This is a genomic window from Haloarcula japonica DSM 6131, from assembly GCF_000336635.1.
In the GTDB taxonomy this organism is placed as follows: Archaea; Halobacteriota; Halobacteria; order Halobacteriales; family Haloarculaceae; genus Haloarcula; species Haloarcula japonica.
The window spans coordinates 1-56,172 of sequence record NZ_AOLY01000002.1 but is presented as its reverse complement, the minus strand read 5'-3'; the positions used below and the strand labels follow the sequence as shown (position 1 = coordinate 56,172).

The 56,172-nt window shown below is 64.0% G+C and carries 56 protein-coding genes and 1 other annotated feature (1 of these 57 only partly in view); of the genes, 25 read left to right on the top strand and 31 right to left on the bottom strand.

Annotated elements, in window-relative coordinates; genetic code table 11:
• A protein-coding gene (locus C444_RS00270) for a CPBP family intramembrane glutamic endopeptidase (RefSeq protein WP_004590039.1) crosses the window boundary here: on the bottom strand, positions 1-625 show its 5' portion. 389 nt of this gene lie to the left of the window's left edge; the window shows 625 of its 1,014 coding nt (coding positions 1-625); the start codon lies at positions 623-625; its stop codon lies beyond the left edge, outside the window.
• A 138-nt stretch (positions 626-763) separates the two neighbouring features.
• Between C444_RS00270 and C444_RS00265 the strand changes: the two genes are divergently transcribed.
• From C444_RS00265 to C444_RS00250, 4 genes are all read left to right on the top strand, one after another.
• Entirely contained in the window at positions 764-1,669 is a 906-nt protein-coding gene (locus C444_RS00265) for an acyltransferase (RefSeq protein WP_004590038.1), read from the top strand.
• Positions 1,670-1,720: 51 nt separating this feature from the next.
• Entirely contained in the window at positions 1,721-2,428 is a 708-nt protein-coding gene (locus tag C444_RS00260; RefSeq protein ID WP_004590037.1) for an Nmad3 family putative nucleotide modification protein, read from the top strand.
• Positions 2,429-2,501: 73 nt separating this feature from the next.
• Complete coding sequence (locus C444_RS00255) at positions 2,502-3,188, top strand: RAD55 family ATPase (protein WP_004590036.1); 687 nt, start codon at positions 2,502-2,504, stop codon at positions 3,186-3,188.
• Entirely contained in the window at positions 3,185-3,595 is a 411-nt protein-coding gene (locus tag C444_RS00250; protein WP_004590035.1) for a hypothetical protein, read from the top strand. Before C444_RS00255 ends, C444_RS00250 begins: the two co-directional genes overlap by 4 nt.
• Before the next feature lie 114 nt (positions 3,596-3,709).
• On the opposite strand, the gene C444_RS00245 is transcribed toward C444_RS00250, so the two are convergent.
• Positions 3,710-3,997 carry a DUF5789 family protein gene (locus C444_RS00245; RefSeq protein WP_004590034.1) on the bottom strand — a complete coding sequence of 96 codons (288 nt, stop codon included), beginning with the start codon at positions 3,995-3,997 and terminating at the stop codon, positions 3,710-3,712.
• Positions 3,998-4,143: 146 nt separating this feature from the next.
• On the opposite strand from C444_RS00245, the gene C444_RS00240 reads away from it, so the two are divergent.
• From C444_RS00240 to C444_RS00235, 3 genes are all read left to right on the top strand, one after another.
• The gene (locus tag C444_RS00240; RefSeq protein ID WP_004590033.1) at positions 4,144-4,920 is read left to right on the top strand and encodes a PHP domain-containing protein; all 777 of its coding nucleotides are present in this window, start codon (positions 4,144-4,146) and stop codon (positions 4,918-4,920) included.
• 54 nt (positions 4,921-4,974) lie between these two features.
• Positions 4,975-5,139: a DUF6757 family protein gene (locus C444_RS22110; RefSeq protein ID WP_004516452.1), complete on the top strand. Its 165-nt coding sequence runs from the start codon at positions 4,975-4,977 to the stop codon at positions 5,137-5,139.
• A 101-nt stretch (positions 5,140-5,240) separates the two neighbouring features.
• The gene (locus C444_RS00235) at positions 5,241-5,708 is read left to right on the top strand and encodes a cupin domain-containing protein (protein ID WP_049908982.1); all 468 of its coding nucleotides are present in this window, start codon (positions 5,241-5,243) and stop codon (positions 5,706-5,708) included.
• A gap of 23 nt (positions 5,709-5,731) precedes the next feature.
• Here C444_RS00235 and C444_RS00230 read toward each other — a convergent pair whose 3' ends face one another.
• From C444_RS00230 to C444_RS00205, 7 genes are all read right to left on the bottom strand, one after another.
• Positions 5,732-6,448 (bottom strand): type 1 glutamine amidotransferase, encoded by a 717-nt coding sequence (locus tag C444_RS00230; RefSeq protein ID WP_004590031.1) that lies wholly within the window; start codon positions 6,446-6,448, stop codon positions 5,732-5,734.
• 172 nt (positions 6,449-6,620) lie between these two features.
• Complete coding sequence (locus tag C444_RS22105; RefSeq protein ID WP_004516449.1) at positions 6,621-6,758, bottom strand: hypothetical protein; 138 nt, start codon at positions 6,756-6,758, stop codon at positions 6,621-6,623.
• Positions 6,759-6,832: 74 nt separating this feature from the next.
• Positions 6,833-7,018: a hypothetical protein gene (locus tag C444_RS00225; RefSeq protein WP_004590030.1), complete on the bottom strand. Its 186-nt coding sequence runs from the start codon at positions 7,016-7,018 to the stop codon at positions 6,833-6,835.
• 6 nt (positions 7,019-7,024) lie between these two features.
• The gene (locus C444_RS00220; RefSeq protein WP_049908981.1) at positions 7,025-7,819 is read right to left on the bottom strand and encodes an aldo/keto reductase; all 795 of its coding nucleotides are present in this window, start codon (positions 7,817-7,819) and stop codon (positions 7,025-7,027) included.
• Between the two features lie 118 nt (positions 7,820-7,937).
• Positions 7,938-8,921 carry a Gfo/Idh/MocA family protein gene (locus C444_RS00215; RefSeq protein WP_004590028.1) on the bottom strand — a complete coding sequence of 328 codons (984 nt, stop codon included), beginning with the start codon at positions 8,919-8,921 and terminating at the stop codon, positions 7,938-7,940.
• Positions 8,922-8,966: 45 nt separating this feature from the next.
• Positions 8,967-10,247 (bottom strand): hypothetical protein, encoded by a 1,281-nt coding sequence (locus C444_RS00210; protein WP_004590027.1) that lies wholly within the window; start codon positions 10,245-10,247, stop codon positions 8,967-8,969.
• 109 nt (positions 10,248-10,356) lie between these two features.
• Positions 10,357-10,644, bottom strand: coding sequence for a zinc ribbon domain-containing protein (locus tag C444_RS00205; protein ID WP_004590026.1), 288 nt, complete (start codon positions 10,642-10,644; stop codon positions 10,357-10,359).
• A gap of 184 nt (positions 10,645-10,828) precedes the next feature.
• On the opposite strand from C444_RS00205, the gene C444_RS00200 reads away from it, so the two are divergent.
• A complete protein-coding gene (locus C444_RS00200) occupies positions 10,829-11,266 on the top strand; it encodes a DUF6735 family protein (RefSeq protein WP_004590025.1) in 438 nt (145 codons plus the stop codon).
• Positions 11,267-11,275: 9 nt separating this feature from the next.
• The gene (gene nucS, locus C444_RS00195; protein ID WP_004590024.1) at positions 11,276-11,995 is read left to right on the top strand and encodes an endonuclease NucS; all 720 of its coding nucleotides are present in this window, start codon (positions 11,276-11,278) and stop codon (positions 11,993-11,995) included.
• Between the two features lie 78 nt (positions 11,996-12,073).
• On the opposite strand, the gene C444_RS00190 is transcribed toward nucS, so the two are convergent.
• Positions 12,074-12,322 carry a HalOD1 output domain-containing protein gene (locus tag C444_RS00190; protein ID WP_004590023.1) on the bottom strand — a complete coding sequence of 83 codons (249 nt, stop codon included), beginning with the start codon at positions 12,320-12,322 and terminating at the stop codon, positions 12,074-12,076.
• A gap of 121 nt (positions 12,323-12,443) precedes the next feature.
• Between C444_RS00190 and C444_RS00185 the strand changes: the two genes are divergently transcribed.
• Complete coding sequence (locus tag C444_RS00185; RefSeq protein ID WP_080509657.1) at positions 12,444-13,160, top strand: helix-turn-helix domain-containing protein; 717 nt, start codon at positions 12,444-12,446, stop codon at positions 13,158-13,160.
• A 9-nt stretch (positions 13,161-13,169) separates the two neighbouring features.
• On the opposite strand, the gene mutS is transcribed toward C444_RS00185, so the two are convergent.
• Entirely contained in the window at positions 13,170-15,980 is a 2,811-nt protein-coding gene (mutS, locus tag C444_RS00180; RefSeq protein ID WP_004590020.1) for a DNA mismatch repair protein MutS, read from the bottom strand.
• Positions 15,981-16,086: 106 nt separating this feature from the next.
• Between mutS and C444_RS00175 the strand changes: the two genes are divergently transcribed.
• Positions 16,087-16,476 carry a DUF7383 domain-containing protein gene (locus C444_RS00175; RefSeq protein ID WP_004590018.1) on the top strand — a complete coding sequence of 130 codons (390 nt, stop codon included), beginning with the start codon at positions 16,087-16,089 and terminating at the stop codon, positions 16,474-16,476.
• A 174-nt stretch (positions 16,477-16,650) separates the two neighbouring features.
• On the top strand, positions 16,651-18,330 hold the full coding sequence (thsB, locus tag C444_RS00170; RefSeq protein ID WP_049908979.1) for a thermosome subunit beta: 1,680 nt from the start codon (positions 16,651-16,653) through the stop codon (positions 18,328-18,330).
• 453 nt (positions 18,331-18,783) lie between these two features.
• Here thsB and C444_RS00165 read toward each other — a convergent pair whose 3' ends face one another.
• Entirely contained in the window at positions 18,784-19,647 is an 864-nt protein-coding gene (locus C444_RS00165; RefSeq protein WP_004590016.1) for a hypothetical protein, read from the bottom strand.
• Positions 19,648-19,723: 76 nt separating this feature from the next.
• On the opposite strand from C444_RS00165, the gene C444_RS00160 reads away from it, so the two are divergent.
• Positions 19,724-20,719 carry an alanine dehydrogenase gene (locus C444_RS00160; protein ID WP_004590015.1) on the top strand — a complete coding sequence of 332 codons (996 nt, stop codon included), beginning with the start codon at positions 19,724-19,726 and terminating at the stop codon, positions 20,717-20,719.
• On the opposite strand, the gene C444_RS00155 is transcribed toward C444_RS00160, so the two are convergent.
• From C444_RS00155 to C444_RS00150, 3 genes are read right to left on the bottom strand one after another with little or no spacing between them, the layout of a single operon-like run.
• The gene (locus tag C444_RS00155) at positions 20,720-20,941 is read right to left on the bottom strand and encodes a DUF7535 family protein (protein WP_004590014.1); all 222 of its coding nucleotides are present in this window, start codon (positions 20,939-20,941) and stop codon (positions 20,720-20,722) included. It lies immediately after the preceding gene.
• Positions 20,942-20,984: 43 nt separating this feature from the next.
• Positions 20,985-21,152, bottom strand: coding sequence for a hypothetical protein (locus C444_RS22100; protein WP_004590013.1), 168 nt, complete (start codon positions 21,150-21,152; stop codon positions 20,985-20,987).
• Positions 21,152-21,337 carry a hypothetical protein gene (locus C444_RS00150; protein ID WP_049908978.1) on the bottom strand — a complete coding sequence of 62 codons (186 nt, stop codon included), beginning with the start codon at positions 21,335-21,337 and terminating at the stop codon, positions 21,152-21,154. Before C444_RS00150 ends, C444_RS22100 begins: the two co-directional genes overlap by 1 nt.
• 198 nt (positions 21,338-21,535) lie before the next feature.
• On the opposite strand from C444_RS00150, the gene C444_RS00145 reads away from it, so the two are divergent.
• The 3 genes from C444_RS00145 to C444_RS22500 all read left to right on the top strand — a co-directional run bounded on the left by C444_RS00145 (position 21,536) and on the right by C444_RS22500 (position 27,133).
• Positions 21,536-22,927 carry a sensor histidine kinase gene (locus C444_RS00145; RefSeq protein ID WP_004590011.1) on the top strand — a complete coding sequence of 464 codons (1,392 nt, stop codon included), beginning with the start codon at positions 21,536-21,538 and terminating at the stop codon, positions 22,925-22,927.
• Between the two features lie 100 nt (positions 22,928-23,027).
• Positions 23,028-25,715, top strand: a complete 2,688-nt coding sequence (gene leuS / locus C444_RS00140; protein WP_004590010.1) for a leucine--tRNA ligase — start codon at positions 23,028-23,030, stop codon at positions 25,713-25,715.
• Between the two features lie 101 nt (positions 25,716-25,816).
• The gene (locus C444_RS22500; protein WP_004590009.1) at positions 25,817-27,133 is read left to right on the top strand and encodes a DUF7282 domain-containing protein; all 1,317 of its coding nucleotides are present in this window, start codon (positions 25,817-25,819) and stop codon (positions 27,131-27,133) included.
• Between the two features lie 14 nt (positions 27,134-27,147).
• Here the strand turns inward: C444_RS22500 and C444_RS00130 are convergent, their stop codons facing one another.
• From C444_RS00130 to pheA, 3 genes are all read right to left on the bottom strand, one after another.
• Positions 27,148-27,600, bottom strand: coding sequence for a peroxiredoxin (locus C444_RS00130; protein ID WP_004590008.1), 453 nt, complete (start codon positions 27,598-27,600; stop codon positions 27,148-27,150).
• A gap of 2 nt (positions 27,601-27,602) precedes the next feature.
• Positions 27,603-28,010, bottom strand: a complete 408-nt coding sequence (locus C444_RS00125; protein ID WP_004590007.1) for an Hsp20/alpha crystallin family protein — start codon at positions 28,008-28,010, stop codon at positions 27,603-27,605.
• A 61-nt stretch (positions 28,011-28,071) separates the two neighbouring features.
• Positions 28,072-28,887 carry a prephenate dehydratase gene (pheA, locus tag C444_RS00120; RefSeq protein WP_004590006.1) on the bottom strand — a complete coding sequence of 272 codons (816 nt, stop codon included), beginning with the start codon at positions 28,885-28,887 and terminating at the stop codon, positions 28,072-28,074.
• A gap of 228 nt (positions 28,888-29,115) precedes the next feature.
• On the opposite strand from pheA, the gene C444_RS00115 reads away from it, so the two are divergent.
• Positions 29,116-29,448, top strand: a complete 333-nt coding sequence (locus C444_RS00115; RefSeq protein WP_023843073.1) for a DUF4234 domain-containing protein — start codon at positions 29,116-29,118, stop codon at positions 29,446-29,448.
• 62 nt (positions 29,449-29,510) lie between these two features.
• Here the strand turns inward: C444_RS00115 and C444_RS00110 are convergent, their stop codons facing one another.
• The 8 genes from C444_RS00110 to C444_RS00075 all read right to left on the bottom strand — a co-directional run bounded on the left by C444_RS00110 (position 29,511) and on the right by C444_RS00075 (position 38,024).
• On the bottom strand, positions 29,511-30,140 hold the full coding sequence (locus C444_RS00110; protein ID WP_004590004.1) for a hypothetical protein: 630 nt from the start codon (positions 30,138-30,140) through the stop codon (positions 29,511-29,513).
• A gap of 141 nt (positions 30,141-30,281) precedes the next feature.
• The gene (lpdA, locus tag C444_RS00105; protein WP_004590003.1) at positions 30,282-31,700 is read right to left on the bottom strand and encodes a dihydrolipoyl dehydrogenase; all 1,419 of its coding nucleotides are present in this window, start codon (positions 31,698-31,700) and stop codon (positions 30,282-30,284) included.
• A 39-nt stretch (positions 31,701-31,739) separates the two neighbouring features.
• On the bottom strand, positions 31,740-32,048 hold the full coding sequence (locus C444_RS00100; protein ID WP_004590002.1) for a hypothetical protein: 309 nt from the start codon (positions 32,046-32,048) through the stop codon (positions 31,740-31,742).
• A gap of 145 nt (positions 32,049-32,193) precedes the next feature.
• Entirely contained in the window at positions 32,194-33,828 is a 1,635-nt protein-coding gene (locus C444_RS00095; protein WP_004590001.1) for a dihydrolipoamide acetyltransferase family protein, read from the bottom strand.
• Positions 33,829-33,831: 3 nt separating this feature from the next.
• Positions 33,832-34,830: an alpha-ketoacid dehydrogenase subunit beta gene (locus C444_RS00090; protein WP_004590000.1), complete on the bottom strand. Its 999-nt coding sequence runs from the start codon at positions 34,828-34,830 to the stop codon at positions 33,832-33,834.
• The gene (pdhA, locus tag C444_RS00085; RefSeq protein WP_004589999.1) at positions 34,827-35,933 is read right to left on the bottom strand and encodes a pyruvate dehydrogenase (acetyl-transferring) E1 component subunit alpha; all 1,107 of its coding nucleotides are present in this window, start codon (positions 35,931-35,933) and stop codon (positions 34,827-34,829) included. Before pdhA ends, C444_RS00090 begins: the two co-directional genes overlap by 4 nt.
• Before the next feature lie 172 nt (positions 35,934-36,105).
• On the bottom strand, positions 36,106-37,035 hold the full coding sequence (gene lipA, locus C444_RS00080; protein WP_049908975.1) for a lipoyl synthase: 930 nt from the start codon (positions 37,033-37,035) through the stop codon (positions 36,106-36,108).
• Positions 37,036-37,190: 155 nt separating this feature from the next.
• On the bottom strand, positions 37,191-38,024 hold the full coding sequence (locus tag C444_RS00075; RefSeq protein ID WP_004589997.1) for a class I SAM-dependent methyltransferase: 834 nt from the start codon (positions 38,022-38,024) through the stop codon (positions 37,191-37,193).
• Positions 38,025-38,212: 188 nt separating this feature from the next.
• Between C444_RS00075 and C444_RS00070 the strand changes: the two genes are divergently transcribed.
• Complete coding sequence (locus C444_RS00070; RefSeq protein WP_004589996.1) at positions 38,213-40,582, top strand: DEAD/DEAH box helicase; 2,370 nt, start codon at positions 38,213-38,215, stop codon at positions 40,580-40,582.
• A gap of 205 nt (positions 40,583-40,787) precedes the next feature.
• Positions 40,788-41,027, top strand: coding sequence for a hypothetical protein (locus C444_RS00065; protein ID WP_239641242.1), 240 nt, complete (start codon positions 40,788-40,790; stop codon positions 41,025-41,027).
• Between the two features lie 208 nt (positions 41,028-41,235).
• Here the strand turns inward: C444_RS00065 and C444_RS00060 are convergent, their stop codons facing one another.
• Positions 41,236-41,892 (bottom strand): HAD family hydrolase, encoded by a 657-nt coding sequence (locus tag C444_RS00060; RefSeq protein WP_049908990.1) that lies wholly within the window; start codon positions 41,890-41,892, stop codon positions 41,236-41,238.
• A 129-nt stretch (positions 41,893-42,021) separates the two neighbouring features.
• Complete coding sequence (locus C444_RS00055) at positions 42,022-45,123, bottom strand: methyl-accepting chemotaxis protein (protein ID WP_004589993.1); 3,102 nt, start codon at positions 45,121-45,123, stop codon at positions 42,022-42,024.
• A 327-nt stretch (positions 45,124-45,450) separates the two neighbouring features.
• Between C444_RS00055 and C444_RS00050 the strand changes: the two genes are divergently transcribed.
• From C444_RS00050 to pheT, 5 genes are all read left to right on the top strand, one after another.
• Positions 45,451-46,173, top strand: a complete 723-nt coding sequence (locus tag C444_RS00050) for a topoisomerase DNA-binding C4 zinc finger domain-containing protein (RefSeq protein ID WP_049908973.1) — start codon at positions 45,451-45,453, stop codon at positions 46,171-46,173.
• A gap of 82 nt (positions 46,174-46,255) precedes the next feature.
• Positions 46,256-47,266 carry a tRNA-intron lyase gene (gene endA, locus C444_RS00045; protein ID WP_004589991.1) on the top strand — a complete coding sequence of 337 codons (1,011 nt, stop codon included), beginning with the start codon at positions 46,256-46,258 and terminating at the stop codon, positions 47,264-47,266.
• Positions 47,267-47,397: 131 nt separating this feature from the next.
• On the top strand, positions 47,398-49,047 hold the full coding sequence (locus C444_RS00040) for a tryptophan--tRNA ligase (RefSeq protein WP_004589990.1): 1,650 nt from the start codon (positions 47,398-47,400) through the stop codon (positions 49,045-49,047).
• 276 nt (positions 49,048-49,323) lie between these two features.
• Positions 49,324-50,835 (top strand): phenylalanine--tRNA ligase subunit alpha, encoded by a 1,512-nt coding sequence (gene pheS / locus C444_RS00035; protein WP_004589989.1) that lies wholly within the window; start codon positions 49,324-49,326, stop codon positions 50,833-50,835.
• The gene (gene pheT, locus C444_RS00030) at positions 50,835-52,577 is read left to right on the top strand and encodes a phenylalanine--tRNA ligase subunit beta (protein ID WP_004589988.1); all 1,743 of its coding nucleotides are present in this window, start codon (positions 50,835-50,837) and stop codon (positions 52,575-52,577) included. Before pheS ends, pheT begins: the two co-directional genes overlap by 1 nt.
• A gap of 54 nt (positions 52,578-52,631) precedes the next feature.
• Here the strand turns inward: pheT and C444_RS00025 are convergent, their stop codons facing one another.
• From C444_RS00025 to C444_RS00015, 3 genes are all read right to left on the bottom strand, one after another.
• Positions 52,632-53,108, bottom strand: a complete 477-nt coding sequence (locus tag C444_RS00025; protein WP_004589987.1) for an RDD family protein — start codon at positions 53,106-53,108, stop codon at positions 52,632-52,634.
• Positions 53,109-53,147: 39 nt separating this feature from the next.
• Positions 53,148-54,200 carry a quinone-dependent dihydroorotate dehydrogenase gene (locus C444_RS00020; RefSeq protein ID WP_004589986.1) on the bottom strand — a complete coding sequence of 351 codons (1,053 nt, stop codon included), beginning with the start codon at positions 54,198-54,200 and terminating at the stop codon, positions 53,148-53,150.
• 104 nt (positions 54,201-54,304) lie between these two features.
• On the bottom strand, positions 54,305-54,502 hold the full coding sequence (locus tag C444_RS00015) for a hypothetical protein (protein WP_004516407.1): 198 nt from the start codon (positions 54,500-54,502) through the stop codon (positions 54,305-54,307).
• A 248-nt stretch (positions 54,503-54,750) separates the two neighbouring features.
• Between C444_RS00015 and C444_RS00010 the strand changes: the two genes are divergently transcribed.
• Positions 54,751-55,059, top strand: a complete 309-nt coding sequence (locus C444_RS00010; RefSeq protein WP_004516406.1) for a non-histone chromosomal MC1 family protein — start codon at positions 54,751-54,753, stop codon at positions 55,057-55,059.
• A 662-nt stretch (positions 55,060-55,721) separates the two neighbouring features.
• Positions 55,722-56,172 (top strand) — a sequence feature (mutual gap in cmsearch alignment for this rRNA model is longer than 100).

The window sequence follows — 56,172 nt, the reverse complement described above, 5'->3', positions numbered from 1 at the left end:
TCGTCCAGTGGAGGACACCGAACAGTGCGCCCGTCAGTCCCGTTGCAGTGATGACCGCGCCTCGCTTCCCCACCCAGCCGGCGAGCCCCTCAGCCGTGTTCGTCAGGAGATAGCCACGGACGAGTATTTCCTCAGCGGTCGCCTGAACGAGGAAGAAGGCTCCCAGAAGAAGGACGGCGACCGGCGGTCCGAACGCAGTCAGCGGGAGCGGCCCGCTGTCGACGGTTGCGAGGGCGACGCTGACTGTGACGAACCCGACGGCCATCTCAATAAGCAGGACGAGCGTGGGAAGTCCCACTCCGAGCACGAGGCCGAAAGCCGCGTCGCGCCACCACTGGTGGTCAAATCCCAGCCCGTAGTCCGGAAGCGTCCGCCGATCAAGCAGATAGCCGACTCCGATGGCGACGACAGTTCCGGCAGCGAAAAGCGCGATCTGGCGCGCGACGGCGACCGTCGGTGTCACGCGCACTACCGACGACACCACTGCGATCACCCCCGAAAGGAGGATGAGGCCGAACCCGGCGAGAAACACCCACAGTGTGACCCGCCACGGCGCTCGCAGCCGGCGCTCGGCGGGATTGACGATGTAGCGCCGTATCTCCATGATAAAGTCCGACCTGACCATGTCGTCGTCTGGAACGGCGACGTCTTAACTGTGGCTTGCTCACCGAATCCTGTGTCACACGGTGTCGTGACACGGATGTTACTGGGTAGGTTTCACGTAACGGAAACCCCTATCTGCCCGCGAAGCCACGTACTCGACATGACGAAGCGTCACGTGTCGCTGCCACCGCTCGCCGAAGAGGGGCTCAGGGCGTTTATCGACGAGGTCGACGAGCGCCTCTCCGGTGACGAGGACACCTGCGATGTTGTCACTGACGTGTTGGTCGACCTCCACGGCGACCGGGAGGCCTACGAGCGCTGGCAGGACGGCGCGGATATCTCTCCGGCCGAGCGGGTCCGGCTGCAGGGGTATGATCCCTGTAACACGACCCTCGAAAGCGAGTACTACGCCGAGAAAGACGAGGAGCGGTTCAAACGCTCGAAGCATCTGCAGTGGCTCTGGCGGCAGTTCGACGCGACGCCGATGGCGGACAACGTCGAGTTCGCGCTCCGGTTCCGACGGATGCTCGCTGACCATCTCTTCGAGTCCTGCGGCGAGGGCTGTCGCTTCTTCAAGGGTATCTCCTTTACCTACGGCCACAACATCGAGATCGGCGACAACGTCGTCGTCCACGACGACGTCCATCTTGACGACCGCGGGAAGCTCACTATCGGCGACCGTGTCTCCATCTCCGATGACACTCACGTCTACAGCCACGACCACGATGCCGTCGACCAGACCCATGTCGACAACTACCACACCATCATCGAGGACGACGTGCGTCTGACCTACGACTCGATGGTCCGGGCCGGCGTCAAGATTGGCGAAAACGCCATCCTCGCGGCGAAGTCCATCGCCGGTAAAGACATCCCCGCCCACCACATCGCCGCCGGCACGCCGGCGAAGTCCCTGACCGTCAAGGACGGCTGGGAGTCCGTCGCAGAACCCATCGAAGGGGCGAACGTCGACCGCCGCGCCGAGCGGCAACTGCCCGTTGACCTGCCAGAAGGGCTGGAGCAGTTCGACGAGTTCCAGCGGGACCTCTCGCCGCCAGACAGGGAGTAGTCGGCGACAGCGCGCCGGCAGTCCTTTTGCCGCACCGACCGAACCCCTGGTATGCGAAGCGTCGCTATCAACGTCGGAGCCAACACGAACGAGCCCGGCTTTCGCGGGCCACTGTTCTCCGATGGTACATTCGAGTATATCCCAATTCCTGAATCGAAATCGACTAGCGAGCCCGTGCCGACCTACGGCGACCTCGACCTGCGGACCGACGTGTCCGCGGTGGCCGATCTACCGGTCCACTTCGATCCGGAGTTTCCCGAGGCCGGCGGCGAGCGCTACACCTACGGCGACGAACACGGCGTGAAAGCCGGCCCACTCTCGGACCTGTCGGCCGGCGACTACCTGTTCTTCTACGCGACACTATCGGTAGCTGGCGAGTGCCCGGCCTGGGCTTCGCCGGAGTGGGGGGCTCACGTCATCGGCCACTTCCGACTCGCCCGCGATGCGGTCTCGGGTGAGGAGTATCGCACCCTCTCGACCGAGGAACAGGCCCAGTTCGTCTCGAACGCTCACGTGAAACGCGACCCCTTCGACGCTCGTGTTCTCATTCGTGGCAACGCCGAGGAGTCACGACTGTACGACACAGTGGTCCCGCTGTCGGCACCGAGCGGCGGCACCGATGCGAACGGACTTGTCACCGAACTGTCGTCAGATTCGGGGAAGGGACCGTGGTGGCGACGGCCGATGCGGTTCGACGGGACCGGGACGGAGCGACTGCTCGAACTGGCCGATAGCCACCCCAGCGCTATCGAACGCTGACGCAGCCGAATGAGTTATCACCGGTGAAAATAGAATGTGAAAGCATATGTCCAGACGGACTCAGATAGCTGATATGCGTCTCTCTAGTGGGGTCCCCGGCTTCGACGAACTCATTGAGGGGGGGTTACTCCCGAATCGTCTCTACGTGGTCAGCGGCCCGCCGGGCAGCGGGAAGACCACCTTCTGTTCGCAGTTCATCACGCAGGGCGTCAAAGAGGGCGAGACGTGCCTGTACGTAACGATGCACGAGACCAAGACGGAGCTGATGCAGGACATGGCCGGCTACGACTTCGGCTTCGACCGCGCGATGCAGTCCGACGCCATTCAGTTCCTGAACCTCGTCACCGAGAGTGGGAAACGAACGATCACGCAGTTCGGCAGCGAAGGCGGTCTGACGAACCGGCTCGTCGCTTATATCAGACAGAACGACATCCAGCGGGTCGTCATCGACTCGACCATGCTGTTGCAGCATTTCATGAACGACGTCGAAGACGAGATCACGGGCTTTCTCTCCGCGCTGAAACAGACGGACGCGACGACGCTGCTCATCTCTGAGATGACCGATCCATCGTCCTACAGCGACGAACACTACCTTGCCCACGGCGTCGTCTTCTTCCACAACTTCCTCGAAAACGGGAGCATGACCCGCGGCGTCCAGGTCATCAAGATGCGGGGCACCGCCATCGACTGCGACATCCGACAGATATCCTTCTCCGACGCCGGACTGCAGGTCCATCCTGACCGGAAAGTGGAGTCATGAGCCGCTACGAGCGCGAGTTCGGGACCGACTGGGAACGCCTCGACAAGGACGAGGCCACCGACCGGGCCTACGCCATCGGCGTCGCCGAGCGCCTCGGGGAGTACAACCGCGAGGAACTCGAAGCCATCTACGCCGAGATGAACTCGGCGTATCACAAGAGCATGGTCGAACTCGCGTACGACGAAGGGCGGAACGAAGCGAAGGAAGCGGCGGAGACGACCAACGCCGACCGGGACGCCCTCTGGGCCGATCTGATCAACGGCGAGAAGACGTACATCGACGAAGCGGACGTACCGACTGGCGGCCGTGACGGCCTGCCGTCGGCGCTCGATTCCTCGGAGTTGTTGGACAGGCAGTCAGTCGACAGCACTGATGCTGTCGACAGGCCGGACTTTCTCGACAGATAGTCGCTCTAGTGTGTGCACTCACCGACAGCGATAGCGCTGTTGCTCGTCTGTGTGAAAAACGATGGAGACGGGAAACCCGTCCAGAGCTGAGTGACTGCAGGTCGTTCTGGGCCGTTAGAAGGAGACTTCGTCCGGGCCGTCCTCACCCATGCAGATCGGGTCGCGGTCGGAGTAGCCCTTCCGGCCGATGGCCTTGCTCGACACACCCGAGAACGCCGCGAACTCGGCGTCTTCCGCGCTTTCGAAGGTTTCCGGAGCTGACCGGCTCAGCGCGTCGCCCAGCCGTTCGGTGCCGTTTGGCAGTTCGAGTTCCATGTCGCCGTCACCCTCGATGATTTCTTCAGCGGAAACCGGGTAGTCGTACGATTGGAAGGCGTCCGTCGCGTTGCTTAGCATTCGCATATCTCGGGAAAGTTCATGGTCGATAATAAACCTTCACTATAGATAATCATAATGTCCCTTAATGCGTATAAGGGACTCACGTTTCGTGTGCCCACGACACATGATTCGACCAGAAGCGGCTTCCTGCTGGGGGATGTGGAAGTGGTATGGTCGTCGCTGACTTACACGTACATACTACTCGCTCCGACGGGACACTCACGCTCGATGCGGTCCCGGCGGCCGCCGAGCGAGCAGGTGTCGAGATTGTCGCTGTCACGGACCACGACAGACTTCAGCCTGCACTCGACGGCCCTGTCACCGAGCGAGACGGTGTGTGGCTTCTCCACGGCATCGAACTCCGCGTCGAGACCGAGGCCCAGCGACTTGACCTGCTGGGCTACGGCGTTGACCCGACCGAGGAACTCCGGGCCGAGTGTACACGCATCCAGCGGAACCGCCGCGAGCGCGGCGCACGTATCATTGAGTGTGTCGAGGACCGCCTGGGCGTCTCGCTACCCGTCGAGCCACGCGACGGCCTCGGTCGTCCCCATATCGCCCGCGCAATCGCCGAGGTGTCGGACTACACCTTTCAGGGGGCGTTCGATGAACTCATCGGCGATGACTGCCCCTGTTACGTCCCGCGGGAAGTCCCGTCTTTCGAGCACGGCTGTGCTGTCCTCTCAGACGCGTGCGGGCTGGTCGGCCTCGCGCACCCGTTCAGATACCCCGATACGGCGGCTGCGCTGTCGAAGTGTGCGTCACTCGATGCCGTCGAACGCTGGTACCCGTACGGTCGCACGGTCGACGACAGCCTCGTCGACGACGCTGTCGAGCGGTACGACCTCGTGCCGACTGGCGGCAGCGACGCTCACGGCGAGACGCTGGGTGACACCGGCCTGGACGCGGCTGCCTGGGACCGGGTCAAAACAGCCCTCAGTGTCTGACAACCGGCAGACGGAACCCGAGGGTTCAATGTCGTTCGGGTATATAATTCAAGTATGCAGTGTCACTACTGCGACCGTGAAGCCGACATCGCCGTCGAGAACGACGGCGTCAAGGTCGGTGTCTGCAAGACGCACTTCCGTGAACAGATGGCGGAACTGGAGGACGCCGACTGGCTCGAAGACCTCGACGAAGAACTCGATATCGACCGACGCGAGTGACCGACGCTCCGTTTCTCTGCTTTTGCTGTGGCGTCTCCTGCGTGTCACCGTTGTGACCGCTCTGACTAACCGTTAAGGACTGCCCGCCGTACATGGCAACCATGGAGAAAGTCAGCATCGACGCCGTCGAATCGCGGATGGGGCCGGCGTCGGTCAAGCGGGCGCTTGCTGGTCCACTCGGCACCGATGATATCGCACTGAACCACTACGAACTGGCACCGGGCGAGTCCTTCGGCTTCGGCTATCACCGCCACCCGAACCAGGAGGAGGTGTTTCTCATTCAGTCGGGCACAGCGACGTTCGAAACGGAGGACGGCGACGTACGCGTCGAGGCCGGAGAGGCCATCCGTTTTGCGCCTGGTGAGTGGCAACGCGGTCGCAACGAGGGCGACGAGCGTGTTGTCGCGCTTGCGCTCGGCGCACCACAGGAAATGGGTGATACGGATATGCTCCGGCACTGCGACGACTGTGGCGGCCGCACGCACAACTACGTCGAGATGACGGACGACCGCGACGCGCTCGTGACACGCTGTGCGGAATGTGACGCCGAAACCGGCCGATTCACCTGACTGTCGACAACCACTTCGATGAGCTAGTCGTCAGCAGCGGCGGCAGCACCGGTCCCGCCATCCGCGTGACGCGCGGCGAACTCGGTGAAGTTGTCGAACAGCTGCTTGGCCTCGCAGGCGGCGCGGTAGTTCTCTTCGGTGACGCCGTCTAGTACCGTCTCGATACGCTCGTCGGAGAGTTGCTCGTCCTTGCCTTTCGTCACCGTCTCGGCCGTTCCGGGGTCATACTCGGGGTGGAACTGCACCGAGAAGACGTTCTCTTTCCGGAACCCGTGGACGCCGTAGTCGTTCTCGGCGAACGTGGTCGCACCCGGGGGCACCTCGGCGACGCGGTCCGAATGCGTCGTAAAGACGGTGAACGACTCGTCGACGCCGGCGAGCAGTTCGTTCTCGCCGTCGTGTTCGACGGTCCGGTAGCCGATCTCGTACTCGTCCATCGGCTCGACGGTGCCGCCGAGTGCGTGTGCGAGCAGCTGGTGGCCGAAACAGACGCCCAGGAACGCGATGTCGCGGTCGACTGCGTCCGTAACCCAGGCTTCGAGGTCCCGGATCCAGGGCTCATCCCAGTAGACAGACGCGCGACTGCCCGTGACCAGACAGCCGTCGAACGCGAATGTGTCGGGCAGTTCGCGCTCGGTCACGTCGTATTCCACGAGGTCGGCGTCGAGTTCCCGCCGGAAGTTCCGGCGGTTGTCCTCGCCGTCGTGGGCCGCGTTCAGCAGGGCGATTCGTGGCCTCATTACCAATACGCAGCGGCTCAAATGGTAAAAACATGCGTACCGACGGCAGTGATTGCCGCTCACAGTGACGGGGACACCGGCGTTAGATCGACCACGGATACAGCGGCTATCGGAGATGACTGGCCGTTCAAAACTGTCTCGCTACGGGACGTCACCGACTGCGATACGTGCGTTACGTCTGGTCCGCTTCCGGGTTGTTCGTCCGCCGATAGGAGCCCACCATCTTCCACAGCGTGTCGTTGAAGTCGTCGTTATTGGCTTCGCTCTCGATCTGCCGGTACAGGTTTTCCGAGACTTCGATACGGGGCATCGAGTGTGTATAGAGAGCGGGAGTAAATAAATCTCCGCTGACACGGAATCGAGTAAAAGCTTCAACGCGCCCCTCTAGGGGCCGTATAACCATTTGGCCCCGAAGAAGACGAACCAGGCCATCCAGATGCAGAAGATGACCAGCCACGTCCCGTACTGGACCGTCGGGTTCGGAACCAGAACGTACGCCACGACAAGCAAAGCGGCGATGCTTGCCGCCGCGGCGGCGTCCCAGCGGTCCAGTGCGGGCGGTTCGACCATCTGGGATTACTGCGAGATGCCGTAGGTGTCGTTGTCCCAGTCGTTGATGCCGGTGTCGTAGACCGCCTGCTCGCGCTCGATGGCGTCGATGCGCTCGCGGTCAGCGTCGTCGAGGTCCCAGTCGAACAACGCGAGATTCTGCCGGACGTGTTCGGGCGAGGAGGACTTCGGCAGCACCACCACGTCGTTCTCGACCGCCCATTTCAGGATGACCTGGGCCGGCGACTTATCGTATTTTTCCGCCAGGTCCTGAATGACGTCGTCGGCGAACACCTCGGTCCGCCCGAGCGGCGCGGCCGCTTCGACGACGGTGTCGGTGTCGCGGCAGAACTCGACGACCTGGTCCTGGGTGTTCCAAGGGTGGTACTCGATCTGGTTGACGGCGATGGGCACGTCGGCGACGTGCTGGGCGGCCCCGAGCTGGTACGCGCTGAAGTTCGAGACGCCGACGTTGCGGATCTTCCCCTGGTCGCGGAGCGTCGCCATCGCGTTCATCGTCTCGCGGATGGAGGTCGCTGGGTTGGGCCAGTGGACGAGATACAGGTCGAGGTAGTCCGTTCCGAGGCGGTCGAGCGAGGCCTCACAGGCCTCGATGACGGACTCGTAGTCGAGGTGCTTTGGCAGTACCTTCGACGTGAGGAACACGTCCTCGCGGTCGTAGTCGGCCAGGGCCTCGCCGATTTCGGCCTCGTTCTTGTACCCTTCGGCGGTGTCGACGTGGGCGTAGCCGGCGTCGAGTCCCGCTCGAACGGATTCCTGTACGGTGTCGCCGTCGATGTCCCACGTCCCGACGCCGACCATCGGGAGTTCGTCGCCACTCGGTAGTGTCACTGTTGGGGGTGTCACAGTACGTGCCTCACTCGCCGCAGTCAAAACCGTTTCGCGCTCGTCGCGGCAGGGCACACGACCGCCCCGTGTCTCACTCCGGCTGGGCCACGTCGACCGGCTCCCCGGTGTCGGCGCTCCGGGCCAGCGCGTCCATGGCGCGCATGTTCCCCAGCGTCTCGGCGCGGTCGACGGGTGGCGTTTCGCCGTTTTCGACGGCGTCCGCGAACGCCTCGACCTGCAACTGGTAGTGGTCGACGGGGTCGAACGTCTCGGTGACCTCGCGGCCGTCGACGCTGTAGGTCAGCGAGACGGACTGGTCGTGTTCCGGGCCGAAGCAGCTCGGCGCTTCGAGCCAGCCGTCGTCGGTCTCGACCCGGTAGTAGTCCCGGTCCGGGCCGTCGAACCCGCAGGAAATCGAGGCGACCTGTCCGTCATCGTACGAGAGGACGCCGCTGAGGTTCGTATCAACGCCGCTGTCCCGGGAGTCCCGGGCATGCGCAAACGCTCGGTCCGGCTCGCCGAGGAAGCCCCGCGCCGCGCTGACGGCGTAACAACCCACGTCCATCAGGCTCCCGCCGGCCAGTTCCGGGTCCAGCCGGATGTTGTCGGGGTCTTCGAGCGGGAACTTGAACGACGCGTCGACAGTGTGTACCTCGCCCAGTTCGTTTTCGACGATGTCTCTGGCCCGCCGGGTCCGCGGGTGGAACTGATACATGAACGCCTCCATCAGCGTGACGCCCTGGTCGGCACAGTAGTCGAAGAGGTCCACTGCCCCGGCCGTATCGACAGTCAACGGCTTCTCACAGAGCACGTCGAGGCCGTGGTCGGCGGCCCGCTGGCTCCACTCGGCGTGGAGCGCGTTCGGAAGTGGGTTGTACACCGCGTCGATGTCCGCCTCGGCGAACATCGTCTCGTAGTCTCCGAAGGCGCTCTCGATACCAAGGGCCTCGGCCGCCTCGCTGGCCTGCTCTCGGGACCGGGAGCTGATTGCCGCGACCGTGTGGTCCGATTTCCGGATGCCCGGAATCACGTCTTCGCGTGCGATTTTCGCTGTTGAGATGACGCCAAAGCGCATACCGGTATCCGAACACCCTCAGATAAACAATTATCGACATTTCGATCAGGGCTCGATGCCGGCTCCCTGTTTGGCCGTGGTGGCCGGTGCATCCATCGTCGGGTCGCGTCTGTCTGGCACGAGTTCGGTGGCCACCTCGCGTGCGCGCTCGAAGTGGGCTGTTGCACTGTCACACGCGGTCCCGGAACCCTCTCTATTTGACCCGTCGCTACCCTCACCGAGTTCCTGTCGGCCCGCTTCGCGGTGTGCATCGACCAGTTCAACGGCGGTGTCCGCGAGTGCCTGTCGGAGTGACGCCCGGTCGCCGTCGAAGCGGCGGTCACGACCCCAGTCCAGTTCGTACGCTGTCCGGTAGCGGTCGAGGGCGTCTTCCCAGTGCCTGGCCCGCGCTGCCGGGTCTGTCGCGGCTCTGGCCGCACTCGCAGCCACCTGTGCCGCGTCGACCGGCGCTGACAGGAGTTCGGTGTATTCCGCCTCGACTGCGTTTCGAGCATCCGTGATGACTTCTGCGGGCGGCTCCGATGCCGTCACGGTCAGTGCTCGTTCGTACTCGGCCTTGGCCCGTGCGTACGCATCTGCGGCCCGTTCGTACGCCCGGTTCTCCCACGCGCGTCGGGCCGTATCACGGTGCTCATCTCCCGCGTTGACGTGGCGCCGGCGCTGGCATGTGTCAATCCGTGCTTGCGTTGACTGGAGGCGTCCATCGATTGTCGCTCTCGCCCCTTCCCCCAGCGCTTCGACTCGCTTTCGCCCGTTGTCGAGCGCTTCCTGTGCAGTTGTGATATGCGTGGCTGCTGTATCGAGGTCCGTTGTCTCCAGTGCCGACACAGCAGCCTCGATCTGGGATTCTACCCGATCAAGCTCGGTTAGCGTGCGCGTCCAGACCTGTGTGGCTTCGTCGACGTATTCCCGAACCGGTGTCAGGTCGCCTTTACACTCGAACGCCCAGCGGTCTTCGTCGACAGTGGCGAGTTCGAGTGTCGACGTGCGGAGCCCCGACGTACAGTCTACGGCCACGATGTCTTCGTAGGGAAGCGAGATGGTCCGGTCACCGTCGTCGTCGCCGACGACGAACACGACTCGGACGTTCGTTGCGAGCAAATACGCGCGGTAGTCGCCAGCCGGCGTGAGCGACTCGTCGTTCCCCTGAGTAGCGCCGACGCCGGACCGGTCGTTGTACGCGAGATATCGCGGCATCTCTGTTCCTTCTAAGTACTGCCCCAGCGGCTGCTGAAGGCGGCGCGTGCGTCCGAATAGCCCGTCGGTGTTCGCCCGGTCGAATATCTCCGGTCGATCCGAGGAACGTACGTCAATAACAGTTTCCACGGTCTTCCCCGTTCGTGACAGTATATTCAAATATTTCTTCGGGGAAATAAATTCTTTGGCCGACGACAGCGCTCAAACAGATTGTTTCGACCACAGCCTTGCAACGGTGTCAGTACGGCTGGCTCCGATCCGTCGGCTGCCGCTGCGGGCTCCCGCTCGTCAGGTCGGCGACGCACTGCCGGCAGAACTGGTAGTCCTGCTCGTTCCTCGCCCCGCAGTGGGGACAGTCGATGGATTCAGTGCTGTCGTCGGTGGCGCTGCCACGGCGCCCTTCGGTATCGCCCTGCCCTGTCGCCCCGGCCGGGTCACCCCGATGTCGGTACGCGTACAGCATGGTCAGGACGTGGAGCCCCACGAGAAGCGCGATTGCGCCGTAGAGCCACTCGCTCACCATCATATGTAACGATACGTGAACGTACTACTTGAGGGTTGTGCCGAGTTACCAATGGTCGGTGGTTTCGCCGGGTTTGGAACCTTCTCCGATACTGAGTGGGAGCAGACGGGTGTCCTGTGGGCCAGTGTTCAAATAGGACCACGCAGCCAGGGGTGTCTATGCCCGCTCACACGCTCGGTGGTCCCTGATGGGTCGCCGAACGCTCGTGGCTCTCGCCCGTCCCGATGGCCGCTACGACTGCCGCCTCGCACACTGGGGTGTCGACGCCGACCCCATCACCCAGTCCCGACCGCTCGGGAACGACTGGACGGCCGCTGCTGTCCTCGCTACCATCGACGCTACCTACGACCAATTGGTCGTGCTCGACGAGTCGGTTCGGACCTACGCTGTCTGCTGGCTTGATCCGACGCTATCGGACCTCGACGATATCGTCCTCGCCCGTACTGCCGACCCGGATGCGTTCCGGACGTGGTGGGTCGACCGCAAGGACGAGGCCTGTCGCGCCCTCGACAGCGAAGGCACCGATCCGGCGAACGCCCGACGTGCCCTGCTTGCGTCGCTCCGAGACCGCGTCTCGTCCATGCACTGCCCCGACGACGCGTCCTTTTTACGCCGGGACCGCTAACCGCCACCCGTGACCGCCGTCGAGACACTGACGTACCCCGACCCCGCTGACGCGCTGGACCTCGCGTCGCGCAACGCCGACCGCGGCGCGCTGGTGACGCTCGTCGGTACCTGTACGGTCGAGTACGAGGGACGAGCGGCCAGTTCGCTGGGGCTTGGCGACCGCCACGTGATGCTCAAGCCCGACGGGGCCGCGCTGGTCCACACCGACGAGGGCCAACAACCGGTGAACTGGCAACCGCCGGGCTGTGAACACAGCATCAGCGTCGACGACGGGTCGCTGGTCGTCCGCTCCACGCGGTCGACCCCCGAGGAGTTGCTCGAAGTGACCTTTGAGACAGTCGCTCACGCCGCCGCCTTCGACGTGACCGACTCGAAAGACCTCGCGCTCACCGGGACCGAGGCTGACCTGAAAGACCGGATCCTTGATGAACCGGGGCTGGTCGAGTCGGGCTTTACGCCGCTTGCGACCGAGCGCGAGACTCCCGCCGGCGCGGTCGACATCTATGGCGAGGACGCCGACGGCCGGACGACGATACTCGAACTCAAGCGCCGGCGTGTGGGTCCCGACGCAGTCGGCCAGCTGGGCCGGTACGTCGATGCGTTAGAACGCGACCTGCACGCCGACACTGAAGTCCGGGGTATCCTCGTCGCTCCGTCGGTGACTGACCGGGCGCGTCAGTTGCTCGCCGAGAAAGGACTGGAGTTCGTCTCGCTGGAGCCACCGTAACTGACACGTCGCTTTTGGCCCGTGTCCGTCCTGCGACTGTACCGACTACCGCGGTTGCCACACAGCCGGATGGCGGCGCTACTCTACAGTGACTGTTCCATCGGTATTGACAACCACGCGGTAGCCACTGTAGTCGAACGCCACATGTCCGCTGGTGTTCGAATCGGCGATGCACGCCGTCAGTGCATCCGGATTGATACTGTCGGCCAGCGGCGGAAGCCTCTCGACCGGCTGTCTCTCCGCAGTTGCCACGGCACGAACGACCGCGGTGATGATAGACTGGTCGGTGCCGTGGACTTCTACGACGGATGGTGATATTCCAGACACGGTTCTCTGACCTCATGCTGGATTTATCCTGAAGATGTAAAGTTCACTATGGCTAGCATAGTGAACGTTGATACCACGATTCATGACAACATTCTTCATGAGGTATCGACTACACCTGTGTATGTCCCGACAGCTTGGCGACAGCCGGGCGGTAACCCGTGTGGAGTTTGCCCTCTCTGATGGGTCGTATCCATTTGTGTCGGTGTCTGAAGCCGAATCGTGTTCAGTGATTCTTGAAAAATGCCTCCCGCAGACGGACGACACGTACGCGGAGTTTTTTTCAGTCGGGGGTGCTCACCCCAGCCGGCTTGTCGAGCGCATCGAGGACGGCAACGGCGGTGAGGCGCGGGTGCTTGAGCGTACCAACGACGGAGGGCTCGTCGAAATCGACGTGCGGGATAACTGCCCCGTTGTCTCGCTCGCAGATGTCGGGGCGGTACCACAGACCGTCCGGAGTGTCGATGGCCAAGGGACTGTCGTAGCCGATGTTCCGAGGCAAACTGAGACGGCTGCGGTTATCGAGTCGTTCCTGGCGGCCCATTCGGAGGCCGAACTCGCAGCGAAAAAACAGCGTGAGTCCATCGCCCCACTGTTCGGGTTCAAGAACTACGCGTCCCACACCGAGTCACTGACCGACCGCCAGCGGGAGGTCCTCGTGACGGCCCACGAAGCGGGGTACTACAGTTGGCCCCGCGAGGCGACGGCCGCGGACCTGGCTGCACTCCTCGATATCTCGGAGCCCACGCTCCACAAGCATCTACGGGCTGCCGAACAGAAACTCGTCACGGCCATGTTCGCCTGCCCGCACGAGGAACTGGCCGCTGACGGAGATAGCTGACTGCTGCTGTTATTCGAGTCGGTCCTGTAGCTCGGCGAGCGCGTTCATCGCTTCTATCGGCGTCATCGTCGCGACATCGAGCGACGCTAACTGCTGTGCCACTGACCCCGGTAACTCTCCCCCGACGGTGGCTCCGTTCGTTCGAAGCGTCTCCTGTGTGTGGCCGTCCGCTCCACCCTCGCTGGCTGAACCCGCCGCTGTTCCGTTCTCCGTCGGACCAGTCGTCTCCGTGACGGTGGAATCCGTGTCGGTGTCGGCCGTCTCGGCATCCGCCAGAAGGTCCCGTGACCGTTCGACAACGGATTCGGGCACGCCGGCCATGCTCGCCACCTCGACGCCGTAGGAGGCCGCCGCGGGACCGGGTGCGAGTTCGTGGTCGAAGCGAACGTCGCCGTCCTCGCGGCTGGTCTCGAAGTGGCGGTTTGTCGCGCTGGGCAGCGCCGCGGCGACGGCAGTCAGGTCGTGGTGGTGGGTCGCAAACAGCGTGTACGCGCCGACCTCGTCGTGGAGATGTTCGGTGACGGCGCGGGCGATAGCAAGCCCGTCAGCCGTCGACGTGCCGCGGCCGACCTCGTCCAGCAGCACCAGCGAGTCAGCGGTCGCCGCGTCGAGAATCGTCGCCAGTTCGGTCATCTCGATCATGAACGTTGAGCGGCCACCGGCGATGTCGTCGCTGGCTCCAACGCGGGTAAACACGCGGTCGAGAATCGGGAGGTCGGCCGCCTTCGCGGGGACGAAGCCGCCCGCCTGTGCGAGCAGACAGATCAACGCGACCTGGCGCATGTACGTCGACTTGCCGCTCATGTTCGGTCCCGTGACGACAGCGAGAAACGGGTCCTGAGCCGGGGCGCTTTCGCCCTCGCGCTTTCCGTCGGTCGCCGTATCACCATCGCTCGATTGCCGGTCGTCGGACTCCCGAAGCGGCCCGCTACCGAGATGCGTGTCGTTGGGGACGAAGGCGTCCTCGGTCCGCTCGACGACCGGATGGCGGCCGGCGGTGATGTCGATCCCGTCCCCGCCGACGGTGGGCCGGCAGTAGTCGTACTGCGCCGCGACCTCGGCGAAGGAGACCAGCACGTCCAGGCGCGCGAGGCGGTCGGCGAGCGCCTGCACGCGCTCTGCCTCGTCGGCCACCTTGTCCCGGACGGCACAGAACAGGTCGTACTCCAGGTCGTCGGCCGCGCTCTCGGCCCGCAGGATCTCGTCCTCGCGCTCCTTGAGTTCCGGCGTGTAGTAGCGCTCGCTGTTTTTCAGCGTCTGGCGGCGCTGGTAGTCCTCGGGGACGGCATCGAGGTTGGCGTTCGTTACCTCGATGTAATAGCCGTGGACGGAGTTGTGTCCGACCTTTAGCGAGTCGACGCCGGTGCGCTCGCGCTCGCTGGCTTCGAGGTCGTCGATCCACTGCTTGCCCGACTGCTCGGTCGAGCGCAACCGGTCCAGTTCGTCGTCGTAGCCCTCGCAGATGACACCGCCCTCGGTCACCTGCTGTGGCGGGTCCGTGCGAATTGCCGCTTCGATCTCCTCGCGGGTCTCGGCCAGCGGGTCCAGCGTTGCGTGCAGGTCCGCCAGCAGGCGGGCGTCGGCATCAACTAAGCGGTCCCGGATCTCCGGCACGACCGACAGCGTTGCGGCCAGCGACCGCAGGTCACGGGCGTTGGCCCGGCCACGCGACACGCGTGAAATGAGCCGTTCGAGGTCGTACACCTCCGCCAGAAGGGAAGATAGCTCCTCTCTGGTGGCGGGGTCGCGCTGGAGTTCCGCGACCGCGCCGTGGCGGGCCTCGATGCGGTCCACGTCGAGCAACGGCCGACGGAGCCAGTCGGTCAGTTTCCGCCGCCCCAGTGCACACGCCGTCTCGTCGACTGTATCGACGAGCGTGCGGTTCTCGTGGCCCCGTACGGAGCGCCGCTCGAACAGTTCGAGGCTCTCGACGGCCACGGCGTCGAGCAGCATGTACTCCCGCGGGTCGTACCGCGTGAGGTGATTGAGGTAGTCGAGCGTGCCTGCGGGGTCGACATCTGGATCGACCGGCTCGCCGTCGGGGCCGACCGCGCCGCTGCTCCCACGGGTGTACTCCGCGTAGGCCAGCAGGCCGCCACAGGCCCGGATTTCTGCATCGCCGGCGAGCAGACGCTCCGGCGGGCCGAAGTACTGTCCCACGCGGTCCTCGGCGCGACCCCGGGCGAATGCATCCGCGTCGTAGCGCGTCACCAGACAGGCCGGCCCGAAGACGGCGTCCCGGTCCACGTCGACGTCCGGCCCGACGATGGCCTCGGCGGGACCGAACCGGCTGAGTTCGTCGGCGACGGCGCTTTCGGAGCCGACACTGGTCGCGTAGCAGTCACCGGTCGAGATGTCCAGTAGCGCCAGCCCGTATCCCTCACCGGCGGCCAGAGCCGCGACGTAATTGTTGTCCGCCCCGCCCAGCAGTTCGCTCTCAGTGAGTGTGCCGGGGGTGACGATCCGAGTCACTGCCCGCTCGACCACGCCGCTGACCTCGTCGGGGTCCTCGACCTGATCGGCAATTGCGACCCGGTAGCCCGCGTCAAGCAGCGTCTCGACGTACGACTCAGCGTTGTCGATGGGGATGCCGGCCATCGGGTACTCCCCGGTCGAGTCCTCGCGCTGGGTCAGCGTAATTTCACACAGCCGAGCGACCCGCTGTGCGGCCGCACAGAAGGCTTCGTAGAAGTCCCCGACCTGAAAGAGGACCAGGGCGTCATCGTACTGCCGGCACAGCTCGTAGTACTGCGCCATCATCGGCGTCAGGTCTTCCTCGAGCTCGGCCATCTTCTCGGGCGGGCCAAGCGCAGCGTCCATACCGGTGGGCAACAGCCGACCACTCATAGGCGCTCCGCTCTCCCTCGCCACGTGTACGACGGTGACCGGCCACTAATTTTTATGTCGCCCGAGAGTCGTAGCCTGTATGTCACGTCGCGCCAACTACGCGCTCTGTCAGTTCCAGCAGCACCTCGGCCCGTCGGCGGACTCGCTCGACGTTCCTTGGGCCGAGTACACCGGCGATTCGACCGATCCGGTTTCCTTCGACATCCCCACCTCGTCATCGGCGGACCCGTACGTGGAGATGCAGGTCTACGATGTCGAGGATTTCGACCACGAAATCGTGGTCAACGGCGAGGCACTGTCAGGGTTCGATATCGCGCCGGGCGAGGGGTGGCAGCTCTGGATGGACACGATCGCGCCCGAGCAACTGCACCTCGGCGAGAACACGATTCAGTTCCGACGGGACACCGACTCGAAGGACGCATTCGTCGTTGGGTCGGTCACGGTCCACTGGACGGAACCAATCGAGTGAATATATAAACAGGTCGCCGTCGTTCTGATGTGGCGTGCCAACAGCTACCATCACTACCGGCTAGTACTCCTTCAGTCGGGTGATTTCACCTGTTCTGGCTGCGTCAACAGGTGGCCGCCGAGCGCTCCGTAACCCCTACTTTTATATAGAACCACATGCAATCTTCGCTTGATTATGAGCCAACGCCAGATGCAGGGCCAGCCGATGATCATCCTGGGAGAGGACTCCCAGCGGATGAAGGACAAGTCTGCGCAGGAACACAACATCTCGGCCGCTCGCGCGGTCGCCGAGTCGGTACGCTCGACCCTCGGCCCGAAGGGGATGGACAAGATGCTCGTCTCCTCGATGGGTGACGTGACCGTCACGAACGACGGCGTCACCATCCTCTCGGAGATGGACATCGACAACCCGACAGCCTCGATGATCGTCGAGGTTGCCGAGACACAGGAAGACGAGGCCGGCGATGGCACCACCTCCGCCGTCGCCATCGCAGGCGAACTCCTCAAGAACGCCGAGGACCTCCTCGAACAGGACATCCACCCGACGGCGATCATCAAAGGGTTCAATATGGCCGCCACGCAGGCCAAGGACGAACTCGACGACATCGCCACGGAAGTCGACCCCGACGACGAGGAACTCCTGAAGAAGGTCGCAGAGACCTCGATGACGGGCAAGGGCGCAGAGCTCAACAAGGAGCTGCTCGCCCAGATCATCGTCGACGCGGTCAACGCCGTGACCGTCGAGGCCGATGACGGTTCCGTCGTCGCCGACCTCGAATACCTCAACATCGAGACCCAGACCGGCAGCTCTGCCGGCAACTCCGAACTCCTCGAAGGCGCGGTCATCGACAAGGACCCGGTCCACGAGGAGATGCCGACCGAAGTCGACGACGCTGACGTCCTGCTCGTCGACACGGCCATCGAACTCGACGAGACCGAAGTCGACGCCCAGCTCTCCGTCGACGACCCGAGCCAGCTCCAGAACTTCCTCGACAAGGAAGAAGAGCAGCTCAAGCAGATGGTCGACCAGATCGCTGACACCGGCGCTGACGTCGTCTTCTGCCAGAAGGGCATCGACGACATGGCCCAGCACTACCTCGCCGAGAAGGGTATTCTGGCCGTGCGCCGCGCCAAGAAATCCGACATCGAGTTCCTCAAAGAGGTTCTGGGTGCTCGCATCGTCTCCGACCTCGACTCCGCGACCGCGGAAGACCTGGGTCACGGCTCCGTCACCCGCGACGACGCCGAAGGCCTGTTCTACGTCGAGGGCAGCGGCGACGGAGCTCACGGCGTCACGCTCCTGCTCCGTGGCTCGACCGACCACGTCGTCGACGAACTCGAACGCGGTGTCACGGACGCGCTCGACGTTGTCGCGTCCACGGTCGCCAACGGCAGCGTCCTCGGTGGCGGCGGCGCACCTGAAGTCGAAGTCGCCCGCCGGCTCCGCGACTACGCCGACAGCGTCGAAGGCCGCGAACAGCTCGCAATCGAGTCCTTCGCCGACGCGCTGGAGATCATCCCGCGCACGCTCGCTGAAAACGCTGGTCTCGACAGCATCGATACGCTGGTCGACCTGCGCGCCGCCCACGAGGACGGCGACGTCAGCGCCGGCCTGAACGTCTTCTCCGGTGACGTCGAGAACACGCTCGACACCGGCGTCGTCGAGCCAGCGCACGCCAAGCGCCAGGCGATTTCCTCGGCTGCAGAGGCCGCGAACCTGGTCCTCAAGATCGACGACATCATCGCTGCCGGCGAGCTCTCGACCTCCGGCGGCGACGAAGGCGGCCCCGGCGGCCCCGGTGGCGCTCCTGGCGGCATGGGCGGCATGGGTGGCGGCATGGGCGGCATGATGTAAGCGAGGGGCCGAACGAAGTGAGGGCCCTCGAATAGTGAGCGGCGAAAGCCGCGAACCGCGAGGTTCTGAACGAAGCGAAGACCCTCGGATTGCGAGCGGGGAACGAAGTGACCCGCAAGCAGGAGGTCGACAGGAGGGAGACCTCCGAACGACCTGACCCGCGAACCACGTAGCTGACCGGAAGTAGCCTTTCTGAACGAACGCCGAAGCAGCCCCGAGGTGTGCGTCGCTTTCTAACCGACCTGCAGACGATAGTTTACCCGATAGCAGGTCAGTTTCTAACGGAGACGTTGTGACGCCATCGATATCGAAACGTGAAACCGGAGAAACAGTTAGGTATTTCTCTGCGAAGTAACGACTGTCCCGGTTCGTTTGGTGGGACGGACTGGTGACAGCGGGTGGGGCCTCTTTCCGTTTCGCGACTGATTCGACGGTATCCAGCCGTCGCTCGCATCAGTCGGGGCGTGTTGTTCGGTTTCGGTGGCCTCGGTCTTCGAACACTACGTCCGTCGTCCCGAGGTCGCTGTAGCGGAGGATTTCGGTCACCCGGTAGGTGTCCGTTCCGTTGTCGACCGTGTACTGGAGCGCGTAGCTCCGGACGATGCCGCTTGGCGTCACAGTCGCCGAGAGGGAGACGTTAGTCACACGGTCGGCGGGACGGGTGGCAACTGCGCTGTCATCGGCCGACCCGGTTCCTTTGATGCGATACACGGAAACGCCGTACAGTTGCTTGATGACCTCATCGCCGGGGCGGATGGATGTGATGTTCGTGGCGGAAAGCAGCGCTATGAGACGTCCGTTGAACGTGGGCTCGAAGAACAGTGCGGCCCGAGGTGGGCGTGGCGGGCCACCGATACCACGGGAATCAGCGACTACTTCCGCCGATGTCGACCCGTTGACGGTCGTCCGCCTGAGTGCACGGCCGTCCCGCCAGGTGCCGTGAATCTCACGCGCTGTCACACTTTGTCCGGTTATCGTTCGGGTGGCCGTGTACGACTCGTAGCCCGCGCTGATGCTGGCACGGGTCCGGACGCGTCTGTGCAGGCCGCTGCCGTTCATGACGGTTTTCGTGTGGTGGACTCGATAGGAGATGTTCGAGAGTTGGCTGACGTGAGCGCGACCGAGCGCGGTGGCGTTGACGACGCGCTCGCCGACGACACCCGGGGCGTGTTGTTCGGCGCTCGTTGGCGTGTCCCCGGTCGGGACGGGGGCCGGTGTCACCGTCTCTCTGGTGGCTGCGCCGTCCCCGAACAGTCCGGCACACCCGGCGCTCAGCAGACAAAGACAGATCACGGCAATCGCCGCCCCGCGGCGCATACCGGTGACTGGGCGCGTGGTGGTATAACCCCTGTGACGGCGGAGGGCTAAATATCGTCGAGCGTCAACATACCGTATGCAGACGCTGCTTCTCGGCGCGGACGCGGTCGAGGACCACGCGACGATGCCAGCAGTCATCGACGCGGTTGCCGCGGCCTTCGCCGCCGATGCCAGGGGGAACACCATCATGCCGGCCAAGTCCTACATCGACCTGCCGCAGTACAACGGCGACTTCAGGTCGATGCCGGCCTACGTCAACGCGGAGACGTGGGACGCCGCCGCGATCAAGTGGGTCAACGTCCATCTGGACAACCCCCGTGATCACGACCTACCGACCGTCCTCGGGACGCTCATCTACTCGGACCCCGAGACGGCGTTCCCGCTGGCCGTGATGGACGGGACCGTCCTGACGCGCTTGCGGACCGGGGCGGCGGCCGCCGTCGCTACTGACCACCTCGCTGTTGCCGATGCAGACTCACTCGGTCTGGTCGGGGCCGGCACACAGGCGTACACGCAACTGGCGGCCATCTCGTCGGTCCGAGACATCGAGACGGTCGTCGTCGCCGACCGGGATACGGAGAAACAGCAGGCGTTCGTCGATACGTTCACCGACCGATTCGATGTGCGAGCGGGAACCATCGAGGACGCCGCCGGCTGTGACGTGCTGTCGACGATTACGCCGGTCAGGTCGCCCATTGTGGACCGGGAGTGGCTCGGCGAACGCACACATATCAACGCCATTGGGGCTGATGCCGCCGGCAAGCAGGAACACGACGAACGCACGCTGCTCGACGCGAAACTCGTCATCGACAACTACGAGCAGTGTACCCACTCCGGCGAGATCAACGTCCCGTGGGGCGAGGGGGTCCTGACTGATGCCGACCTTCACGGGGAACTCGGAGACATCGTTGCGGGCACGCTTTCGGGGCGGACCAACGACGACGGCATCACGCTCTTTGACTCGACGGGGCTGGCGATTCAGGACGTGGCGACCGCACATGTCGTTTACGAGAACGCCAGCGCCGACGGTGACGGGACGGCGTTCTCGCTCGTCGACACTGACGCGACCTGATTACGACGAGGGCGTGAGCATCTCGGTCACTTTCGAGATGCCCCAGACGATGATGATAAACGGCAGGAGCGGCATCAGCAGGATGAGCAGGCCGGTGAGTATCCCCCAGCCGAACACATCCATCCCCTCATTGCGACGGCTCCGCGACCCCGGCGTGACCGACCGGAGGGCCTTCGGCAGTCGTCCGCTGTCCTTCGTGTCGTCGTCAGTTGATTCCGCCATACTTTCTCTTGTACTGAAACGTGTATAAGCCTAGGCCCGGCGGCTACATGGCACCGGCGACGCCGCTGCCGATGGCGGCCCCGCAGTTGTCACAGGCCACGAGGTAGAACCGTTTCGAGGCCGTGAAGAACCCAGTCGTCGATTCCATGTCGAGGAATTCTACGTCGTCCGGGTCGGCCATCTCCGCGTCACATTCGGGACAGTGAACCATCAGGCCGCACCTCCGTTGGACTTCGCGCCGGCGACGCCGCTACCGATAGTCACACCGCAGGCTGCGCAGTTGGCGGTGTAAAAGCGCTTGGAGGCTTTGATGAAGCCGGTCGTGGCGTCCACTTCGACGAAATCGATGTCGTCGGCCGTTTCGAGCGAGGTCTGGCAGTCAGGGCAGTGTACCATACACTCCCGACACCAGCCGAGACCGGCAAAAATCTTGTGTGGGGTGCCGCTCTCTCGGTCGGCGTCCCGGCGACGCTCTCGGTCCGACACTCCGAGCGACATCACTGAACTGGCAGTTATGCGTGGCGTCTGGCCGTCGAGACACCCGAAACAGTGACAGTCCGCCACACGCTATGGTCTGCTCACTGGGAACGCACCATGGGTAGCAAACCTGTCTTAGTCGTCACGACCGACGGGCTGGATACTGTCACTCTCGAATCTGCCCTCGCTGGGACGCAGGCTTCGATCACGTACCTGTCGGACCTCACGGACCTCTTTGATACGCTCACCTATTCGGCGTTCCACGCGCTCGTGCTGCCCGAAACAGCCGATGGCCAGTCCGGAACCGATATCGCGTACGGCGTCAGGAAGCTGTTTCCCGACCTGCCGGTGATCGTCGCTGGCGAGGACCCGGCGGCAGTCCCGGATGCCCTTGACGTGACGGCCGTCGAGCCGTCGGCACATCTCGAAGACGCCGTTGCCGCGGCCGTCCGGGATAGCCTCGACGCCGAGCCGCCGGCTGTTGCCGGACGCCCACCGTCCCCGATGGAGACGCTGTTGCTCTCGTTGTTCAACGAACTGCCGGACCACCTCTACGCGAAAGACGAGCAGGCTCGACACGTCCTGATGGGCCGGGGGTTCAATGAGCCGACAGACCGGCTCGGCCTCACTGACGTCGAAGTCCCGGAACTGGCTGATGAACACGCGAAAGCGGCCCTGCGTGATGAGATGGACGTCATCGAGGCGGAAACAGAGCGGATCGATGTCGAGGAGTTCCTCGACCTCGACGCGACGTATGTCCGAACTCGTAAGATGCCGTGGTACGACGCTGCGGGGGAGATCCAGGGTATCGTCGGCCACACACAGGACATCACCGAGCGGAGGCTCCGCGAGCACGCGTTTCGTCGCCAGAACGAACGGATGGTGAAAGTCGCGCTTGTGGCGTCACACGAGCTCCGAAACGAACTCCAGATCGCATACGGCCGGCTCGAAGACCTGGATGACTGCGACGATACGGCCGCCGAAATCGAGGAGTCGCTCTCCCAGATTTCCACGATCATCGACACCGTGGTCGAGCTCTCCACGAGCGATCCGAATGGGCCGATCCAGCACGACGAGATCGAACAGGTCCCGAAGCAAAAACACGTGTGGCTCTCCCGTCTCAGTCGGGAGGTATGGAACACCCTCGCCGGCAGTCAGGCGAGCCTGACCTTCGACGGCGACACCCGCATCGTCGCCGATCAGGAGTCGACCGGGCTGCTTCTCCAGATCCTGTTCCAGAACGCGCTTGAACACGCCGGACCGTCGGTCACCGTCACCGTCGGCACGACGGACGACGGCTTCTTCGTCGCCGACGACGGCCCAGGAATCGATGTCGAGCCGCCGGAGCGGGTGTTTGACGCGGGCCACACCGCAGTCGCGGAGAACACTGGATTCGGGCTCTACGTCGCTCGACGGGTCGCCGCGGATCAGGGCTGGACGCTCTCCATGGCGGAGAGCGAGTCGGGCGGCGCTCGCTTCGACATCGGGAACGTGGACTGTCAGGAATAGCGGGTCGCCGGTCGACTTGTCACGACGCTCCCCACGCCGTGCCCCGACAGCCTCCCGAAGGGAAAGGTATAGCACGGTCGCTGCCGGATGTTCCGATATCATGACTACGACCGGTGAGGAACGCGAGCGGGGGTTCGACCACACGGAGATCGAACCCCGGTGGCAGCGCACGTGGGACGAGGCCGACGTGTTCCGGATCGACGACGACGAGACCGACCCGGAGTACGTCCTGGCGATGTTCCCCTACACCTCCGGAAGCCTCCACATGGGCCACGTCCGGAACTACACCATCACCGACGCCTACGCCCGCTTCGAGCGGATGCGCGGCGAGAGCGTCCTCCACCCGATGGGCTGGGACTCCTTTGGCCTCCCCGCAGAGAACGCCGCCGAGGAACGGGACACCAACCCGCGGGACTGGACGATGCAGTGCATCGACTCGATGCGCGACCAGCTCACGGAGATGGGCTTTGGCTACGACTGGGACCGCGAGCTGGCGACCTGTGAGCCCGAGTACTACCAGTGGAACCAGTGGCTGTTCAAGCAGCTCCGCGAGGAAGGACTGGTCGAGCGCCAGGCCGCCGAACTGAACTGGTGTCCCTCCTGTGAGACCGTCCTCGCCGATGAGCAGGTCGAGGGCGAAGACGAACTCTGCTGGCGGTGTGACACCCCTATCGAGGCCCGCGAGATGGACCAGTGGTTTTTCACCATCACCGACTACGCCGAGGAACTGCTGGAGTCGCTGGACGACCTGGACGGCTGGCCGAACAATGTCCGGGAGATGCAGCGCAACTGGATCGGCAAGCAGGAGGGCGCGAGCGTCGCCTTCGAGGTCGGCGACTACGGTGAGGTCGACATCTTCACGACCCGTCTGGACACCATCCACGGGGCGACGTTCTTTTCGCTGGCCCCCGGCCATCCCGTCGCACAGGAAATCGCCCAACAGAACGACGAGGTTTCGGAGTACATCGAGATGGCCGAACAGGCCGACGAGGACGACCTGGACGTGACCTCCGGCGTGTTCACCGGCGAGTACGCGATCAATCCCGCCACCGGTGAGGAGATCCCCGTCTACGTCGCCGACTACGTGCTGACCGACGTGGGGACGGGCGCGCTGTATGCTGTGCCGGCCCACGACGAGCGCGACCACGAGTTTGCGGAGGCCCACGACATCGACATCGTCCAGGTCGTCGAACCGACCGACGACGCGGACGCTGACCCCGAGGCCATCGATGTGCAGGAAGCGGCCTACCCTGAAGACGGTGTGCTGGTCAACAGCGGCGAGTTCGACGGGCTGGAGAGCGCCGAGGCCCGCGACCGCTTCGTCGAGGCGTTCGACGGCGAACACAGGACGGAGTACAACCTCCGGGACTGGGGTATCTCTCGCCAGCGGTACTGGGGCACGCCGATTCCGATGATCCACTGCGACGACTGTGGCTACGTCGAGGTCCCCGACGAGGACCTCCCCGTCGAACTGCCGGAGTTCGTCCACACCACAGGCAACCCACTCGACGCGGCCGACGAGTGGAAACACGTCGACTGTCCCGACTGCGGGGCCGACGCGGTGCGGGAGACGGATACGATGGACACCTTCGTCGACTCCTCGTGGTACTTCCTGCGGTACACCTCGCCAGAAATGGAGGAGGCCCCCTTCGACGCCGAACGGGCCAGCGACTGGATGCCGGTCGACCAGTACGTCGGCGGCATCGAACACGCCGTGATGCACCTGCTGTACGCCCGCTTCTTCACGAAGGTGCTGGACGACCTCGACATGGTCGACGGCGTCCGCGAACCCTTCACCAACCTCACGAACCAGGGGATGGTGCTGGGTGAGGACGGCAACAAGATGTCCAAGAGCCTGGGCAACGGCGTCTCGCCCCAGCGCATCATCGAGGAGTACGGCGCGGACACGGCCCGGCTGTTCATCATGGAGGCCGCCCAGCCCGAGAAGGAGTTCGCCTGGAGTCCCGAGGGCGTCCAGTCCGCCCACAGCTTCCTCCAGAACGTGTACACGCTGGTTTCGGCGTACGCAGAGGGCGAGGCGGGGACCGCCGCTGACACGGGGAACGGGGCTGACATCGCGGACTACGTCGCCCGTGAAATCGACGCCACCGCCGCGAACGCGACGGCGGAGTTCGAGGAACTCCGGTTCAACCACGCGCTCCAGGCCGTTCGGGAACTGGTGTCGCTGCTGCGCCGGTACCAGGAGGCAACCACCCCTGACGCCGACACCTTCGAGCGCGGGCTGGCGACGGCGGCGAAACTGCTCGCCCCGGTTGCCCCTCACGCCGCCGAGGAGATGTGGGCCGAACTGGGCCACGACGACCTCATCGCGGAGGCCGAGTGGCCGGCCGCCGAGGCACCCGCCGACTACGGGATGGAGCGTCAACTGGTCGAGAACACCCGCGAGGACATCCGAGACATTGTCGACACAGTCGGTATCGAGGACCCACAGACCATCACGCTCGCGGTCGCGCCGGAGTGGAAGCACCGCGTTCTCAACCTCGCCCGGAACGCCGACGGCAACGTCGTCGGGACCGTCATGCAGGACGAAGAACTACGCGAGCAGGGCGAGGCAGCCGCGGACTTCGCCAAGGAACTGGCCGGCCGCGCACAGTCGCTGGACGAACAACTGCCACCCGAGCGCGAACAGGCGGCGCTCGAACGGGCCGCGTGGCTCGTCGAACGCGAGTTCGGCGCTGACGTGGTTGTTCAGGGGCCCGAGGAAGCGGACCCCGACCTCGTCGGCAAGGCCGGTCCCGGCCGGCCAGCTATCGACATCGCCGAGTAACGGCATCGGTCACCAGACCCATTAGGCTCGACCCACTGGCCGTGGACGTGCTCAGTACTCGCCGAATTGGTATCGTTTTACTCGTCTTACTTACCACTACGGTGGCGCTCAGCGGCGTCGCCGCACAACAACAGGCCGCGACGGTCGACCCGACCCCGTCCGGCCCGAACGAGGCGGAGTCGATCCACGCGGTGACGTTCGCCGTCGGTGACAGCGCTGTCGCCGGCACCGCGTTCGAGGACATCCGCATCGATTACAGCGTCGATGCGCCGGCCGCCGACGTGTCGAACGTCGGGGCCAGTACCATCGAGCGGGTCGGTATCGACCGCGGCAACGACGACCCCGGCTCGCAGGTCGACGTTCGCGCCGCCGAAATCAGCGAAGTTAGCGGCGGTGCTGACGGCGCGGCGGTCCAGATTATCCTGGCCGGCGACCGCGAACTGCGGCAGGGCGACCAGGTCGTCGCCGTCATCCGACCGGTCCAGAACCCACAGAACGCCGGGACCGCCGACGTCGAACTGGCTGTCAACACGCAGGGGGCGGCCGTCAGCCGTACCGGCAGCGCCACCTACGAACAGCACGACGCCACGGTCACCGCTGCCGACCAGACCAGCGCCGGCGAGACGGTCGTCATCGACGAGGTGACGCTCTCCGAAGGCGGCTTCGTCGCCATCCAGAACGCGTCCGGCGCGTCGCCCGGTGAAATCAGAGGGGCGTCGGCGTACCTCGGTCCAGGGACGCACCAAGATGTCGAGGTGCCGCTCAACGCGCCGCTGGACTCGACACGGGACCTCGTCGCGCAGTCCTACACCGACAGCAACGCCGACCGTGACTTCGACTACGCGGCCTCCGGCGGCGAAGTCGACGGGCCTTACCGCAACACTGACGACAACGTCATCGGTTCGGACACGCTGACGGTGACCTACGACCCTGACGCCGGGTCGACGCCGACTGCAACCGAGACGGCAACGCCAACGTCCACTGAAACTGCTACGGCAACCGAGACGGCAACGCCGACACCGACTGCGACGGCAACGTCTACCGAAACTGCCACAGCGACCGAGACAGCAACGCCGACGCCCACCGAAACTGCCTCAGCGACCGAGACAGCAACGCCGACGCCGACTGCAACCGGGACCGATTCGAGCGCCGGCGGTGGCGATACGGACGGGGAGACGACCTCCGCGTCGACTGACACCGAGACGGCGACCGCATCGGAGACGGCATCGCCGACAGCCCCGACGGATTCTGACTCCGAGACCGCGAACTCGGCTGGCATGTCTTCGGACGCGACGGCGACGGACTCGTCGGACGATGACGGGGGCGTCCCGCCGGTCGACGATGAGTTCGGTGCGCTGTTGGCCGCGTTGCTCGTCGCGCTCCTGTTCGGCGGTGCGACGCTGCTCGGGTCCCCGTAGGCGGCCGTCCCGGACTACTCGGCCGCGATGATCCCAGTGTCGACGAGGTCTTCGAAGACGTTCGTCGCGTGGCCATCGGGGGCGACCCGTTCGTAGACGGCGACGACGCGTTCCCGTGCGATGACGTACGTCGTCCGCTGGCTCCGCCCGTCGACGAGCGGCACGTCGAACGCTTCGGACAGCCGCCCCTCGGGGTCGGCCAGCAGGTCGAAGCTGATACCGTTCGCCTCGGCGAAGTCGCGGTGGCTCGCCACGCCGTCCGTCGAGACGCCGTACACCGAGACGCCGGCGTCCGCAAACTGCTGTGCGTACTCCTCGAACTGTTCCGCCTCTGTCGTACAGCCTGGGGTGTCGTCAGCCGGATAGAAATACAGCACCGTCGGCTGCTCGAAGGCGGGCTGGACCGCGTCCCCGCGCTGGTTCGTCGCTCTGATCGTCGGCACGTCCGTGCCGGGTTCGAGCACCATCGTCAGTTTACCGGGATGTCCGTGCCGTCGTCGTCCTCGCTGTGGACGACCTTCGCCAGCCGAACCGTGAGGACGCCGTTGTCGTAGCTCGCGGTGGTCTCGGCTTCGTCGACGGCTTCGGGAAGGCGGACCGACCGGCTCAGCGACTGCTGGCGGCGCTCGCGCTGGACGTACTGGCCGTCGGTGGCTTCCCGCTCTTGACTCGACGCGGCGCTGATGGTGAGCTTCCGGTCCTCGACGAGTTGGACGTCGATGTCCGCGCTGTCGTAGCCGGGCAGGTCCGCGTGGACGACGAAGGCGTCGCCCTCGTCGACGATATCGACTGGGACAGCGCCCATGTCGACGCCGAACTGCTCTCCCAGCATATCGAACGCGCGCTCGATCTCGCTGAACGGATCGCGGTCAGACATACACGGGGGTACACGGGCCCGGGACTTAACACTTGAAGCGAGACCGGCGGTGCCCGACGACTCAGTTGACGACGGTCCGCGAGTCGTACGATCCCAGTCGGCGGACCCACCCCTTCTCGGCGATATCCTCGATGTCGGCCAGCGCGTCCTGCGTTCGCTGCTCGTAGAGCCCGGCCGAGATATCGATGTGGAAGACGTAGTCGCCAAGCCGCTCGCCGCTGGGCCGGGACTCGACGCGGGTGAGGTTGATGTCGCGGTCGGCGAACGGTTCCAGCAGTTCGAGCAACAGACCGGGGTAGTCAACGTCGGGGTAGACGATGAAGGAACTCTTGCCGCCGGCCTCGCTGCGCTCGCTCGTCGGAGCCACGACGACGAAGCGGGTGGCGTTCGAGGACCGGTCCTGAATGTCCTCGGCAAGCACTTTTAGCTCGGTCCCGTTGGTCGCGTTCTCAGGGTGGCCGATGGCGGCGATGTCCGCGTCGCCGCGGGCACGCTCGACGCCGCGGGCCGTCGACGCGACGGCCTCGACATTGACGCCAGGGTAGTGCTCGTCGAGCCAGCCGCGACACTGAGCCAGCGCTTGGGCGTGGCTGGCGACCAGCGAGAACGACTCGTTCTGTGCGAGCAGAGCGTGGCGGATCGGCGTGATGATCTCTTCGACGACGGCAACGTCGTATTCCGCGAAGGCGTCGAGCGATTCCGTGACGGAGCCTTCGATGCTGTTTTCGACGGGGACGACGCCACGTTCGGCCTCGCCGTCAGCGACGGCCTCGACGATAGCGGTCACCGACTCGGAGAAGGAGATTGCGTCGTCGGTGACTGCCTGTGCGGCGCGGTGGGAGTAGGTCCCTTCGGGACCCAGGGTAACAGTGGTCATACCCGGCGTACAGCGGTGGGAACCAAAAGAACCGTGGTCATCGGCAAGCGCTGTGCCGGGGCGGTCGCGGTATTCGTCTGCCGCTGTCCAGTGGTGTCGGCCCTCGTTCGGGACAACCACGCCGGTTCCTCGTCAGTGAGGCCGATGGGGCTCACGCCCACGTTCTGTTCGAGCACCGAGCACAGCCGGGTGTACTTTTTTCAGCAAGCGTGAGCGAATAGCGACTGTATGTCAGCATCACCGCAAGTGACTGACGCAACCGCGTTCGAAGACGGATCACTCGGCCTGCAGGTCGTCCTGTTTGTCGTGACTGGAACGCTCTACGGCCTGTACTGGCTGTACAAGACTGCCAAGCAACTCGATGCAGGGACAGACCAGAACCTGACCCCCATCTTGGCGGTCATTCCTCTCGTAAACATCATCGGGATCTGGCAGATCTCAAACGCGGCCGAAGCCGTCACCGACCAGAGTGGTGTAGTCCTGTTCCTACTGTTCGTCGTCTTCGGTCCCATTTCGTGGTTCTTGATACAGTCCGGTATCAACGACGTCGCGACTAATTGACGGCGTCCTCGACGTTTCTTGGACGCGAAATCCCGGTACCGATCATCGCTACTGGTGACCGCTCACTCGTTGCTACGGTGGAACAGCGCGAGGTGAACGAGGAGGTATCGTGAGGCGTAAAAAACTGTCACGCTGGCGACGAAGGCGAACAGCGAGACGGCCGCAACCGACAGACCGAACCCGGAGTCGACGAACGGGTTTCGACCCGTGAACGCGATGTATGCGGACACTGCGTCACCGCCGCCCAGGCCTACAGCGAACAGGCAAAGCGAGAGCACGGTTGCCAGACCGCCGGTTCCGAGGCCGACGTAGCGGGCGAAGTCCTCGGCGTTGAGCGCCGCGTGTGCCTGTCGCTCAGTCAGCGGGGCAAGCCGGACTCGGTAGAGGACTGACCCGACGAGCAACGTCGCACCGAACAACTGCAAGAACCCCCCGAACAGTCCGAGCAACAGCACTTTCGGCGAGGCGATGGCGGGGTCAACTGCCGGGAGAAACGTCGCGGTGCTGTCCGGATACAAACCGTAAATCGGCAACAACAGTGCTAGCGCACCGAGCAAGGCACTCTGCAGTGCGAGGGTTCGTGGGACGGTCTGTCTGAGATACGAGTGGCGTTCGTAGCGGAGTCGCTCGTACGTCGACCCCGAAATGATCGCCTGGGCGATGGTGTCGTCGGGTTGTGAGTCAGTAGACATCTCTTACCGGTACCTATTCACCGACAGTTTACTCAATCCTCAATATAACCCTTTTGCACGGCGCAAGATTCCGACTCTCTGACAGTAAACCCTCACGAAGTTGTGTTTAACTGGGCCTTTGTGAGCCAGCCCAGTACGTTCTCAGCGCGTGTGAACTGCTTCGCCGCGTGCCGCCGCGGCCGCTTCGTGGACCGCTTCGGAAAGCGTCGGGTGTGTGTGGATCGTCCCGGCGATGTCTTCAAGCCGTGCGCCCATCTCGATACCTAGCCCGAGTTCGGCGATAAGCTCCGACGCTTCGGGACCGACGATCTGTGCCCCGAGCAGGAACTCCTCGTCGGCATCGGCAACGACGCGGACGAAACCTTCCTTTTCGTTGACGGTGAGTGCACGGCCGTTAGCCCGTATCGGCATCTGTCCGATGACCGGCTCGAAGCCCGCCGCCTCGGCCTCCGCCGCAGTCATACCGACGGTGCCGATCTCGGGGTCGGTGAACACCGCGGCGGGAATCGCCTGATGATCGAATGCGGCCGGTTCGCCGGCGGCGGCTCTCGCAGCGACCTCGCCCTCAGCCATCGCCTTGTGGGCGAGCATCGGCTCGCCGGCCACGTCGCCGACTGCGAACACCGACTCGAACGCCGTTCGGCACTGGTCGTCGGTCGGAATGACGCCGTTCTCGTCCGTCTGGAGGTCGATGTTCTCCAGTGCGAGTGTCTCCGTGACTGGCTCGCGGCCGACCGCGACAAGACATTTCTCGGCGTTGTACTCGGTGACCGCGTCGTCTTCGTCGACGGTCTGGACGCGAATGCCCTCGTCCGTCTCGCTCCAGTCGTCTGCCGCCTCGCCGAAGTTGAAATCGATCCCCAGCTCCTCGGCGCGGTCGCGGACGACCGCCGAGATGTCGTCCTCGTAGCCGGGCAACACGTCATCGAGCATCTCGACGACCGTGACCTCCGCACCCAGTTTCGCGAACACCGTCGAGAGCTCCATGCCGATGTAGCCCGCACCGACGACGAGCAGCTTCTCGGGGACTGATTCGAGTGCGAGCGCATCCTTCGACGAGAGGATATGCTCGCCGTCGAACTCGAAGTCCGGGACCGTCATCGGGCGGCTCCCCGTGGCGACGATGGCGTGTTCGAACGACAGCGATTCCGAGCCCTGCCCTTCGCCGCCGTGGGCGACCCGGACCGTCCCGTCGTCGACGAACTCGGCAGTGCCCTCCACCAGATTGACGCCGGCGTTCTTACACAGCGATTCGACACCCCGTGTCAGCCGTGTGACGACGCCGTCTTTCCACTCTGTCATCCCAGCCATGTCGACGGCCGGGTCCGCGAACACGCCCATCGACTCGGCCTGCCGGGCGTCGTGGGCCACGTCCGAGGCCGAGATGAGCGCTTTCGAGGGGATACAGCCGTGATTCAGGCAGGTCCCGCCGTAGGCGTCCCGCTCGACGAGCGTCGTGTCCAGCCCCAGTTGCGCGCCCCGGATCGCGGCGACGTAGCCGCCCGGACCGCCGCCGATAACAAGCAGTTCCGTTCCCGTAGTGACATCTCCGACGACCATAGCGGTGCCTCGTCCGGGTCCGTGAAAAGCTATCGCCCTTCAGATCGCTGTCGTGTCTCTCTCGCGCCGGCGGTACAGGTAGTACCCGATGACTGGCACTGACACCGCAAACGCCGCGAACAGTGTTGTCCCCACGGCGTGGGCGATGCCGGCGAGCGCATACAGCGGTGTCGGGGACCAGTCCCTGTCGGTCCGCTGGAGTTGTCGACTGTCGAGAAAGAGGCCGACCGTGAGAAGCAGGCTGAACAGCACACCCGCCCAACCGGCGAGGACGGTCAGAGCAAACGCGCCGAGGTACGTTCCGACACTCCCCTCTCCGGTCGATCCCGACGAAATGAACAGTTCCATCCCGACCCGGGAGAGGACGGCACAGCTCGGAACTAGCACAAACAGCGTGGCCAACCCGGACCAAACCCATGTGTCTCTCGTGGAGGGCATCACGAACCCTGTCGTTCCAGTTACTTGTCTGGTTTTCGGTTGTGAACCCGAACAGTTACTCCAGCAGGAGTCGTGTCGGGTCCGATAGATACTCCTTGAGTGTGTTGACGAAGCGCGCCGCGTCGGCCCCGTCGATGACGCGGTGGTCAATCGCCAGCGAGAGCGGGAGCGTGGGTTTTGCGACGACTTCGCCGTCTTCGGCCACCGGCCGCTCTTTCAGCGCCCCGATCCCGAGAATCGCCGTCTCGGGGACGTTGATGATCGGGCTGGCGTACTCGCCGCCGATGGCCCCGAAGTTCGTGACGGTGAACGTCCCGCCCTGCATCTCCGACCGTTCGATGTCCCGCTCTCTGGCTCGCCCGACGAGGTCGTTGATCTCGTCGGCGAGTTCGACCAAACCCTTCCTGTCTACGTCGTTGACGACCGGCACGACAAGGCCGTGGTCGGTCGCTGCCGCCACGCCGATGTTGTGGACGTCCCTGTAGACGATCTCCTCGTTTTCGGTGTCCAGTGCCGTGTTGAGTACCGGGTGCTGGTCCAGCGCCGCGGCGACGCATTTCACCACAAACGGTGTGTACGTCAGCGTGATATCTCGCTCCTTGGCGAGTGGCGCGAGCCGCTCACGGGCCTCGACGAGGCCGGACACGACTACCTGGTCATGGTGGGTCGCGTGGGGCACCTCTCGGCGGGAGCGCGCCATCTGTTCGCCGATAGACCGGCGGACGCCACGGTACGGTTCGCGGCGCTCGCCGTCGCCTGTCTCGACGGCTGTCGTTTCGGCCCCAGCACTGCCCGCCTCGGCTGCCGTTCCCGCCGCGTCGCCTTCGGCGCTGACGGCTTCGGCATCGGCTGCCTGCGCGGCCTGCTGGGCCTCCGCGTACGTCCGCACGGCCGACTCATCGACGTAGGGTTCGCCGTCCCGCGTCTGGTCGGTCGGGACGGCGTTGATGTTCACGTCAAGCTCGCGGGCGACCTTTCTGGTTGCCGGCGTCGCCAGCGTCTGGTCGCGACTGGCGGCTTCCTGTCCGTCGTCGGAGACCCTTCTGACGGCTGACTTGACAGCACCCTCGTCGTCTGTGTCGCTTGCGTCGTCGCCCTGTGAAACCCCTGTGGTCGGGCCGTCACCGTCGTCGGACACCTTCGAAACGACCGACGTCGGGCCGTCGTCACTGTCAGCCGTCTCGCCGGCCGACGCTGTGGCCGCCTCGACATCTCCTTCGGTGACACGGCCGCCCGGTCCGCTCCCGTCGACGGCCGCGATATCGACCCCCTTCTCACGGGCGAGCCGTCGTACGCTCGGCGAGGCGAACACGCGGCCGTCGGCCGTGCTTGTGTTTGCATCTGACTGTTCCGATGCGTCGGCCGCTGTGGCTTCGCCCGCATCGCTATCGGCCTGCGCTGTGTCGGCTTCCGATGGTTCGGCTTCGTCTGTACTATCAGCCGCTTCGGCGTCGCCCTCTTCCTCGATGGTGACGAGCACCTCGCCGGTCTGTACCATCTCACCGACTTCGGCATGTAGTTCCCGTACGATGCCGTTGACCGGCGACGGGACGTCGACGGCGGCCTTGTCGGTTTCCACCTCCGCGAGGACCTGATCCTCGGTGACGGCGTCGCCCGGCGAAACGTGCCAGGTCAGCACCTCACCCTCTGCAACCCCTTCACCGAGATCCGGGAGATTGAACTCGAACATGCGTCAGAACTCCACTGCCTCTCTGATACCGTCTTTGATGCGGGCGGGTTCGGGGAGGTAGTAGTCCTCTAACGCGTACAGCGGGTAGGGCACGTCGAAGCCCGTTACACGGGTAACTGGAGCCTCCTGATACAGCAGGACTTCCTCCTGAATTGTGGCGATGATTTCACCGGCCAGCCCGCCGGTCTTGGGCGCTTCGTGAACGACGGCCGCTCGACCGGTCTTCTTGAACGACTCGACGATGGCGTCGGTGTCCATCGGCGACAGCGTTCGCAGGTCGATCACTTCGGCATCGATTCCCTCCTCGGCCAGTTCTTCAGCGGCTTCGAGTGTTGGCCGGGTCATTGCACCCCAGGTGAACACGGACACGTCACTTCCCTCGCGGCGGGTCTTCGCCTCGCCGAGTTCGATAGTGTAGGAATCGTCGGGGACCGCCTCGCGGAACGACCGGTAGATGAGCTTCGGTTCGAGGAAAATAACGGGGTCCGGGTCCCGGATCGCCGCCGTCAGCAGCCCCTTGGTCTCCTTCGGCGTCGACGGGATGACAACCTTCAGCCCCGCTTCGTGGACGTAGAACGCCTCCTTCGATTCGGAGTGGTGTTCCGGCGCGCGGATCCCACCGCCGTAGGGCGCGCGAACGGTAAGCGGGCAGTTGTACCGGCCGCGGCTTCGCGTGCGGAGGCGGGCGGCGTGACTGACAATCTGGTCGAATGCGGGGTACATGAACCCGGAGAACTGCATCTCCGGCACCGGCCGGAGCCCGTAGGCGGCCATGCCGATAGCCGTCCCGACGATGCCAGCCTCCGCAAGCGGCGTGTCGATGACTCGGTCGTCACCGAACTCCTCGTGGAGCCCCTGTGTCGCCCGGAAGACACCGCCGTTCTTCCCGACGTCTTCACCCATCACAACCACGTCTTCGTTCCGCTCCATCTCGCCGTAGAGGCCGTCACGGACGGCCTGTACGAGCGTCAAACTCTGTGTGTCTGCGTCCTGTGTGCTCATTCCAGTAGCACCTCGTCGCCGTGTCGCTCGCGCAGGTCTTCGAGGTAGTTTAGTTGCTGTTTGAGTCGCTGTGGCATCTCCGCGTACACGTCCGCGAACATCTCCTCCGGTTTCGGCCGCTCGGTTGCCTCGGCCTCGTCGATGGCCGTGGCCACCTCGTCCTGAATCGATTCGTCGATGGCGTCGACCCGCTCGTCGTCGAGCAGGCCCCGGTCCCGGAGGAACGCCTCCATCCGCGGGATGGGGTCTTTTTGCTTCCAGCGCTCGACCTCGTTGTCATCACGGTACACTGATGGGTCGTCAGCAGTCGTGTGTGCGCCAAAGCGGTACTGCACCGCCTCGATCATCGTTGGCCGGAGTCCGCCCTCGGGCGGGTCGTGTGCCTTGTCGATGGCCTCGCGGGTTACCTGATACACCGCCAGCGGGTCCATCCCGTCGACCTGCACGCCGTCGAAGCCGTAGGCGTTAGCCTTCTGGGCGAGCGTCTCGCTGGCCGTCTGGCGCTCCCGCGGGACCGAAATAGCCCACTGGTTGTTGTTGCAGAAAAATACCGCTGGCACGTCGAACACGCCCGCGAAGTTCAGCCCTTCGTGAAAGTCGCCCTCGGAGGTCGCACCGTCACCGAAGTACACGAGGACAGCGGTGTCATCGCCCCTGAGTTTCGATGCCCACGCGGCCCCGGTCGCGTGTGGAATCTGTGTCGCAATCGGGACCGCAAACGAAAACGCCTGGACGTCCTCCGGCGGCGAATTACCCGCTTCGGACCCCATCCAGTACAACAGGTCGTCCGACAGGGGCCATCCCTTGACGTACATCGCGAGGTGTTCCCGGTAGCTTGGGAAGGCCCAGTCGCCGTCTCGCAAGGCGAAGGCGCTACCGACCTGTGAGGCCTCCTGCCCCGACATCGGGGGGTACGTCCCCATCCGCCCCTGTCGCTGCAAACTCACTGCCCGCTGGTCGAAGTGCCGGCCGAGTTTGAGATATCGGTACATCTCCACCAGTTCGTCGTCCGAGAGGTTAGGTATCGTTGCGCCGTCGACCACTGTCCCGTCTTCATCGAGAATCTGTACCCTGTCCGTGGGGTCGCGCTGGAGGACACTCATAGAAACCGCCTCCCTCGAAGTGGCATACGACGACTGTTCACTCGCACTACCTTTAGAGCTTTCGCGGTGCTGAAAAATATCTCCGGCGTAGGTATTACTGATAGTATCGCTGTTACAGCGACGCTACGGCGGTTTTAATTCTGCCCGATTTATCACTGATAACTCCGGTGTATCAGTTGCCGGCACGGACTTCTGCCCGGGCCTCGTCGGCACTTCGCCCCTCGCGCAGGATGCTCTCGACGAACAGTTCGCCGGCGCGGTAGGACGACCGGACCATCGGTCCCGAGGCACAGTACAGGAAGTCGAACTCTTCCTCGGCCACCCGCTGCCAGGTGTCGAAGGTGTCCGGATGAACGTACTCCGAGACTTCCAGATGTGAGCGGGAGGGCTGGAGGTACTGGCCGAAGGTGACCACGTCGACGCCGGCCTGCCGGAGGTCCGACAGCGTCTGGTACACCTCATGCGCGTACTCGCCGACGCCCAGCATCAGGCTGGTCTTGCTGTAGCAGTCGCTCTCCCGGTCGATCTGCCGAAGCACCGAGAGGGACTGCTCGTATCCGGCCCGGCGGTCCCTGACTGGCCACTGGAGGCGGTCGACCGTCTCGATATTGTGTGCGATGACGTCCGGGTCGGCGTCGATAATCTTCTGTACGAGGTCCGTTTCTCCCTGAAAATCGGGGATGAGGCACTCGACGAGGATTGACGGGTCACGCTCTTTGATGGCCCGGATCGTCTCGGCGAAGTGGCCTGCGCCCTGGTCGGGCAGGTCGTCGCGGTCGACGCTGGTCAGCACCACGTAGTCAAGCCCGATCTCCGCGACGGCGTCGGCCACCTGCTGTGGCTCGTCGGGGTCCAGCGGTTCCATCCCGCCAGTCTCCACGTCACAGAAGTTACAGCCCCGGGAACAGCGATCGCCCATCAGCATGAACGTCGCCGTCCCCGGTCCGTCACGCCCGCTCCAGCACTCCCCGAGGTTGGGGCAGTTGGCCTCCTCACAGACCGTGTTGAGGTTCCGATCCCGGAGCGTCTGCTTGATATCGGTGAACCGCTCGCCCGACGGTGGCCGCATCTTCAGCCAGTCGGGCTTGCGCGAACGACTCATTATCGGGAGTTAGGTTCGGTTGGTCAAAAACGTACGGGGGTCGCGTGTGCTGTCACATCCCGTCTAGCAGGACAATCGAGCGGTCAGGCGGTCCAGCCGAACCAACCGCCACCTGCGTACTCAAGGGCATCAACGCTACTGCCCGCGTGCCCACCTCACGCACGACAGACAGCAAGCATATGTGCGGACATATCCACGACGGTTCGGTCTGTACGGAGTTCGTCCACAAGCGCTTGAACACCGGCCCGCTCGTGTGCTGACAGTTCGTCAGCGGTCTCCCGGAGCGGTGCGGCGGCGAGTACTGACGCCAGCCCCTCCAGTCCGACCAGCGTCTCGACGGTCATCCCGCCCGCCTCCAACAGGGCCTCGAACTCGTCGGCGCGGAAAAAATGGGTCTCGGTGAACGCCGCCTCGTGACCGAGCTGCGCCACGAACGAACGGTCGTAATCACCCGTTTCGGCGAGTTCGTCCGCGTGGACGAGGTGTTCCGACCTGCCGACCAGCGAGAGCACCAGCCAGTTGAGCCGCCCCATGACGGAGGCGAACACCGGCCCTCCGGTGTCTGTCACCCGGCGAAGCTCCCGCACGGCGGCCACCCGTTCGTCGGCGTCGAGTACATGTGACAGCGGCCCACCCAGACACAGCGTCGCGTCGAATACATCCCGGTCAAACCCGAGGTCGCGTACGTCCCCCGCCCCAACTGTCACCCGCTCCTCATGTCCGTGCTCGGCGATTTTTTCCTGTGCGATAGCTCGCTGACCCTCACTGGGGTCGACGAGTGTGACATCGTATCCCTGTTCGGCCAGCCAGACGGCGTACCGACCAGCACCGCCGCCTACGTCGAGGACGTGCCCCGTATCGGGGAGGTTCGCTTCGAGCTGTGCAACGGTCTCCGCCCACTCCAACTGCCCGTGTAGCGTGGCTGTCAGGCGGTCCCACTCGCTCTCGTCGTTCTCGTCGTAATAGTCCTCGGGGTCACTGATAGGCACACCTGCGCACTATCAGCCGGCTGAGTTAATTTTTTGCCAGGTCTGTTGGACACTCACACTGATGAACCGCACAGCGAAGCCAGAGAATGCATCCGCTTCTCACACACTGTCGCTCCCCCATAGAAACGCCTTTGCCGTCGCGGAACTGCGACTGTGACGTGTCATCCCGAACCGACAGCGAACCGACTGTGGCGGTCGCGGAGGTGCTCCCCGAATTCGCCGACGCCTTCCCCTTCGAGGAGTTCAACCGGATGCAGTCGGCGGCCCTGCCGGCCCTGCTGAACCGCGACGACAACGTCGTCGTCAGCGCGCCGACGGCCAGCGGGAAGACCGCGCTGGCCGAACTGGCCATCTGCAAGACGCTCGCCGAGGACGGGACCGCGCTCTTTCTCGCACCGTTGCGCGCGCTCACAAACGAAAAGGAAAGCGAGTGGGAGCGGTTCGAAGACCTGGGCTACTCCGTCTACGTCGTCACCGGTGAGCGGGACCTCAATCCCCGCCGGGCCGAGCGGGCCGATATCCTCGTGATGACGCCGGAGAAAGCCGACTCAGCCACCCGGAAACACGAAACCAGCCGCTATTCGTTCATCACCGACGTGGACTGCTGTGTCATCGACGAGGTCCACCTGCTGGACTCGGACCGTCGGGGGGCGGTGCTCGAAGTCACCGTCTCGCGGCTCCGCCGGCTCTGTGACCCGCGCGTCGTGGCGCTGTCGGCGACAATGCCGAACATCGACGACGTGGCCGACTGGCTCGACGCGCCGGATGAAACCACGTTCGCTTTCGGCGAAAAGTACCGTCCGGTGCCGCTCAACGCCGACGTGAAGACCTACTCCCACGGCGAGAACGCCTTCGCCGACAAGTACCGGCGGCTCTACCGGGCGCTCGACCTCACCGAGCCACACATCCGCGAGGAGGGCCAGGCGCTCGTGTTCGTCTCCTCCCGCCAGGACACGGTGCAGGCCGCAAAGAAGGCCCGCGACGAGATCACCGAGCGCGACATCCCCATGGGCGCACGCGGGGACTACGACTTCCACAACGACGCCGCCGACCTCTCGAACGACACGCTCCGCCAGTCCGTGCTGGACGGCGTGGGCTTTCACCACGCCGGCCTCGCACGGGAGGACAAGAACAAAGTCGAGCAGTGGTTCAAAGAGGGCAAGATTCAGCTCCTTTTCTCGACCTCGACGCTGGCCTGGGGCGTGAACCTCCCCGCCCGCTGTGTCGTCATTCGCGACACCAAACTCCACGACCCGCTCGAAGGCGAGGTCGACATGAGCCCGCTCGACGTGCTCCAGATGCTCGGCCGCGCGGGCCGGCCCGGCTATGACGACATGGGCTACGCCTGGGTCGTCTGTGACCGCTCGGACGCCGACAAGTACCGCCGCCTGCTCCGGGACGGGAAGGAGATAGAGTCACGGCTGGCGGCGGAACTCGACGCCCACCTGAACGCCGAAATCGCGCTCGGGACTATCGACGACGTGGACGACGTGATGGACTGGCTCGCGACGACGTTTTACTACGCCCGCTCGCAGTCGGCTCCCGACGAGTACGACGCCGGCAGCGACCTCCGAAACAGGGTCAGCGACACGCTCTCGGCGCTCGTCGACGAGGGCTTCGTCGAGCAGGACGGCCTCAACGTCGAGCCGACGCGGCTCGGCCAACTGGCCTCGAAATTCTACCTTCGGCTGTCGACCGCCCGCCGGTTCGCGGACGTCGCCGAACGGTGTCAGGACGCCGCGGACCCCGACTCGGCTGTCTCCGTTGATGCGGACGACCTGCTGACGGCGGTGGCCGGCGCAACCGAGTTCGACAGCGTCAGCGCCCGCTCCGACGAGGAGGATGCGGTTCACGCGGTCCTGGGAGACAGCGTCGACGACAGCCTCGACGCCGGCCAGCGGAAGGTACTGGCCATCCTCCGCTCGGGCATGACCGGGACGACGCCGACGGAACTGAAAAGCGACGCGTGGGTCATCCGCCAGAACGCCCTTCGCCTGCTAGCCGCGATGCGGGAGTTCGTCGACACGCTCGGGCCGGCACGCTACGCGAATCTGGCCTGCCGGGTCGAGGCCCGCGTCGAACACGGTATCAGCGCCGATGCGGTGGGGCTGACGGCTATCGATGGCGTCGGCAGCGGCCGCGCAGGGAAACTCGCTGCAGCGGGACTCACGTCGCCCGCCGATGTGGTCGAAGCCGGCGAGGACGGCCTCGTCCGTGCGGGGCTCTCCGAGGGCGTCGCGGAACAGGTGCTCGCGAACGCGCGGGACCTCCCCGTCGTCTCCATCGACTGGGGCGATTTCCCCGAGACAATCGCCCCCGGCGACAACGACATGCGGGAGGTAACGGTGGAAAACACCGGCGGGAGCGCCCGGGCGGGCCTGCGAGTCACGGTCAACGGGCGTGAGATGACCGCCAAGCCGTCGTATCTCGGCGAAGCCACGCTTCCGGTCGCTGTCTTCGGCGCGGACGCGGACGAACTCACTTTCACTGTCGAAGTCGCGTTCCCCGCGCTGCCGCTCCCGACGATTACCGAAACCCGGTCCGTTCTCGTTCGGTAACTGCCGCTTCGGCTGTTGCTCTGAAACACTCTCAAAATGCCCGATAAAATTTATAAATACTTCTCGAATCGTTATACCGCTCCGTGAAATATCGCTGAAAGGTGCTGAACTCCGGTTAATATTCCGAAAAGAGTTCGAATTCTCCCCAAGGGTCTGGCGTTTATATGGGGGTCTGGGTCCTTACGAAGAACTGAGGAAGCCCACCATGTCCAGTGCATCGCCCTTTCGTTCCCCGATGGAAGCCGCCCACAGTAGCGTCGCCCTCCGATCACTCACTCGTCCCCTACAGTTCATCGCGTTCTGGCTGGCTATCGTCACGCCACTGGCGTACCCGCCGCTGCTGCTGGGCGGACTGGACAGCCAGAGCTTCCTCGTCTTCGTGGGTGTCGTTGCCCTCAACGTCTTCGGCCTGCTGGCGGGCCGAGGATACGGTGATCCCGCCTGACCTGGCCGGGACTTCCTCCCCTCCATGCTGGCATTTCCGGCACGCAGTTTTCTGGTTTCGTGGCCCTTGCATCTCTGCTCACCGTACTAACACCCGTCCGGTATCGTCCTTCGGTCTCTGGTTCAGTTCCGTATCGGTTCGCTATTTCCCACCGCTTCTGACTTCTGGCATTTCTCAAACACCGCTTCAAAGACACTCTACTCGGCTGTTACACACCGCCTAACAGCACCTGTCGCAGCGACGCGGCGTCGTCCGCGATCTCGTGGACCATCGACAGGTCAGTCTCATCACCGTCGCCGCGGAACCCGATGGTCGTCATCCCGGCGGCGACGGCGGCGCGTGCGCCTGCGGTGGAGTCCTCGACGGCCCAACAGTCCTCGGGCGCGACGCCGAGTTCTGCCGCACCCCGCTCATAGATGTCCGGCTCCGGCTTGCCGGGGCCGTCGATGTCGCCGGCGCTGATGGCGACGTCGAACTTCGAGAGGAGATCGAAGCGCTTGTCGGCCACATCGATCCAAGCCCACGGCGCGGATGTCGTCAGCGCCAGCGCCACGCCAGCGTCCCGCAAATCGTCGAGCAGTTCGTGTGCCCCATCGAGGAAGGTCGCTTCTTCGCCGTAAATCCGTTCGCCGTGCTTCTCGAACAGTCCCTCGAATGCTTCTCGGCTGATTTCGAGGTCGTACTCGGCGTCGAGGTCCGGATACACTTCTCGGTAGTTTCGACCGGTAATCGCGGACAGAGGGATATCGTCGTTCGGTGCGGCTGTCGGGAGAATCTCCCCACGCTGGGCGCGGACCCAGTGATCTTCGGACTGGACGAGCACGCCGTCCATATCGAAACAGACCGCCGCCGGTGGTTGGCTCATTGCCTCCCTGTCGCTCGGCGATTGGTTTGGCTGTTGCGACTCCGGCAGCGATATGCCGATACCGTCGCTGTCAGCAACTGCCGATTGTGAATCCCGGACGTACGCGATGATTTCGTGTTCGCGTGTCAATCAATCGTCCACAGCCGCCGGACCGGTCTCGCCGATGTCCATTGAGTCCTGTTCGGTCGCGTCCGTGTCGTCGCTGACCTCGAATTCGTCGACCAGGTCCTCAAGGTCGTCCGCGAGGCCGGCGACCGACCGGACGTTCTCGGAGACGCTGGTGAGCGAACTCGACTGTTCCTCGGAGGCGGCCGAGACGTTACTCGCCTCAGCGGCCGTCTCCTCGCTGACGCTGCTGACCTCGTCGACCATCGCGACAACCTCCTCGGTGGTGGCGGCCTGCTCGTCCGTGGCGTCGCTGATCTCCGTGACGCCGCTCTCGGCCTCGTCGACGACCTCGGCGATTTCGTCGAACAGGTCGATGGCGTTCTCGGTCGTCTCGACGCCGCTCTCGACCTGGTCGCGCATCGCTTCGATGTCGTCGACCGTCTCGTCCGTCGAGTTCTGTATCTCGGTGATGAGCGACTCGACCTCCTCGGTCGCCTCGCCGGCTTCCACTGCGAGGGACTTGATCTCGTCGGCGACAACGGCGAAGCCTTCGCCGGCCTCACCGGCCCGGGCGGCCTCGATAGACGCGTTCAGTGCGAGCATGTTCGTCTGTTCGGCGATGTCGGTGATCATCGCGACGATTTCGCTGATCTCCTCCATCTCCGTCTGGAGGTCGGAGACCTGCTCGACCGCGTCGTCGGCGCCGTCCTCGATCTCCTGGATCTCCGTTGACGCCTCGGCGGCCTGTTCGCTTCCCATCTGCGCTCGCTTGGCCGCTTCCTGGGCTGTGTCGGCCACGTCGACCGACGAGGATGCTATCTCCTCGATGGTCGCCGACATGTCGTTCATCTCATTGGCGACCTCTTGGAGGTTGCCGGACTGGGTGTCGGCCCCGCTCGATATCTCTTGGACCGACTTGGCGACTTCCTGGCTCGCCTCCTCGATCTCGGTTGTACTCGCTGCGACTTCCTGGCTCGCCTCGTTCACGTCCTGTGCGATCGACTGGACCTTTGCGATACTTTCGTCGACTGCGTCGAGGCCTTCGTCGATGTTTGCGAGGACGTCGCCGTAGGCCCCGGGCAGGTCGGTGTCGAGGTTCTGGTCGAGGTGTCCCTCCCGGAGGTCCGCGCTCACGTCACGGAGCTGTTCGAAGCTCTCCGAAAGCTGCGTGAGGCCGGAGTTGAGTTCGTTCATGACCTCGCCGTAGTCACCGGGCAGGTCGGTGTCGAGGTCCTGGTTTAGCTCTCCGGCACGGATGTTCCGGCTCGCTCGGCTGATCTCGGTGAAGCTCGCTCCGAGCTGGATCATTCCGTCTTCGAGCCCCTCCATGATCTCACCGAACTTCCCGGGCATGTCGGTCTGGATCTCGTCGTCGAGATCCCCCTCTCTGAGTGAGTCACTGACGGATTCGATCTGGTCGACCTGCCGATTCAAGTTCGCCTGCATCTCCTCAAAGGCCGTCACCATCTCACCGATCTCGTCGTCGCCGGTCGAGATATCGTCAGTCTGGTCGAACTGGCCCTTCGACAGCGCCATCGCCCGGTCGCGGATCTGTTCGATCGGCCTCGAAATATACCTGGCCGCGGCGTATCCGGTCACCGAGACCACGACCGCTGCGAGGCCGAACAGCCCGATGACGAGCGTCTGTGCGGAGTCCGTCGTACGCTGTAGCGCTGCGCCCAGCGCCGCTATCGGTTCGTTGATGTCCTGTTCGGGGACGGTGGCGACGAGGGTGAACTGCTTATCGCCGAGTTCGAGCGGCGCGAAGCCGACGTAGCTCGTTGCGTTTTCCCCGTCCTCGCCCTGTTTCGTATGGGTTGTCATCCCCGACTCACCGGCGAGCATCTGATTCTGTGCGATTGTCCCGAGCTCCGCACCGTACTCGCCCTCCGGAACGTTCGTTCGCTGTTCGATCATGGCCCTCTCCGGATGGCTGACTATCTCACCGCGGTCGTTGAGGATGTAGAGGTAGCCGCTCTCACCGACTGTCACACGGTTCGTCGTCTCCGTGATGAGCGAGTAGTTGAACTGTGCCGCGACGACGCCTCGGAACTCCCCGTTTCTGTAGACTGGCGTGGAGACATACTGCGTTTCATGGCCGTCCGAAGTCTGAACCTCACCGAAGTACGCCTCGCCCTGACTCCCGGACTTCGCGGCGGTGAACCAGTCCGCATCGGCGTATGACTGCGAGCTGTCCGAGCCGGTCGTCACGTTCCGGCCCGTCCGGTCAGCGTGGAGGATTTCGTCACCATTCGGCCCCGCGAACGTGATGTGTTCATACGCCAGGTGTTCCTCGTCACCGATGGTGACTGTCCGCGTCAAGAGGTACCGCTCGAACGAATCCGCCATCTCGCTTTCGGCGTCGTTGACCGCAGTCTCCTGAAGCTCATAGTAGTAGACGCTCGGGGCGATGACCCAGTCGAAGGGCTCGTAGTAGGTGTAGGCGATGAACTTCGTCATCTCGGGGTTCCCCTCCTGGGTCGTATCCTCCCACTCGTACTCGGCGATGCCCCACTCCTCGCCGTTGCGGATCGCCTGGTTGGACTCGACTTCGGTCTCGATATCCTCGAAGACGACCAGCGTCCCGCCGCTGTCCTCGACGAGGTTGTGGCCGTCGTCGAGGCTGTGGTGGACGACGACGTTGGAATCGCTGTCAGTGATGTACGCGTATCCCGTATTACCAAAGTAGCCGGGCTGGAACGAGTCGTACATGGTTCCTGCCGGACGCGTCTGGTCCCCGGCCGTCCCGCCGATCATCGCCTCGACTTCCTGTTTGACTTGCTCCTGTTCCGAGGAGGAGAGGTCCTCCCAGTCCCGGCCGTCGTACTGCTTTTCCAGCACCATCTGCATCGCGTTGTCGATGCTGGTGCGCATCTGGAGGGACGTGTACCCGAGCTGGCGCTGGCTCGACTCCTGGACGAGCTCCATCTCGCCGTCCTGTGCGGCCAGGTAGTTGTCCATCGTCGAGGAGTCCGACAGCGACCGGACGTCGACCTCGCGCTGGTTCACTTGGTTCTGGATGCCTTCCTGTCTCGCTTCGACGCTGTTGTTCAGCTGATCGGTCATCGCCCCCCGGAGGTAGTTCCCGCTCTGGGTCTGGGCGTCCTGATTCAGCTCTCCCATACTGTTGGCCGATAGCAATCCGACACCGGCTAGCGGTACCAGCGAAATTGTTAGAAGAAGAACTATTAGCTTGATCTTCAGATCCATACCAAGGGTCGTATAATTCGCACCTTAATCTTTCTCGCCGTGTTATCTACGTTGATAATTAACGGCCATAACGCTAATAAGCCTAGATTTTCCAGTTGCAATTCTGCAAACTGACAGACGTATTGGCGGCTGTACCGTCCCCATCTGTTACTGTCTCAGACCGTAGTTTAGATATCAAATACACAACTAAAACTGTCCACGTGGGAACGTTCAAATACCAGTACGTAACCAGACCGGTCCATGCATGACGGAATCCGTGTGATGGCCGGCGAGTGTACGACCGTTTTCGAGGGAACGCGCGAGCGGGAACAGCGCGGCGACGTGCTCGTGGTGATCAAGCCCGACAACACCGTCTTGGTCCACGATGCCGCGGGGTATCAGCCGATTGCATGGCTTACACGCGCTGAAAGTGTCACCATCGACGACGGGGCGGTGACCGCCCGCGACGGCGACGAACTCCTCCGGGTGGTCACCCACGAGGAACACGGCAGTGCCCGCTATCCGGCCTCGAACGCCGGTGTCCCGGTGCGTGACTGCCCCGACTGCGCCGGAACGCTGGTCCGGGCCCGGAGTGAAGTCACCTGTACCGGCTGTGACGCCGCCTATGGGATTCCGAGCGATGCCGCGGTCACTGGCGGCCGCTGTGACGACTGCGGACTCCCGACGCTTCGTGTCGAACGCGGCCGAGCCTTCGAACTGTGTCTCGACCGAGAGTGTGACTCGCTCGATGATGCCGTCACCGCGGCTTTTGACCGCGAGTGGGACTGTCCCCACTGTGACGGCGACCTGCTGATTCTCCGCCGTGGCGGCCTGCTCGCCGGCTGTGAACACTATCCCGACTGTGACACCGGCTTCTCGATACCGTCCGGCGTGGTCGTCGGCGACTGTGACTGCGGCCTACCGCTGTTCGAAACCGCTGGCGGGACGCGGTGTCTGGACCGTTCTTGTACAGAACGGGAGTGAGCACTGACTCTCCGCCCCCGTCCGACTTCGCTCCCGGTTCGGACCCGCAGGGGCTTTGTCGCCGCGGGGGCCACGTCAGAGCATGGAACTGACGCTCGACGGCGATGTCGTGCGGGCCGGCTACGAGGCGCGCGAGCGGTTTTACGACTCTCGCGGGTACGGGAAAGTCCGCAACGGCGATATCGACCTGGCACCGGTGGAGGCCGCACACCTCCTCTATCGCGGGGACATCGAGAGCATCGACGGCATGGACTTCCGGGCGTTCCTCGGGTCTGCGGCCGTTTCCGAGGTGGACTTCGCCGTCTACAAAGACCTTCGTGATCGCGGTTTCTACCTCACACCGGCCCGCGAGGGATGGGTCGACGACGCCGCAGGCGCGGACTTCGTGGTCTACCCGCGTGGGAAGGGGCCGTGGGACAACGAGGTAGCCTATCGCGTCAGGATAGTTGGTGAGCGTGACACAGTTGTGGCCACTGATCTGGGCGACTGTGTGCTGGCGGTCGTCGACGAGGAGAGCGAGGTCACCTACCTCGACATCGACCGGCGTGACGTCTCCGGGACCAGTGACGCTGCTGTCCCAGCGACGGCGGGTGAACTGCTCGGGGAGCGGGTGGTGTGTTGGGAACCGCCGGCGGAGCTGTACGATCAGGCGTTCTACGGGCAGCAACTCGGCGACGAGGGCGCGGTTCAACTCTCGCTCGTAGAGGCTGCGTATCTCACACAGGAAGGGCTGCTCACGGTGGATGGCGGGGCTGACGCTGTTGTCGAGCGGGGCCGCGAGGTCGAGGGCGACCGCTTCGACCGCCGACTGACCGTCTATGCGGCCCTGCGAGCAAGCGGCGTCGCGCCGAAGACCGGCTTCAAATTCGGCGCTGACTTCCGGACCTACGCCGACGTCGAAAGTGCCGAAAACCTCGGGCACTCGGAGCTACTGGTCCGGGTGTTGCCGCACGACCACCGGTTCGAACCGCGGGACCTCGCACTGGACGTGCGGCTCGCCCACGGTGTCCGGAAGACGATGGTGTTCGCGCTCACGACGGACGGCGGTGACGGCGACATCGAGTGGATCGCCGTCGAGCGACTGACCCCTTGAGTTGGCTGCGTGTCGCGGTCGGCCGGTTGGTGTCTGTTGGCCGGTCCGGTCGGCGCACCGAAACGAACCCTTTTTGCGCCGACCGGAACCAAAGCACCTGTAACGTGGCTCACCGCGAGCCGACCACATCCATGACAACGGACGACTCCCACCACGACGACGCATCGCCCGACGAGGACCGCCGCCAGTCGGGCGGAGCGTGGCGGGAGCCTGACGCCCGCTCCGGCGGCAACCCAGTGCTACCGGACGGCGGCACTGAGGCCGAGGGGGCCGACGAGGCAACGCTCGACCCGTGGGGCTCCTCGACTATCGCCGACTACCGCAAGCTGTTCGAGCAGTTCGGCATCGAAGAGTTCGACGAGGTGCTCTCCGAGGTCCCTAACCCCCACTACCTGATGCGGCGGGGCGTCATCTTCGGCCACCGGGACTACCGACCGGTCGCCGAGGCGATGCGCAACGACGACCCCTTCGCCGCGCTGTCGGGGTTCATGCCGACCGGCGACCCCCATATCGGCCACAAGCTCGTCTTCGACGAGATCATCTGGCACCAGCAGCAGGGCGGGGACGCCTACGCGCTCATCGCGGACCTCGAAGCCCACAGCGCCCGCGGGCTGTCGTGGGACGAGATCGACGAGCACGCGACGAACTACCTGCTGTCCCTGCTCGCGCTGGGCTTCGACCCCGACGAGGGGACGCTGTACCGCCAGTCCGACAACCGCGCGGTGCAGGACCTCGCCTTCGAACTCGGGGCCGAGGCGAACTTCTCGGAACTGCAGGCCATCTACGATTTCGACGGCGAGACCGACGTCTCGCACATGCAGTCGGTGGTCACCCAGATGGCCGACATCCTCTATCCGCAACTGGACGAGCCGAAGCCAACGGTCATCCCCGTCGGCCCGGACCAAGACCCGCACATGCGGCTGGCGCGGGACCTCGCCGCGCGGATGCGCTTTTTCGGCGTGACGGAGGCCTTCGCCAGCTTCGAAGCAGATTCGGTTGAGCGGACGCTGCTCCGGCAGGCTTACGACGCCCGTGAGGAGTACGCCGAGGATGCCGACCGGCCCCGCTGTGGCGAGGCCGCCGACTGGCTGCGCGACCATCAGCCAGCGCCCGCCGACGCCCGCCAGTCCGTCGTCGCGAAACTCGACGAGGCGGGGAAGGAACCGCTCCGGCCGCGGATCCGGTTCCTCGACCGCAACGCCACTGATGTGGCCTTCGAGGCACTCATCGAGGCTATCGACGGCGAGAAGCGAGTGTACGACGAACACATCGATACGTTCGACTTGGACCACGCCGAGGCCGAGGAACTGGCCCGGCAGGTCGAACTCGACAACGGCGGCTACGGCTTCCAGCCGCCGTCGTCGATCTACCACCGGTTCATGACCGGCCTCACCGGCGGCAAAATGTCCTCGTCGATTCCAGCTTCCCACATCTCGCTGCTGGACGACCCGGAGGACGGCTACGACAAAGTGAAATCGGCGACTACTGGCGGTCGCTCCACAGCCGAGGAACAGCGCGAGAAAGGTGGGAAGGCCGACGAGTGCCCGGTGTACGAGCTGTACGCCTACCTGCTCTCGGGCGACGACGACGAGTTCGCGAAAGAGGTCTATGACGAGTGTGTCGGCGGCGAGCGTCTCTGTGGCGGCTGCAAGGAACAGGCTGCCGAACTGATGGAACAGTTCCTCGAAGACCACCAGGAGAAACGCGCCGAGTGGGAAGACAAACTCGACGAACTCGACATCGACCTCGACTCCGACCGCGCGCCGACGAGTGCAGACTGAGAACTGGGCCGCCACCGCTCGTTTCGTGTCGAGACAAGCACACGCATAACGTTTATATCTGCCAGTCACAACCGCTCAGACATGGCATCCGAATCCCACCGTGCCGGCGTCGCTCGCCAGCTATCCGATAGTCCGGGGTTCGGCTTCTTTTTCACTGCCTGACCGCGTGTGGACTCTGACGGCGTCGAGAGGCGTGGTCGGATGAAACCGCGAGCAGGAAGTGAGAACCGTTAACTGAGCGACCCGCGGTTATCCCCACAAGACCGAGACACCCGTATGAAACGACCACAGGCACAGGTGGCCGTCCTGCAGGCCGCCGACGCACAGGAAGACAGGCGCATCGACGACGTGGCTGCGGAGGCTGACCTCAAGCCGGAAGCGGCCACCAGAGCGGCGTTCGAACTCGAAGCCGACGGACTGGTGTCCGTCGCCGAGGAGACGCTGGAACACTACGAACTCACCGAGGAGGGCGACCGGTACGTCCGCGAGAGCCTGCCCGAACAGGACCTCTACGAGGCGGCTATCGACGCCGGCGCTGCCGACGGCCCGGTCCAGATGGGACAGGTCATCGGTGCGTCCGGCCTCGAAGGCGGCGCGGTCGACATCGCGCTCTCGAACTACGCCCGCAAGGCCTACGGAGAGATTGACAGCGGCGAGATCACGGCCAACCAAGACGCCGACCCCGGGTCCGACCCCGAGATGCTGGCGCTGGAGGCGGTCGCCGACGGGCGCGTCGAGGACGCCGACACGGACGCGCTCGACCAGCTGGAACGGCGTGGCCTCCTCGATATGCGTGAGGAAACCGTCCGCTCGGTCCAGCTCACTGACGACGGCGTCACCGCGCTGATGGAGGGCATCGAAGCCGCCGAGACGGTCGACCAGCTTACCCCTGAGATGCTCACCAGCGGCGAGTGGGAGGACGTTGCTTTCACCGAGTACAACGTCGAGGCTGACGCCGAAGACGTGAGTCACGGCAAGGAGCACATCCTCCGCCAGACGGCCAACCGCGTGAAAGACACGCTCGTCGGCATGGGCTTCTCCGAGATGGAAGGCCCCCACGCTGACGCCCAGTTCTGGATCAACGACTGCCTGTTCATGCCCCAGGACCACCCGGCCCGGACCCACTGGGACCAGTTCGCGCTGGAAGAACCCGAAGAGATCGGCCACCTCCCACCGGACCTCGTCGAACGGGTCCGCTCGGCGCACAAGGAGGGCGTCGGCCCCGATGGCGAGGGGTATCACTCGCCCTGGACTGAGGACATCGCCCGCGGGATGGACCTGCGCGGTCACACCACGTCGCTGTCGATGCGCTACCTCTCGGGCCATCAGATCGGCGAACTCGACCCGCCCGAACGCTACTTCAGCGTCGAGAAGGTGTACCGCAACGACACGCTCGACCCGACCCACCTCCTTGAGTTCTTCCAGATCGAGGGCTGGGTGATGGCCGAGGACCTCTCCGTACGAGACCTGATGGGGACGTTCACGGAGTTCTACGAGCAGTTCGGCATCACCGATCTGGAGTTCAAACCCCACTACAACCCCTACACCGAGCCGAGCTTCGAACTGTTCGGCACCCACCCCGAGACCGGCGAGGTCGTCGAGGTCGGTAATTCCGGAATCTTCCGCGACGAGGTGCTCACGCCGCTTGGCGTCGACTGCGACGTGATGGCGTGGGGCCTCTCGCTCGAACGACTACTCATGCTCATGTACGGCTTCGAGGACATCCGCGACGTGCACGGGACGCTGTGTGATCTTGAACTGCTGCGGGAGACGGAGGTGATTCGCTAATGCCAGTCGTCGACGTCGACCCCGATGAACTTCGGTATCTGACCGGCCACGACGAGAAAGACGATGACGAACTCAAATCGGACCTGTTCAACCTCGGCCTCGAATTCGAGGGCTGGACCGAGGACGACGAGTTCCAGCTGGAGTTCGCGCCGGACCGACTGGACCGCCTCTCTGTCGAGGGTGTCGCGCGGTCGCTTCGCTACCACTACGCCGACGACCGCGGGGTGGAGATCCCCAACACGAACAGCGCCGACTGGAGCATCGAGGTCGAGGACCAGCCCGATGAGCGCCCGTACGTCACCGGCGCTATCGTCCGCGGCCTCGACATGGACGAGGCTGCACTGGAATCGCTCATCCAACTGCAGGAGAAACTTCACGCGACGATGGGTCGCAAGCGGGCGAAAGGCGCGATTGGGGTTCACGACCTCACAATGCTGAAAGGCGACTCGGTCACGGACGAGACGGGCAAGTCCATCACCTACACCAGCGCTGACCCCGGTGAGGCTACGTTCGTCCCGCTGGATGCCGACGCGGAGATGACCCCTCGCGAGGTCATGGAATCCCACGAAACCGGTCAGACGTACGGCGATCTCGTGGCCGATTTCGACCGCACTCCAGCTATCTACGACGCCATCGGGCTGTTTTCGTTCCCGCCAGTTATCAACGGCCGCCGGACAGAGGTCAGCGTCGACTCCCGGGATCTGTTCATCGAGATGACGGGGACCGACCAGTGGACCATCGACCACATGTGTAACATCGTCTGCTATGCGCTCGCCGCCCGTGGCGGACAGGTCGAGAAGGTCGACGTGTCCTACGCTGACGACGCGCCTGGGGAGTACGCCGGCAAGACGCTGGAACGGCCGGACTTCTCGGTCCGGACGAAGACGGTCACCCACGACCGTATCGAGTCCATCCTCGGCGTCTCGCTGGACAGCCGCGAGGTCATCGACTACGCCGAGCGCGCCGGCCTCGACGCCACCGAAACCGAATCTGATGACGGCATGGCCTACGAAGTCGAGGTTCCGCCGTACCGCGTCGATGTCATCCACCCACTGGATATCATTGACGACATCGGCCGGGCGCTCGGGTTCAACAGCCTCGAACCGACGTATCCCGACGTGTCGACGGTCGGCGGCCGCCACGAGCGGTCCCGGCTTGAAGACGCCGCCCGCGATGCGCTCGTTGGCCTGGGTTTCGAGGACCTGCTGAACTTCCACATGATAAACGAGGCCGAGAACTTCGAGCGGATGGAGCTGGATCCCGATAACACGGGTGGGGATGTCGTCGGCCAGGCCGACCCGGTCACCATTCAGGAGCCCTACAGCGAGGACTACACCATCCTCCGGACGTGGGCGCTCCCCTCCATCATGATGGTGCTGGAGAACAACACCCACCGGAGCTACCCGCAGGACCTCGCCGAGATCGGACTGGCCGCGGGTCTTGACGACTCCGAGAACACCGGTGTCGCCGAACACCGTACCGTCGCTGCCGCGCTCGCGCGCACGGATGCCTCCTACGAGGACGCGAAGGCCCGCCTGCAGGCCCTTGCAGACGCCTTTGACAAGGACCTCGAAACGCCCCCGACCACACATCCGTCGTTCATCGGTGGCCGCGCCGCCGAAGTGGTCCTCGACGGGGAGTCGGTCGGCGTCATCGGCGAGATTCACCCGAAAGTGCTCGTCGAGCACGACCTGGAACTGCCGGTCGCCGCGTTCGAGTTCCGTCTGGACGCACTGGAGTAAGATCGACTCCGAGCGTACCGAGCGCTCGGTTTTCTCCGTTCTGCCCGTACTGCTCTACTTATCGTCCGGATACACGTACTCCACATCAGTCGGTTTCCCATCCTCTTCGTCGGTCTCGATCACGATGGTCGAGGAGAGCTTGTTGAACAGCCTGATCCCTTCTTCGTCGTAGGCCAGCCAGCCCACAAGGATATCGAGGGGAAGCAGGAACGCCTTCCCGAAGCTCTCGATTGCCGCCGTCCCGTAGTCGATAGCCTCACCGCGTTCGTCCGTGACGGCGATGTTCATCACCATCTTGCCCGCAGACTGGCCCTGTCGGCCTTCCAAGACCGTCCAGTAGACGAACAGGCCGAGCCCGTTCAGACCGGTGAACGGGGTGGTAACTGAGAGGCTGCCGGTCAGGAGAGAGAACACGCCAGCGGCCTCGCCCAGTGCGGAGAGGACGACGCCGACGAGCAGGACGTCGAGGAGCCACGCGAGAAATCGGTCGTCCCAGGCGGCGATATGCAGGGTACGGGGACTGTCATCCATGCCGGCGGTTCGCCGCAACTGTACTTCAAGATTCGCCAGCTACAGGTCCGCGCCGACGGCGTCCTCGACGGAGTCGAAGCCGTCCTCCGCGAGCAGGTCGAGCAGTCCCGAATTGATCTCGCGGGCGATAGACGGGCCGCGGTAGACCAGGCCGGTGTACAGCTGGACGAGCGAGGCCCCGGCGCGGATCTTCCGGTATGCACCCTCCGCCGTCGAGACGCCGCCGACGCCGACGACGGGCACGTCGACGCGCTCAGCGACGAACCGCACCATCTCGGTCGCCTCGTTCTCGATTGGCTTCCCTGAGAGGCCCCCCGTCTCGACCGCGTTCGGCGAACGCAGGCTGGCGGGCCGATCCGTCGTCGTGTTCGTCGCGACGACGCCGTCGAGGCCGAGTTCGGTCACGATGTCCAGCGCGTCCTCGACCGCCGGTTCGGGAAGGTCCGGCGAGAGCTTCACGAGCAGCGGGGCCGCGCCCGCGTCCTGTAGCTCGCCGAGGATGGCCTCCATTGCGTCGCGGTTCTGGAGTTCCTCGAACCCCTCGGAGTTGGGGCAGGAGACGTTGATGACAAAGAAGTCCCCGCCTTCGGCGACGTGTTCGTACGTGGTCCGGTAGTCGTCTGGGGCCTCATCCGTTCCGACGTGTTCCGTCTTGGCGATGTTGACGCCGACCGGGAACGGGGCGTCGATGTTCTTCAGTCGCTCGCCGATGATGATGGCCCCGTCGTTGTTCAGCCCCATTCGGTTGATGATTGCATCGTCCGCTTTGAGCCGGAACATCCGCGGGCGAGCATTCCCTGTCTGTGGTTCGGCTGTGACACCGCCGACTTCGGCGAAGCCGAAGCCGAGTGACGCCAGCGCCCCGGGGATGGTGGCGTTCTTGTCGAACCCGGCTGCGACGCCGACCGGGTTATCGAACGCGTGGCCGAACGCCTCCACTGCGAGTCGGTCGTCGGCGACCGTGTAGCGGTCGGCCATCGCGTCGGCGACCCGGGTACCGTCAACTGCCTCTAACAGTCGATGGACGCTCCAGTTGGCGGTTTCTGCTGGCAGCGAAAACAGGAGTGGTTTCGCGATATCGTAGGGTCTCATTGTGTGGGTGTTCGGGTTGGCTCGAAGAACGGTGGTGTACGTCCGGTATCGGGCGTCGGCCCAACAGCCCCGCCCAGTGGCACTGTATCACCGTCGATGGTGCCTCAAAAGTCGTGTTCGACCTCTTCCGGGTCAGCTTTCTGGATGATAATTTTGTTATCGCGGACACGGACGAACACTTCGTCACCGATCTCCATCCCGGCGACGGCTAGCTCGTCTTCGTGAATGTTGATATGTACGTTGTGGTACTCGCCGTCCTCATCTTTGGCGCCACTCGGGCTGAGCTTCTTCTTTCGCACCATCGCGCTATCCTACTCCGCACTTCACCGCAGGATACACTTAAGTCTACCGTGCCGTCGGCCGCTGGCTGGTGGTTTTCTGGGCGCGCGTGACGATTTTGACTCGAATATACGGTTTGAACCAGCCGGTTTGCAGGTTTGAAATGGGACATAGCGGTTCCACTGTATAAAAGCATCCCCCGACGGAGGGCGGATTGGGGGGTATATTTATGTTCTGCCATGTGCTGAATTGGCATGGAGCGGTGAAATCCATGGCACCCGACAGTGACAAGCGCAACTTCGCACTGCGCGAAGACGGTGACGAATCGAGCGTCTTCTCGGGCGGAACACCTCGACAGGCTGCGCTGAAGGCAGCACGTCGACTCGAGCCGGCCGACGGTGAAGATCAGGCTGACCCTGAGGAGATACGACTACGGGAGAAGGGAACCCACAAAGTCCACATCTACGAAGCGTGGGCATGGGTTGAAGAAGCACCCGACGACAAACCCGACTGGATGCCCGGCGATATCACGAAAGGGAACGTCTCGAAGCAGGGCGTCGAACACCTAGACGAAATCTAGGTCGCATTCCCGACATTTTCGCTGGCCTTCAGAGTCTATCACTCTTGTTCGCGTTCACGTGCGCGCGAGCGAAGGGACAAATGTCCATCACAGCTATCTGTTCAGTATCCATACTCCCCGTTTGTACACGTGTGGAACACTCACACCCGTGTAATCGCGTCCCGAAGACAACTTCCTTCGACGGGGTTAAGTGTGGCTCGCCCATCGGAATGAAATGCGAACGCGGTCAGGGGCGATGGCCCCCGAACGAACGGACTCGTTCCGACGCCCTTAAGTGTAACAGGGTGTTCGGAATGAACGCGAAGGTCGCTCACGTCGTGCGGTTCGACGCGAGCCCGATCCGATGCCCTTAAGTGTAACAGGGCACTTGGAATGAACGCGAACGACGTTCGGTCGGGGACATCGAACCCCTGCCGACACGGACCAGGCGGGGTCGACTCGCCAACGAAACTCGAAGCCTTTATGGTGGCTTCGAGACAACAATCAGGTCCGAAGAAATGAGGATTCCACCCCTGCGGTCCGCCGTCAAGATGGGATCTGATGTTAGCCCTGATAGTTCGGTGACACTCGGTCGACGGGTGTCCTCGAACACCCTTCGATAGCGACCACACCCATTATATGGGTGTGATCCCGCCTAACCCCCCGGCCTTGTGCCGGGATACATTCCGGTTGATCCTGCCGGAGGCCATTGCTATCGGAGTCCGATTTAGCCATGCTAGTTGTACGAGTTTAGACTCGTAGCATATAGCTCAGTAACACGTGGCCAAACTACCCTACAGACCGCAATAACCTCGGGAAACTGAGGCCAATAGCGGATATAACTCTCATGCTGGAGTGCCGAGAGTTAGAAACGTTCCGGCGCTGTAGGATGTGGCTGNNGGAGACGGTATCTGAGACAAGATACCGGGCCCTACGGGGCGCAGCAGGCGCGAAACCTTTACACTGCACGACAGTGCGATAGGGGGACTCCGAGTGCGAGGGCATATAGCCCTCGCTTTTCTGTACCGTAAGGTGGTACAGGAACAAGGACTGGGCAAGACCGGTGCCAGCCGCCGCGGTAATACCGGCAGTCCAAGTGATGGCCGATATTATTGGGCCTAAAGCGTCCGTAGC

Excerpts from the sequence above, each read along its gene's own strand:
- C444_RS00025 (WP_004589987.1), bottom strand. The coding sequence starts at position 53,108 with ATGGATGACAGTCCCCGTACCCTGCATATCGCCGCCTGGGACGACCGA.
- C444_RS00100 (WP_004590002.1), bottom strand. The coding sequence starts at position 32,048 with ATGGAACTGTTCATTTCGTCGGGATCGACCGGAGAGGGGAGTGTCGGA.
- C444_RS00245 (WP_004590034.1), bottom strand. The coding sequence starts at position 3,997 with ATGCGAATGCTAAGCAACGCGACGGACGCCTTCCAATCGTACGACTAC.
- endA (WP_004589991.1), top strand. The coding sequence starts at position 46,256 with ATGGAACTGACGCTCGACGGCGATGTCGTGCGGGCCGGCTACGAGGCG.
- C444_RS00230 (WP_004590031.1), bottom strand. The coding sequence starts at position 6,448 with ATGAGGCCACGAATCGCCCTGCTGAACGCGGCCCACGACGGCGAGGAC.
- C444_RS00160 (WP_004590015.1), top strand. The coding sequence starts at position 19,724 with ATGCAGACGCTGCTTCTCGGCGCGGACGCGGTCGAGGACCACGCGACG.
- C444_RS00235 (WP_049908982.1), top strand. The coding sequence starts at position 5,241 with ATGGAGAAAGTCAGCATCGACGCCGTCGAATCGCGGATGGGGCCGGCG.
- mutS (WP_004590020.1), bottom strand. The coding sequence starts at position 15,980 with ATGGACGCTGCGCTTGGCCCGCCCGAGAAGATGGCCGAGCTCGAGGAA.
- leuS (WP_004590010.1), top strand. The coding sequence starts at position 23,028 with ATGACTACGACCGGTGAGGAACGCGAGCGGGGGTTCGACCACACGGAG.
- C444_RS22110 (WP_004516452.1), top strand. The coding sequence starts at position 4,975 with ATGCAGTGTCACTACTGCGACCGTGAAGCCGACATCGCCGTCGAGAAC.
- thsB (WP_049908979.1), top strand. The coding sequence starts at position 16,651 with ATGAGCCAACGCCAGATGCAGGGCCAGCCGATGATCATCCTGGGAGAG.
- C444_RS00215 (WP_004590028.1), bottom strand. The coding sequence starts at position 8,921 with ATGCGCTTTGGCGTCATCTCAACAGCGAAAATCGCACGCGAAGACGTG.
- lpdA (WP_004590003.1), bottom strand. The coding sequence starts at position 31,700 with ATGGTCGTCGGAGATGTCACTACGGGAACGGAACTGCTTGTTATCGGC.
- C444_RS00040 (WP_004589990.1), top strand. The coding sequence starts at position 47,398 with ATGACAACGGACGACTCCCACCACGACGACGCATCGCCCGACGAGGAC.
- C444_RS00090 (WP_004590000.1), bottom strand. The coding sequence starts at position 34,830 with ATGAGCACACAGGACGCAGACACACAGAGTTTGACGCTCGTACAGGCC.
- C444_RS00020 (WP_004589986.1), bottom strand. The coding sequence starts at position 54,200 with ATGAGACCCTACGATATCGCGAAACCACTCCTGTTTTCGCTGCCAGCA.
- C444_RS00050 (WP_049908973.1), top strand. The coding sequence starts at position 45,451 with ATGCATGACGGAATCCGTGTGATGGCCGGCGAGTGTACGACCGTTTTC.
- pheS (WP_004589989.1), top strand. The coding sequence starts at position 49,324 with ATGAAACGACCACAGGCACAGGTGGCCGTCCTGCAGGCCGCCGACGCA.
- C444_RS00185 (WP_080509657.1), top strand. The coding sequence starts at position 12,444 with ATGTCCCGACAGCTTGGCGACAGCCGGGCGGTAACCCGTGTGGAGTTT.
- C444_RS00165 (WP_004590016.1), bottom strand. The coding sequence starts at position 19,647 with ATGCGCCGCGGGGCGGCGATTGCCGTGATCTGTCTTTGTCTGCTGAGC.
- pheT (WP_004589988.1), top strand. The coding sequence starts at position 50,835 with ATGCCAGTCGTCGACGTCGACCCCGATGAACTTCGGTATCTGACCGGC.
- C444_RS00265 (WP_004590038.1), top strand. The coding sequence starts at position 764 with ATGACGAAGCGTCACGTGTCGCTGCCACCGCTCGCCGAAGAGGGGCTC.
- C444_RS00225 (WP_004590030.1), bottom strand. The coding sequence starts at position 7,018 with ATGGTCGAACCGCCCGCACTGGACCGCTGGGACGCCGCCGCGGCGGCA.
- C444_RS00240 (WP_004590033.1), top strand. The coding sequence starts at position 4,144 with ATGGTCGTCGCTGACTTACACGTACATACTACTCGCTCCGACGGGACA.
- C444_RS00155 (WP_004590014.1), bottom strand. The coding sequence starts at position 20,941 with ATGGCGGAATCAACTGACGACGACACGAAGGACAGCGGACGACTGCCG.
- C444_RS00060 (WP_049908990.1), bottom strand. The coding sequence starts at position 41,892 with ATGAGCCAACCACCGGCGGCGGTCTGTTTCGATATGGACGGCGTGCTC.
- C444_RS00175 (WP_004590018.1), top strand. The coding sequence starts at position 16,087 with ATGTCACGTCGCGCCAACTACGCGCTCTGTCAGTTCCAGCAGCACCTC.
- C444_RS00095 (WP_004590001.1), bottom strand. The coding sequence starts at position 33,828 with ATGTTCGAGTTCAATCTCCCGGATCTCGGTGAAGGGGTTGCAGAGGGT.
- C444_RS00110 (WP_004590004.1), bottom strand. The coding sequence starts at position 30,140 with ATGTCTACTGACTCACAACCCGACGACACCATCGCCCAGGCGATCATT.
- C444_RS00065 (WP_239641242.1), top strand. The coding sequence starts at position 40,788 with ATGTCCAGTGCATCGCCCTTTCGTTCCCCGATGGAAGCCGCCCACAGT.
- pdhA (WP_004589999.1), bottom strand. The coding sequence starts at position 35,933 with ATGAGTGTCCTCCAGCGCGACCCCACGGACAGGGTACAGATTCTCGAT.
- C444_RS00010 (WP_004516406.1), top strand. The coding sequence starts at position 54,751 with ATGGCACCCGACAGTGACAAGCGCAACTTCGCACTGCGCGAAGACGGT.
- C444_RS00200 (WP_004590025.1), top strand. The coding sequence starts at position 10,829 with ATGGGTCGCCGAACGCTCGTGGCTCTCGCCCGTCCCGATGGCCGCTAC.
- C444_RS00055 (WP_004589993.1), bottom strand. The coding sequence starts at position 45,123 with ATGGGAGAGCTGAATCAGGACGCCCAGACCCAGAGCGGGAACTACCTC.
- C444_RS00015 (WP_004516407.1), bottom strand. The coding sequence starts at position 54,502 with ATGGTGCGAAAGAAGAAGCTCAGCCCGAGTGGCGCCAAAGATGAGGAC.
- C444_RS00130 (WP_004590008.1), bottom strand. The coding sequence starts at position 27,600 with ATGGTGCTCGAACCCGGCACGGACGTGCCGACGATCAGAGCGACGAAC.
- C444_RS00150 (WP_049908978.1), bottom strand. The coding sequence starts at position 21,337 with ATGGTACACTGCCCTGACTGCCAGACCTCGCTCGAAACGGCCGACGAC.
- C444_RS00250 (WP_004590035.1), top strand. The coding sequence starts at position 3,185 with ATGAGCCGCTACGAGCGCGAGTTCGGGACCGACTGGGAACGCCTCGAC.
- pheA (WP_004590006.1), bottom strand. The coding sequence starts at position 28,887 with ATGACCACTGTTACCCTGGGTCCCGAAGGGACCTACTCCCACCGCGCC.
- C444_RS00255 (WP_004590036.1), top strand. The coding sequence starts at position 2,502 with ATGCGTCTCTCTAGTGGGGTCCCCGGCTTCGACGAACTCATTGAGGGG.
- lipA (WP_049908975.1), bottom strand. The coding sequence starts at position 37,035 with ATGAGTCGTTCGCGCAAGCCCGACTGGCTGAAGATGCGGCCACCGTCG.
- C444_RS00205 (WP_004590026.1), bottom strand. The coding sequence starts at position 10,644 with ATGATGGTGAGCGAGTGGCTCTACGGCGCAATCGCGCTTCTCGTGGGG.
- C444_RS00125 (WP_004590007.1), bottom strand. The coding sequence starts at position 28,010 with ATGTCTGACCGCGATCCGTTCAGCGAGATCGAGCGCGCGTTCGATATG.
- C444_RS22100 (WP_004590013.1), bottom strand. The coding sequence starts at position 21,152 with ATGGTTCACTGTCCCGAATGTGACGCGGAGATGGCCGACCCGGACGAC.
- C444_RS00145 (WP_004590011.1), top strand. The coding sequence starts at position 21,536 with ATGGGTAGCAAACCTGTCTTAGTCGTCACGACCGACGGGCTGGATACT.
- C444_RS00115 (WP_023843073.1), top strand. The coding sequence starts at position 29,116 with ATGTCAGCATCACCGCAAGTGACTGACGCAACCGCGTTCGAAGACGGA.
- C444_RS22105 (WP_004516449.1), bottom strand. The coding sequence starts at position 6,758 with ATGCCCCGTATCGAAGTCTCGGAAAACCTGTACCGGCAGATCGAGAGC.
- C444_RS00260 (WP_004590037.1), top strand. The coding sequence starts at position 1,721 with ATGCGAAGCGTCGCTATCAACGTCGGAGCCAACACGAACGAGCCCGGC.
- C444_RS00220 (WP_049908981.1), bottom strand. The coding sequence starts at position 7,819 with ATGGTCGGCGTCGGGACGTGGGACATCGACGGCGACACCGTACAGGAA.